The organism is Bacillus cereus group sp. MYBK79-1 (assembly GCF_051915365.1).
GTDB lineage: Bacteria > Bacillota > Bacilli > Bacillales > Bacillaceae_G > Bacillus_A.
Map to the genome: position 1 here is coordinate 228,790 of NZ_JBQAEO010000003.1, position 57,137 is coordinate 285,926.

Below are 57,137 nucleotides of genomic sequence, written 5' to 3' on the forward strand. Positions count from 1 at the left end.
AAGGGGTTGTTGTGGAAACAAGGATTATAGAAACGGAGAAGAAAATTGATTCGAAATCTCTTTTGGCTTTGGGGTTATTAATCATTTCCGGGATTGTATATCAACTTTTTGCATTTGTAGAGGATATACCTGGATTATTAAAAATGATTATTGAAGCTTCATGGAATCTTGTATTATGTGGAATTATTGGATACTATTTTTTAGGGAAAATATCGTTAGAGCAATTTAAACATTTTAATTTTAAGACATTACTTTGGGGTATACCTTTAACAATTATCGTGGGTATGGGTTCCACCTCAATATTCAACTACATTTTTCAACCTGCAACTCAAAATTCTGTCGCTGAAGTAATAAGTATTTCTATGATCTTATTCCGTGTACCATTTATGTTAATGGGCGAAGAGTTGATTTGCACGAATATAATTATTGCATTACAAAAATTAGGATTGAAATTTGGTACAGCATCAATAATATGTAGTGTTTTGTTTGCTTTGTGGCATATTCCTGCCTATGGTTTCGTGCCATTGCAGTTATTAATAACTATAATCCCAGCTAGATTAGCACTAAATTATATATGGAAAAATTCAAAGAGTGTTTGGGTAAGTTGGATTTGCCACTTTGTTTTCGATATTTTAGGATTTTTGCCAATGCTTTTTAAATAAAAAAATAACTTTACTTATAAGTAATAAACAATAACATAAAACAAAAAAAGAGCCTTAGGGTTCTTTTTTTACTTATTCTTATTCAGAACATGTAGGGATAGCATCACAATCACTATCAAGCTAATAAAATGAAGGTATGCATTTTCACTATTGAGCTCCTATTTTTGGAATCATAAGTTTGCCACAGACAAAAAGAACCATAAACTTGTCAAAACGGCAAAGTTATAGTTCATATCACACTCTTCCTTTTGGCATATTGGCATTGGACATGATTTATGTCCTCTTATTAGTGTGTTTATGTATCTAGCTGAGGCACTTCAAGGCATACAATCATCGGTGAAAGATGAGGAGTGGTAGTCGGTGACAAAACACTTTTTGACGCACTTGCTCCATGTGTAGACTCTTGGTTAGCTAGCGCTTCAAACGAAGTAGACATGAAAACTGCCTTTGAAAAAGGTGCAGAAGCAGCGGTTAAAGGAGCAGAGTATACGAAAGAAATCGTAGCTCGCATGGGCCGCGCTGGTACAGTTGGTGAAAGAAGTTTAGGATATCCAGATGCAGGTGCGCATGCGCTTGGAGTTATCTTCACGGAGATTGCGGGTAGTTTGAAATAGAAGTTATAATATCCCCTCTGCCTTATGGTGGAGGGGATATTTATTTATACCCATCATGCTTCCAGTGAAAAAATTTATTTATTAGCCAATCTAGAAGCAGTCTCTTCAACTTCTTTATATGCATTTTGTAATACTTCATTTGGATCTAGTACTGCTGTTCCTTGTGCACGAACGATTTGATAATCTTCAATACCAAGGAAATTAAACATGGCTTTTAAATATTTATGAGAGTATTCCACGTCTGTATACCAATCATCATTTGTATAGATTCCTCCACTTGCTTGTATAACAAGCATTCTTCTTCCATCTTTAAGTAATCCGACTGATCCAGTTTCAGTATATTTAAATGTTTCACGTGCAATCATAATATTGTCCATGTAATCTTTTAACTTTGATGGAATATTAAAGTTGTGCAAAGGTAATACGATAACATACGTATTTGCACTTTTAAATTGTTGTAAAATCTCGGACATACGCTCTGTTACTTTTTGTTCTTCATCAGTTAACTTCTGTCCATTTCCTTGCTTTTCCCATGCGCTTAAAACAGTTTTATCTATCATTGGTACTACATCATCGTATAAATTAATCTGTTCAATCGTTTCATTATTAGGAATTAATTCTTTATAAGATACTAAAAAGTGGTTAAGAACCTTAATGCTGACTGATGATGTATCATCCACTTTCGGATGTGCGTTTATGATAAGTGTTTTGTTCATTTGTATTTCCCCTTTTTAAAAGTTTTTACGCTTTAATTGACGACCGATTTAATCGACGATTAACTTGGTCTTTAATATAAACTCTGACATTATTTTTGTCAAATGAAATACATACTATTCTAAACGAGCTTTTTTTTATTTGACTAAAATTCTAAATGGTCCTAAGATACAATTTGATAACCCTTAAAATAAAAAGCAGGTGATTTGTATATGCAATATAGTGTTGGGGTTGAATATGCCTTGCATTGCCTAGTTTATTTAATTAATACTCCTTCTAAGGAAAGTGTCGGAATAAAAGATTTGGCAGAGTTTCAAGGACTTTCTGAAACATTCCTTTCAAAAGTTTTCGGTAAATTATCTAAAGCTGACATTGTAAGTTCTGTCCCAGGTGTAAAGGGAGGATATAGGTTAGCTAAGTCTCCGGAAGATATTTCTTTTTGGGATGTAATAGAAGCTGTCGAAGGTCCAAAACCTATTTTTCAATGTAAAAATATTGTACAGAATGGTCTACTATATCGAGATGAGGCCGAGGCTTGCAATTCTTGTGAACCTAGCAATTCTTCTTGTACAATTAACTTAGTAATGCTTGAAGCAGAAGAACACATGCGTGAGTTTCTTCGTAAAAAGACTCTTGCATGGTTAGATAAAGAACTTGATATTGTTTTACCTGAAAAGATAAGGGTAGATACTCGTGAATACTTCAACCAAAAAAACTCTAACTAAATCGCCATGACGAATTAGTTAGAGTTTTTTTGTTTTTTAACAATATCAATCAACTTTTATTTGTTTCGTTTAAAGGGTCCTGGTGCAAAAAATATAACACTTGTGCAATGAATCTGTAAATCTTGGACATACTGATACTATTACTCTACAAAAGGGTGTGTGATCAGTCTGTTCAAAATCAAAAACAGTTCATTCATCAATTATTTGGATTAACAGTGTAAAGAACGATTCCGGTAGAAATCCTCATTGTTTTTTGGAATGTTTCCTTTATTTGCACCAGAACCAAAAAAGACATGGAAAACAATTGTTTTCCATGTCTTTTAAATTATTTTAATGCCTTATCTAAAATTTTAAATTCTTGCTTTTCCTGCAACAATTTTAATACCAACTGTTTTATCTCTAACAAAGTATCTTTTAATTCATTAGGCATCAAACTATAAATATCTTCTAGCTCAGTTCCTAAATAAATAACATGAAGTACTTCTTCAGAAACTTTTTTTGATCTTAGTAAATCTGTTGTATAGGGAGTAAATATTATTTTCTCCGCTTCTTCAATCGTTATCAACTGTTCTTCTAAAGCATTTAGAACACCCAATATATTTATTAATATCATTTTCTCAAACTGTTGAATATCTTTCGATTCTACACGTAAATTATACATGTATTATTTTACACTCCATCCACTTTTAACTTTTACATCAAACACTTTACCTGATTTACTTTGGAAATAGTGAATTGAAATCTTTTTACCATTTTTGTCATAACCATCTTTATATACTTTTTTCCAAGTTCCTGATTCAATTTGTCTCAATTCACTTAATAATTTTGTATTGTTTACATTTACATTTTTTGTTCCATTTTGTACAGCTTTAAATCCTGATGGATATTTAGGAGCATACTTAATAGCTTTATAGACTATTCTAGAAACCCTAATTCCAGCTACAACAATCCAAACCACAACAGGTGCTGCATAATATACTCTCAAATGAGGTTCTTCTACAGAATCATCCACATAATCTGGCATATTATCTCCAGCAAACTCATCAATCGTTACATCTTCAAAACCAACGTCATACAAAAACTCGTCCTCTGTTAACAATCGTTCAGAGTTTAGATCATCACTTTCAGTATTCGCAAAAGCTGAATACCCAGGACTAACTGCTGTTAATAGCATAGAGAACGATAATACTACAGCCAACTTCTTAAAAAATCTGTTCAAAGAAAAACACCCTTTCACCTTTATTATGTACTCATTCACTATCACATAGATTAAAATCTAAATAAATAGAAAAAGTGTTTTTTTTAAGCTAATTTTAAAATTTATCAACCTAATTGTAAACTTTGTTGATAAATGTAAAGTATTGCATTTATTGTACATTTTATTCGGTTCTGGTGCAAAAAATATAACACTTGTGCAATGAATATGTAAATCTTGGACATACTGATACTATTACTCTACAAAAGGGTGTGTGATCAGTCTGTTCAAAATCCAAACAATTCATTCATCAATTATTTGGATTAACAGCATAAAGAACGATTCCGGTAGAAATCGAAGAAGCTTTCACTTTTTATGTATAATTTTCGTTTTTTTTATAAATAATGGTTGTACTAATTCTAGGTGGTGTTTCGGATGATTTCGAACCAACAATCTCTTAATCTTAGCCCATTCATGGCGATTTACGATATCGTCGTACCAAAAGACAATATGCTTCGCCAATTTAATGAAATGGTTGATTTCTCTTTTGTTTTTGAAGAACTAAAGGATAAATATTGTCTCGATAACGGTCGTAATGCAGTGCCACCCGTTCGTATGTTCAAATATTTATTACTAAAATCTATTTTTGATTTATCTGATGTAGATGTTGTCGAGCGCTCAAAATATGATATGTCTTTTAAATATTTCTTAGATATGGCACCAGAAGATATCGTGATTGATCCAAGTTCATTAACGAAGTTTCGAAAGCTTCGTTTGAAAGATATAGGATTGCTTGACATACTCATCCAAAAAACAGTGGAAATTGCGCTCAGTAAGAACTTGATTCAAAGTAAATCTATTATTATGGATGCTACGCATACAAAAGCACGTTTTAATCAAAAATCACCAAAAGAATTTTTAATGGATAAATCCAAACTACTCCGCAAAGCTGTTTATAAATAATGAGATAAGGATTTTTAAAAGAAGTTCGTAGATTTTAAGCTGATTTCCTGTGATTCTCCTCGTCTTCAATTGTACTTTATTTATGTATAAGTATGTATAAACTAGTAAGGGAAATAGGGGGATAGAGGTTTATTTTGAAAGAAAATATTTTCTCAATAAATTTCAGGTAATTTAAGGGTGATTAGAATACACAAAAAAGGAACCCGATTGGATTCCTTTAGTCATATATGATTCAAGTGAAACCTTTAATACTTAAGCTATTTTCCTAATCTCCTAATGGAAATAGCTCAAGCGAATCCATTCATAGATTCTCTTTTATTCAATCCTCGTTGTATACGTCTACGCATTGTTTTATTTGAAAGATAATCTAAAGTGAAAATTACTTTCTCAACTCTTCCTAATTCTCGTAGTGCCTTTACTACCTTGTTTTTCTTTGATAAATAGTTCATAAACTTATAGTTTTGTATTTTTTCAGTTCATAAAACTAAATTTGAATTATTTGGTATTTCTGTTAGTGTTAGGTTATACCTTTTGGGAGATTTTGGGTATAGAAATCAAGAGAGGTGGAGAAAAAATGAAAAAAGTAATTGGGGCATGTATTCTATCTGGTGTTTTACTAAGTTCGGGATTAACTGTTAGTGCTGAGGAAAAATCTACAATTCAAAAGTTTGAAAGTGTAGAGAATGTTAACGGAGAAAAAGTGGAAGTGAACGGAGTGAGCGGATCCGCATCAGAGTTGACAACAACTAACGGAATCACAGCTCTTGCAGCTGGGGACAGAAATTGGCAAGTGACAAATAATAAACCCTTATTTAGTAATTGGTATACTGTAGCTTCTGCTAATGCTACATATGCTCATGATAAGATGGGAGCTAGAGCGAGACTATTTAATAAATCTGGTTCTCTATGGGCTAGTGATAATAAATCATTATCAAAAGTGAAGAGTATTACTGCGACTGCAACTTCATCTAATACACAAGTTAATTTTAATGGTGCCTATTCAATTGGTAACTTTACATTTGAGCGTTCCGGATATACAAACACATATCCAGAACTAAGAAATAATTGGTAATATGAAAAGAGCTCTAGTTATTATTGTAACGGCGATTATTTTAGTAGTCGCTGTTTCTCTTATTTTTTCTTATTTAAAGCCTAATGAAGTTGCTAAAGAAACAGAAGAAAATAGTACAGTTAGTAGAGAGTTAAAATCAATTTCTCCAGATGGTGCTGCTTATACAGAAATTTCGTCGTATGGTGAAAACCTAAGTCCACTAGAAAATACAACTAAAATAAAGCCTAAGGATAATCAAGCAAACATACTTAATTTTAATATTTTTAATGGGGTTGATTATGATAGGGAATTTAAGATAATTGTATTACAAAATTTTGTGCAATCTAAATTCTCGATTGATGATAATTCTAGCATTCTTCAAAGTCATAACGTGAAAATCAGTAAAAAAAGCGAAAGAAAGATCAAGGTTTCTGTTGAAATCGATAGGGACACAACTGATTTAACGGTTTTATTTGTGAAAGACCCAGACGGAATCGTGAAAGAAATGGATATAGAAAAGATGGCTTATTATGAGCCGGTTTATGCTAAGAGGTTATTAATTAATAATGAAAATAATAATTTGGAAATTGGAAATTTAAAGTATCCAGATTTTACATATCAAAGTGATGTTGATGATACACCCATTTTTCTGAGTGAATCAAAAACAGAAAGAAAAATATTACCATCAGCTAAGCAAGCTTCTAAAGCTTATTTGCACATAGGAAATCCGAATCCTGAATTCACACATACAAAGTATGCTATTATAGCGCTAAAAGATTGGGAGCAGGTAAAGATAATGGATGATTCAGTTTTATTTGTTGAATCTGACTCCAAGAAAACGAATGGATATAATATTGAATTACCAGGGGTCGAAAATAATGAGGAGAACATACAATTTATAGCTTTCCCTTACCCTTTTGAGGACTGGTATAATTATACCCAGAATCCAGTTGAATATACGTTTAGAACCGCCTTGTTAAAAGGTAGATAACTAAATTGATGTATATTTCAAATGTTTAATTGTATTCTATATATATTATTTCGTACCTAAATCCATGTTTAATCTCTTTACTCCCATATAAAATGTTGTTTATGCATTTTGTGTTACTATGTATGTACATAAACTATGAATGGGGGGCTAATTTTGCTAACTACGATTGGTATTGTTGGAATAATATTTGTTTTGTTTATGCTTTCGAGTGTGAAAACCATTAGAGATGCAAATGAAAAAAAGAAAAATAATAAGGAGAAGAAGCAGAAATGAGTATCGTGAACTTTTCTACTCATTAACTGCATCATTCTTTTAACTTTTCCCAGCAGATGCGTGTTCGATTCAAGATGCTTTTTGCCCAGTAGGAGAAGAGAGTAAGACAGAAGCACCAACAAAATTTGAAATTATATCAGACTTCCAAGAGCCAATTATTGAACAATACAAAGAGTTTTTGGAAGAAAATGAAATTACCGTTGCTGGTATTGAATTTATTCGCAGTTCGGATGGAACAATTTATACGTATGATATTAATACAAACACAAACTATAATTCTGACGCAGAGTCTGTAGCGAATCAATTTGGTATGCTTGAGCTTGCTACATTCCTTGGAAGAGAATTAGAAAAACAAGTAGAGTCAGTTAAATAGTATAGAAGGTTCTAGTGAAAACCTTTGTTAAAGTAATAGTGGTCGTATGACCAAGTTTAGGATATCCAGATGCAGGTGTGCATGCGCTTGAAGTGATATTTGCGGAGATTGTGAGTAGTTTGAAATAGGCATAAGAAGATCCCCTCTAGCTTAAACTAGGGGGGATCTTCTTACTCCTATATATATTCCAATAATCGCTTCTATTGTATTGAGAATAATGGCATCTACATTAAAAAAACGACTTATAAAAGGACTTATCCAACGCAACATATAAATGTATCGTAAAAGTGAATAAGTCTATATTTTGTTTTTAGATAGATATAATTTGAGGTATGACGAATGCGAAAAATAAAAAACACGAATCCAATTGTGATTTAAAATAGTAGATTTTTTGAACCTCATTTATTGAGGTTCTTTTATTTTTAGTTTTTAAACTGATTCTCCATAAAAAAAGGCACTCAAAGGTTCTTTCCTCCGATTGAATATTATTTTATTATGTTAAACAATATGGGACATTGAGCAATATGATTCAATCCTATTATTACTCAACTTTATAGAAAGGTATGCTCAAGCGTTGTCATAAAGGTTAGGGGATTTATTAAATATAATTAGTTGTAATATAAAGTGTTTTTTACCTAATAAACCTTTTGAATTCTAAATATTAATTCAAAAGTAATTCATTTCATAAATTTTAATTTTTTGTTAACACTGTTATTATTTTATATATTATTATTCCAATAAGTGTTGTGTTAATTAGTTATTTTCTGATAATATCTCTGTGTGTTCTACTCTAATAATTATAAAAAGGTGGTGTTTTCTTTATGTCAAACATGTTTCATCAAATTGGTGATGCGATTGAAAGGAGTATGTATTTTAAATCTTGTTTTTATATCTTAACAGGAGCTCTGCTTATTTATATTGGTTACATTGTAGGTAAGTGGGTGGGTTATGCTGTATTTTAAAGTGAAAAATGGGATTTAATCAAGAAAAAAGAATTTTTTCAAAAGGTGTATTAATATAAAATTAATATCACTTAAACGTAATATAATTAAATTAAGAATAATAAACTTAAGAATAATAGATATTATTATGAATTCAGTATTAAAAAAAGAAATGCCTAATTTAGCAGTATTAAGTAATGAGGAATTAAAAAACATTCATGTTCATGGTGTCTACAGCAGTTTTTTTACTGGTCACTTTACTGTGTATTACGTTATATTTTAAAACACATGATAAACGTTTTATGTATCTTGGATATGTATCATTATTTTTAACTTTTTTTGTTATTGGTACTTTTTCATAATTAAATGTTCAGTGGTTTATCATAAACTAAATTCAGAAGAGCATATATAAGAGAGAAAAGGCATTCATAAGAATGCCTTTTCTCTATCAATAGCCCGGGAAGAAGAGAATGTACAGATTTTGATATAGAAGAAAAGCAACTTGGTTATAAATAATGTTTTCAACATAATACATCATACATATATATCCGCAAGCAAAACAGCATAATATTAATACGGAAAAATATACTAATATGAGTTTTTGCATATTTCAAAAATTAATGTACCCTTCAAAAAGTTTTAATTGTATAATATGTTTTGTCATATTCTTTTAGATTTTTCGACAAAAAACAACATAAATAGAGAACGAATTGGGAGAAGGAATTATGTACACAAAACTATTAAAATCGATTACATCATTAACACTTATTGGTGGTGCTTTACTGTATACAAACGGCAGTGATGTGAGAGCTGCTGAGGCGGGTATTTTTTCTGATGTGCCTACATCGCATTGGTCGTATCCGGCGATTAAAGATTTAGCGAGTAAAAATATTATTTCCGGTTATGGAAATGGAATATTTGGTTTCGGTGATGTTGCGACGAGGGAGCAAGTTGCAGCTTTAATTTATCGTGTGTTAGTACCGAATAAGCAAGGTGGTACGTTCAGTAATGAAGGTGCTCGATACGTATTAAAAGATGGATCTACTTTAAATAATCCGTATCGAGATATTCGCTCAGGTTCAACATTGTTTTCAGAAGAGGTTTTAACGTTAACGAAATTAGGGGTTTTTAAAGGTGATGCAAACGGTGGATTTAGACCGAAAGACTCTGTTAGCCGTGCAGAAATGGCACAAATTATTAAAAATGCTTTTCAAGTTTCAGCTAAGCAAAAGCATACATTTAATGATGTTCCGAATGGTTTTTGGGCAGAAGGGGCGATTAGTGCGGTGCAGTCAAACGGGATTGCATCTGGTACAGGCGACGGGAAATTTGAACCTGCTAAAACGGTAACGCGTGAACAGTATGCACAGTTTTTATATAATGCTTTGCAATATAAAAAGCCTGCGGTTGCGGTGCAAGATACAGGAGATGCAGCATTATTAGCGGCATTCAAAGATGAAGTGCAGAAGCGTATTAATACGTATGAAACGAATATTACACTTCCGTATAAAACGACAAATAGTAATACAAAAGAAGTGATGAATACCCTTTTTAACGCCTATAAAGAAGTTGCAAGTAAAAATGAGTATACGAATTATAATAGATCGAATGTTTCATATGGACTTTCTGGGTCACCTGGAAATTATACGTTTACGTTAAAGATTACATATCGTGAAACGAAAGAACAAACGGAATATGTAATGAAGCAAGCAAAGGCAATCGTTTCATCCATTACTCAAGTTGGAATGGATGATCACGAAAAAGTGAAGGCGATTCATGATTATGTCGTAAAGCATATTTCTTACGATACGTCTTATAAAGCTTACACCGCATATGAAGCACTCGTAAATCGTTCTGCGGTTTGCCAAGGTTACGCACTATTAACCTATCAATTATTAAAAGAAGCTGGAGTTGAGAATCACTTTGTAGTAGGAACTGGAGACGGTCAGCCTCATGCTTGGAACTTGGTGAAAATCGAAAACAAATGGTATCACCTTGATACAACATTCGATGATCCGGTGCCAGATGAACAAGGCCGCGTAACGTATTCTTATTTCAACTTATCAGATGAGCAAATCGCAAGAAATCATGAGTGGAACCGAGGGGACTATCCGCAAGCTACAACAAATTATTATAGTACATTAACAAATAAAATTGCGGCAGGTGGTACGAAAATCCCTGCATATCAGCAAATCTTAAAAGATACAAAGTTAAATTATTTAGGAAATGAATACATTGCAAATAACTATAATGAATTCAAAAATAAAATGCAGCAACGTTATAACGAAAAGTTACCAAAGATTGAAATTCTTTATAAACAATCAATGGACGGTGCATTGCAAGATGTGAAAAAAGCAATTGGAGAAATCGGTTATCCGCAAGGGGCGAACCGTGTTTCTTATAAAGCGGAGCCGTATAATGCGAAAGAAGGATATTCTTTAGTGACGATTACGTTTATGTAAAAAAGCAACCTAGATCCCATGTTGGATCTAGGTTATTTTTTTATAACTTAATTTGACATATACAGTCTAACTGTATAAAATCAAACTATACAGTTTAACTATATAGTCTAGCTATATATTCATCGTTACATTGGAGGTCTTTATGAATAGAGATAAAAATTTACCATTAACGGAAACAACGTATTACGTTCTTTTAGCGTTATTAGAGCCAGCTCATGGATATTTAATTATGCAAAAGGTGGAGGAACTGAGTAATCATCAAGTGAAAATCGCAGCGGGTACATTGTATGGTGCGGTTGAAAATTTATTAAAACAAGGGTTAATTGAATCGGTAAAAAGTGAAGATAAACGAAGAAAAGTGTATGTCATTACGGAACGCGGGAAAGAAGTATTGCACTTAGACTTTATGAGAATGCAGCACATTATTGAGGTTACAAAGAGTTTATTACACGTATAGTTAGGGGGAAACGACGATGTGGATATTGAAATTCTTTTTAGACTTTGAGAAAGAGGAAAAATGGTTAGAAGAGATGGCTTGGAAAGGCTATCAACTAGAAAGCAATACATTTGGTTATACATTTAGATATACAGAGCCGGAAGATGCGACGATTAGAATAGACCATAGAGTATTTAGTAGAAAAAGTGATTTTATGAATTACTGCACATTATTTGAAGATAGTGGATGGGAGCATATAGCTGGTAATCGGTGGTCAGGTACGTACTATTTTAAAAAGATAAATGAAGAAAGTGAAGATGACATTTTTTCAGATCAAATGTCACGAGCAGGGAAGTATAAACGTCTATCTAAAACATTTTTAGAATTAGCGATCTGTTATTTGCCGCTATTAATACTAGTTATGTTTAATAAAACAATTAACCTAGGAGCGCTTGTAAATCCGAGAGACCTATACTATACACCAGGGTTATGGGATATGCATGGTGCAGCATTTGTAGAATCATTCTTATTTGAAACACCATTTGCATTAATGAGAGGACTTTTTTGGACGTTTATCCCCGTTGCGACATGTATGTTTTTCATTTGCTCGTATAAAGCAAATCGGTTGTATGAAGAGAGAAGATGATAGAAGAGATTTCCTTAAAGCTGACGCTTTGAGGGGATTTTTTGAGTTTGTAAATGGTATCTTTTTAAAACGGGTAAAGGAAAAGGACGCTTTATAGAGCATGCCTACAATTTAGAATTTACTACATACATTGTCGTGAATATGTATAATTACATAAAACTTCAGTGAAAAAGAGAGTATACTTTTTTATTGTGTAATAAAGATAAGGCCCACCTACGGAAATAGGTGGGCCTTTTTAATGTACAAAGAGAAGACATCTTCTAAGGTGCCTTCTTAAAGAAATCCTTCATCATTTTAACATCTTTAATATTCACTACCACACCTTCAACCTTATCTTTCTTCTCATCTTTAACAATTGTAATTTGCTCCTTATTATCAACCCAAACAAGAAACTCTTCTTTTGCGTCATCTTTATATGTAACGGTAATAGTAGAATGCGCAGATTCTCGCTTTTTTTGATCAAGTGTAATTGTTTTAGGAGTGCCTTTTTGAACTGCTGAAACGATAGATTTTATCATTTCTTCGTTGTCTGTTTGAGATTTTGAAATGTTGTTATGTATTGTGCTAAGTATTTCAATATCTGTAATGTTTGCGGAGTTTAATTGAAAGGCATTTTGTTTATGTTCTTGTTTAGCTTGTGGAGCTTTGTCTGTAGCTGAGGTGCTTGCACAGCCTATTAAAGTGAAAGATAGAGCGGTTAGAGCGCATATAGATATGAGTTTTTTCATAGTATCCCTCCTTATGTCTGATTATAACAATTTTCTGTTAATTTAGGTAGTTATTGTAAGTAGATTTATTCTACTAGTTTTGGGATGGAGTAAATTCAAGAGGAGGTTAACCTTAAATAATAACCATCGGGGTCTACCAGACGAAAATCCTTCATTCCCCAGGATTGAATTTTAAGGTTAGATTCCACTGGGTAATTTTTTTCTAGTACATGTTGGTATATTTGTTCGATATTATCAAAAACAATGATAACCTCAACACCTTTTCCTTTTGGATTAAGTCCACCTGTTTTTAAATAATGATTTTCATTAAGGATATAATCAGGGGTCAATAATAAAGAAAAATCCTCTAGTTTAATCATTGCACCTGTTGCATTCTTTTTTGAGAATACAAGGGTAAGGATTTCCTCATAAAAACGAATAGACCTTTGCAAATCTTCAACAAATAGCTCTAGACGAAAGTACATATGTACTCTCCTTTTCATTTTTTTTCATATTTTATGTTTAACATTTCGAAAATAGGTGTACTACATATAATATAACAAATAATTCATTTTAGAGGAGGAAGTTAAAGATGGAAACGAAGTATAGTAAACCTTTTGTATATGAATTTATTACGGAGAAAGAGGTCATGAATGCGGCGAATGATCTAGTGAAGAAAGGGATAGAGCAAAAAGATATTTACGTATTAACACATGAGAAAGAAAGGACAGATAGAATCGCAGACAATGCAGACGTGAACACAATTGGAATAAAAGAGGAGGGACTTGGGACAAGTATTATTAACGTCTTTCAAAAAACGGGAGATCAATTAAGAAATAAGATGCAAGAGTTAGGGCTTAATGAGGAAGAAGCGAACTTCTATGAAGAAAAGCTGGATGAAGGAAAAATCTTGTTATTCGTTAAGGATTTAGAAAGAGTCGGTGAATGGTTACAAGAAAGAAGATGCACGTATACTCTTTAAATCTATAAATCTATTACGAAAAGGAGATTGGAAATATGAGTGAGAGCGGGTTGAAAGAACAAATTACAGGTAAAGTTGAAAAGAAAAAAGGACAAGTAAAAGAGGGGATTGGTGAAGTTACAGAGGATAGAGAGTTGAAAAATGAAGGGAAGTGGGAGAAGACGAAGGGAACGATAAAAGAAAAAGTCGGAAAAGTGAAACAAAAGATAAGTGATGGATTGGATAATAAAGAATAATACATGTTTATCAAGCTTTGGTTACATACCAAAGCTTGATAAATCCATTATAAAAATAATATAGGAGGTCTAGTTGTGGGACTTATTATTATTTGTATTGTAGGTGGACTTATTGGTGCGTTAGCTGGAATGATTACAGGAAAAGACTTTCCTTTAGGTATAGTTGGTAATGTGATTGCTGGATTAATCGGATCTTGGGTAGGTAGTGCATTATTTGGTCATTGGGGTCCTGAATGGGGAGGTATTTTCGTTCTTCCAGCTTTATTAGGTGCAATCGTCTTTATTTTAATCGTTACATTCTTTTCTAGAATGCTACGGAAGGCGTAAGTATGATAATGAATAGTAATCTTAAGTTTATTATATATAGCTATAAAGTGAATGAACTGATAAATATACATAAAAAGGCATCCAATTAAACTAATTTGGATGCTTTTTTAATGTATTTTACATAGGAATCGGTGGGGATGACCCCACCGATTGAGATTACATGTTAAGCCACCGTTACTTTTTTACAATTATTTATTCTTACAACCTGCCTCGGTTCTATATGAGATAAGTCCTCACTATTACCTATATCCACTACAATTGTATTCGTTAGTATATTAATAATGGAACCAACTAATTTTGTAGCGTGATCGTGTCGATAAGAAAATTGAACGAAATCTCCCTTTTTAAATTTGTGCTCTTCCATAGATAGAACCCCCTAAAAATAATGTTTATACATTATACATACACAAATTTATAAAGATTTAAACATTTGGTAGTATTTTTTAAGTGTTAAGCTGGGAAAGGTGTAGAAAATTTATCCCGCTTTAACGGGCAGTAAGACCCCCACCTCAAAATTCAGCGGAAGCAAAGAAGTTAGGTGGGGGATCAACTGTCCGTAAAAGTCCGATTGGTGAAGGCTAATAATCAGTGGGGGATGAACATAACCCCCACTGATTAAAGTTTCACTTTATTTATAATAAAAATAAAAAAAATATGTTTAAAATTAATTTTTATGGGTAATTAAGATAGTAGTAGTTTGAGATAAGGGGGCGGAAATGATGAATTTGGCAGTAAATATTTTGCAAAATGATTTAGGTTATACAGTACAACTTAATGGTGAGATTGATGCGTATACGGCATCAAATTTAAAAAATAAGATTATGCCTATTGCAAGCGAGAAAGAGGTTTATATTGTAGTAGATTTTACTGAAGTAGAGTATATGGATAGTACAGGTTTAGGCGTGTTTATAGCGCTATTAAAAGCGATTAAGAAAAATGATGGAAAGCTAGAATTTATTGGTGTATCTAAAAGGTTAAAAAGATTATTTGATATTACAGGACTAACAGAAATATTAAATTTGAATTCCGATTTTGAAAAAGTAGAAAGAAGGTGACTAGGGATGATGGAGAAATTTGAAAAGATAGAAATGAAAATTCCTGCAAGGGCAGAATATGTGGCTATTATTCGTTTAACAATGGCTGGTGTTGCGAATCGAATGGGCTTTGCTTATGACGATATAGAAGATATGAAAATTGCGATTAGTGAAGCATGTACAAACATTGTGCAACATGCATATAAAGAAGACGTTGGAGAAATTACAATCGTCTTTGGTTTATATGAAGATCGATTAGAAATTATGGTTGCGGATAATGGAGTTAGCTTTGATTTTAGTACTTTAAAAAGGAAAGTTGGTCCGTATGATATTAATAAACCAGTAGAACATTTGCCGGAAAATGGTTTAGGTTTATATTTAATCAATACGTTAATGGATGATATACAAATTATGCATGATGAGGGCATGACAGTTTTAATGACAAAATATATACAAAGAGAGCAGGTGGAGAATGATGGAAATCCAATCTCAACCTACAAATCTTGCTAGAGAAGACGTTATTAAACTAATTGCAGACTTCCAACAAAACCAATGTGATGAAGCACAGGAAAGGTTAGTTAATCATTACAAAAATCTCGTATCTTCCATTGCGTATCGCTATTCAAAAGGTGGACCGATGCATGAGGATATTATACAAGTAGGAATGTTAGGGCTCTTAGGTGCAATAAGAAGGTATGATTATTCAATAGGGAACGCTTTTGAGCCGTTTGCAATACCTACGATAGTAGGGGAAATAAAGAAGTATTTACGTGATAAAACTTGGGGTATTCATGTTCCAAGGCGAATTAAAGATTTAGGCGGGAAGATTAAACTTGCGATAGAGGAGCTAACAGATCATTTGCAACGTTCACCGAAGATTATAGAGATTGCGGATCATTTAGGACTATCCGAAGAGGAAGTACTAGAAATTATGGATGCGAAAAATAATTATCGAGTATCTTCCTTAGATGATGTCGTTGAAAATTCATCTGATGGAAGTTCGGTAGCGAGAATTGAATCTGTAGGTGAAGTAGAGCAAGGATATGAAGAGACAGAAAGGCGTCTCGTTTTAAAGGATATTTTTAACGTATTAAATGATACGGAAAAGAGTGTTATTCATTATATATTTGGAGAAAATCTAAATCAAAAAGATACAGGGGAACGATTAGGTATTTCACAAATGCACGTTTCTCGTATTAAAAGACAAGCGATAAGTAAATTGAAGCAAGCAGCATTTTTAGATACATAAAAATTTAAAAAAATTATGTTTAAAACATGAGAAAAGGGGTAGTTATTAAGTATAGGAGGAGATATTAAATGTCACACGATGTGAAAGAACTAATCGAAGGATTGAATGAAGATTTAGCAGGAGAATACGCGGCAATTATTATGTATAACCATAATGCAGCTACGGTTTCTGGTATATATAGACAAGTGTTAAAACCTTTCTTTGAATCTGAAATTAGTGATGAACAAGGACATGCCCTATATTTAGCGGAGAAAATTAAGACGCTAGGTGGTACACCTACTACAATCCCTTTACGAGTGAAACAAGTAGAAGATGTTAGAGACATGTTAGAATACGCTAGGAATTCAGAATATGAAACAATTAAGCGTTATGAAACGAGAAAAGAACAGGCTGCGAAATTAAATATGACAGAGTTAGTAGTAAAGTTAGAAGATATGATCGCGGATGAAACAAATCATATGGAAGAATTAGATCGTCTTTTAAGTGATAAAGCAATGGTGTTAAATTAATAGTGGAAATTTATAGAGTGAAAGAACAAACTCTCATTTCTAGGGAGTTTGTTCTTTTGCTGTATAAATATGTTTGAGTAGGAAATTTTCATTTTGTAACTGAGTATGCAATACTAGAAAAATAGAAAATGATAATCGATTTACATTTTAAATAAGAAAAGGGGAAATAACTTGTGTCCATTTTAATTGTCGATGATAATCCGGTGAACATCTTTGTAATTGAAAAAATTTTAAAACAAGCCGGATATCAGGATCTTGTATCACTTAATTCTGCACAAGAGCTTTTCGAATACATACAGTTTGGAAAAGATTCTTCCAGGCATAATGAAATTGATTTAATACTATTAGATATTATGATGCCTGAAATTGATGGACTTGAAGTTTGTAGGCGATTACAAAAAGAAGAGAAGTTTAAAGATATTCCTATTATTTTTGTAACAGCTTTAGAAGATGCGAATAAATTAGCTGAAGCGCTTGATATAGGCGCAATGGACTATATTACGAAACCGATAAATAAAGTTGAATTGTTAGCGCGTATGCGTGTAGCATTACGCTTGAAATCGGAATTAAATTGGCATAAAGAACAAGAAGAAAATCTTCGTAATGAATTAGATTTAGCTACACAAGTACAAAGAAACTTATTAAGTAGCCCATTAAGAGAAGATCATATAAAAATTGAAGCAAGTTACTTACCTTCATTCAAACTAGCTGGAGATATGTATTATTGGTATAAAATCGATGAAAACCGCTACGGTATTATATTATTAGATGTGATGGGACATGGTATATCTGCTTCATTAGTTTGTATGTTTATTTCGTCTGTATTGCGTGAAACGATTAAATGTTTAATTGATCCAGAACTTGTCATTAAAGACTTAAATAAATATATGACTCTTTTACATAATGAAAATGACAATATTCCATATTATTTTACAGCGATATACTTAGTAGTTGATACAGAAAAGAGAACGATTGAATATGTAAATGCAGGACATCCTGCTGGATACGTTTTAGTTGATGAAAAGAATGTAGTTGCACTAGATCGAGGAAGTTGTGCAGTAGGATTTTTTGATGAAATAAAAGTTGAAAAGACCGTTATATCTTTTGAGAAAAACGCTCAAATCGTATTGTTTACAGATGGTGTTCTTGAAGCAATTGCAAATGACGAATTTGAGTCTGAAGAGAAATTACGTGCTTTTACAGAAAGAAAATGGGGAGATTTAGAAGAAGAGATAGAAGGGTTTTATAAGGAAGAACAGAAGAAAGCACAATCAGATGATATGTGCCTCATTATGATACAAACGAATGCGAAATAAAAAGCGTATGAAATCCAAACAGAGGATTTCATACGCTTTTTACCCCGCATTAACGGGCAGTAAGACTTCCACAACAAAATTTCGTCTGAAGCAAAGAAGATAGGTGGGAGATCAACTGCCCGTAAATGCCCGATTGGTTCAACTAATAATCAGAGGGGAATACCGCCCTCTGATTAAAGTTTCACTTTATTGTATTTTTTGATAGATTTGTTCGTTCGGATTAAATTGGATATAATGCGGCATTATATTTGAAAAACGTAGAGTTTCTTTATTTCCTAAACATAGGAATCCGTTGTGACCTAAACTTTCATAAAATAGTTGCTGTACTTGGTTTTGAAGTTTACTCGTAAAGTAAATTAAAACGTTACGGCACAGTATAATATGAAATTCATTAAAAGATTGATCAGTTACTAAATTATGTTGCGCAAAAATAATGTTTTGTAACAGTGAAGGATTAAAATAAGCAAAACGATTATCTGTTGAATAATAGTTAGAAAATGCTTGTGTACCGCCAGCTTGTAAATAGTTTTTCGTATAAGTTTGCATTTTATTTAACGGGAGGATACCCTGTTTTGCTTTCTCTAACACATTTGTATTCATATCTGTTGCGTAAATAACAGCTTTTTCACTTAATCCTTCTTCATGAAGTAAGATGGACATGGATAATACTTCTTCACCAGTTGCGCATCCAGCATGCCAAATTCTAATTTCAGGATACTTTTTTAATTCAGGAATGACATGCTCTCTTAGCGCTTTAAAAAAGCTAGGGTTACGGAACATTTCAGTTACATTAATGGAGAAATCATTTAATACCTGTTCTAAAAAACCTTCCTCATGAATTACCTTTTCAATTAATTTTGAAATGGTAGGGGTATTAGAGAGCTGCATTCGATTACAAATTCTTCTATAAATAGATGTGCGAGCATATTGACGAAAATCAAATCCTGATAGTTTAAATATCGCTTCCAATAGTAATTCAATTTCTAAGTTCGTACGCTTATCCGTATCTACAGATGGATCAAAATTATAATACTTATTTTCCACTGAAACTAAACCTCACTTATTTTATTAACCATACACTCATTACCGAATAGAGTTGATGTAAATTTAATGGTTTACTTATATAATCTGAAGCGCCAGCAGATAAACATTTTTCTTTATCATTTGGCATTGCTTTGGCAGTTAATGCGATAATAGGTATTTCATGTAACCCTAAGTTCATTCGGATATGTTCCATCGTTTCATAACCGTCCATATTTGGCATCATAATATCCATTAAAATAAGGTCGATATTTGTATTGTTTTTTAGTATTTCTAAACACTCTATGCCGTTTTGTGCAGTAATGATGTTGGCATGTTGTTTTTTTAATGCATTTTGTAATGCAAATATATTTCGATGATCATCATCGACAATTAAAATGGTTTTCTCTTGGAAGACGTTATTTGTTTCTGGGATAACGATAGTTTCCTCAACAACTTCAGCAGGGATAACTTCATCTACCGTTGCTGCGACTTCTAAGTTGGATACTTGCATATCAGTTAATCCATTTGGAAGGTTAGGGATATATACGGTGAAAGTACTGCCTTCTCCTACATTGCTCTCTAACGTAATCCAACCACCTAACAATCTAGCAAACTCTTTACAAATAGATAATCCTAAGCCTGTACCACCATATTTCCGAATCGTTGCGCCGTCTGCCTGTTGGAAGGCTTCGAAAATAAGCTGATGCTGTTCTTTAGCGATACCAATACCAGTATCTTTTACCGAAATTGTCATCCAATCATTACTTATAAACTGCATATCATGACTCAAATTAGTTGCTTCTATTGAATCGAAATGTAAAGAGACGGATCCTTTTTCCGTGAATTTAAATGCATTGGATAATAAGTTTTTAATAATTTGTTCAATCCGCTTTGCATCTGTATAAAACAGATCAGGAATCGTATCACTGTCTTCAATCGTAAATTCAACATTTCTTTGTGCAGCTGTATGTAAAAAGTTTTGCTGCATATTTGCTGCCATGTCACTTATGTTCGTTGCTTCGAAAATCACATCTAGTTTTCCGGCTTCTACTTTCGATAAATCTAGTATGTCATTAATTAAAGTAAGTAAATCTTTCCCTGATGAATGAATAACGGTTGCTAATTCAATTTCATCATCGGATAAATGATTATCATGATTTTCTTTTAACATTTCAGATAATAGTAAAATACTATTTAACGGTGTGCGTAATTCATGTGACATATTTGCTAGAAATTCTGATTTGTATTTTGAGCTACGTAATAACTCACTTGCTTTTTCTTCTAATTCTGATTTAGCGATTTGTAAGTCAGTTGTCTTCTGCTCCGCATCTTCCGTTCTAGACTCTAATTGTTCATTCGTTGTTCTTAATTCTTCGGCTTGCATTTGTAGTTCCTCAGCTTGCGTTTGCAATTCTTCTGATTGAACTTGCAGCTCTTCTGTCATTGCTTGTGATTCATGTAAAAGAGTTTGAATTCGCATACGCCCCATAATACTATGGATTGTTAAACCTAGATTATCAACGGTTTGTTGAATTAAATCTTGATGTAAATCTGAAATCTCAGTTACACTTACTAACTCCATTACTGCAATCACTTCATCTTCAAATAAGATAGGGATGACTAATAGGTTTTGAGGGCGTATTTCTAATAATCCAGTAGTAACGTAACGAAACTCTCCAGGTATGTCCCTGAGAATAAAGCTTTTCTTTTCTAAAGCAGACTGTCCAATGAAACCTTCACCCATTTTAATGGATTGTTTTCCAACATCAGAACTTTGATCTGCGAAAGAAGCTTTCTTTACATAGTAGACAGTTTCTTCAATTTCTTCACGTACATAAAATGCACCGCAAGAAGTTTGCGTTTTTTGTATAATGCCACTCAAAATTTTGCTACCTAACATCTCAATAGAAGATACACCTTGATACATTAAAATCAACTCTGCAAGCTCGGTTTGTAGCCACTCTCTTTTCGATATTTCGTCTAGTAGATGGTTCGTTGTATGCGCAAGATCTTTTATTTCATCATGGGTGTTTACATGAATTCTTTCCGTAATTTTTTCTTTTGAAGAAATAGATTTAATAACTTGAATTACATTTTTAATCGTTTTTGTAATGGAATTCGAAATATAGAGTGAAATGATAATAGAAATACAAGAAAGTAAGAACAATAAACTGTATAACCAAATCTCTAATTTATTATTTTCATTATCTAATTGTGCAGCTCTTTTTTTCGTTAGTTGCTCCTCTACACCACGGAAGTTCGTTAGCTGCGATTGTAGCGACTGAATTTGAGTCGTGTCGATTGCTTGTACGTTATTACTATTGTGATTTGTAATTAACGGGTGAATCTCTTTATTGATCCAACTAGTAATATTTTCATTAATTTGTTTTAATTTTTCTTGCTGAGAGGGATTATCCTCTAATAGAGCCAAAAGGTCTTGATAATGTTTCTCGTAATCTTTTTCCGCAGTGTTAAGGGATTGCACGTAATTTGCGTCATTAGAAGTGATAAATCCTTGCGCTTTATTTTCAATTGTTAGCAATTCTTTCTCCACTTGATTCGTTAAATTAAGAACTTTAAAATCGTGATCAATAATAAAATTACGAGATTTTTGTAAATTGGAAATCTCATTGTTTAGCATAATGAAAGAAATAAGTAAGAACAAAATGATAACTAAATAACCAGCCATAATTTTGTAGCGAATACTAAATTTTGCTTTCGAGTTCATTAAAAATACCTACCTTCAAGGTTAGTAAAAGTTTTCGATTGTAAAGAATGAAAACGTAATATATATTATATCAGTTTTCATAAGGTCAAACTAGAAATCCCCCTATTGATTTAGGGGGTCTCGTTTTGAATAGAGGAAATCATTTTGAAATATAAAACTATATATGAAAAGTAACAACCGAGGAATAGGGGGATCATAAAACTTTTAAGAAGGAAAGAGTGTTCTTAAAGCCTTTTTTGCATCTATTCCTTCAAAGATAAATAATACAAGATCTCTCTTTTTGACAGTCAGGAAAAAGGATACTAATGTGCTTAAGTTTTTAATAGAAGTAAGTGTTCCGTGTTTACTTATAAATACATTCGTTTGAAATGTTGTCATTAAAGCATAAAAATGATGAATCTGCGTTATTGTAGGTGTTTCATTATAAAGAATAGTAGTAGATTGGATTGCATTCATCGAAATATTCCTTTCCATATAGTAAGCATAACAATATAAACATACCCGTTTTAAAAAATGTTAAACATATAAATAAGAAAAAATATAATTATAGTATTTTTACGTTTAGAAAGGGTTACGAAGGGTATACATATACTACAAAGAGATTGACTGAAGATGAATTATAAGATTTCTAGCCTATAAAAATATACTTTTACTTTAAATAAAAAGGAGTCTGGTATACATGAATGAAATGATGATTGATATTACATTTGATTTAATTTACTTTAATTTACTTGTTAAGTAGTTCGCTTGTAATGCTTTTACTATTCGCTTTTTTCGTAAATGGTTATGTTAATAAGAAGATTAGTGTATACAGAAATGAAGAAAGATAAAGATACATTATATAAAACTTTAGGAGGTTAATAGTTATGAATGTAGATAGAAAAATAGTAGGTGTTTTTAGAACAATTGATGATGCAGCACTCGTTATTAATGAATTAAAAGATAACGGATATTCGGCTGATAACATTTCAGCTATTGCAAAGGATCAAAAGGAAATTGAACATCTGGAAGAAAAATCGGGTGAAAAAGTGAATCATGAAACTGCACATAAAGCAGATATCTTTTCAGCAACAGGGCTTGTAGCAGGAGGAGTAGCAGGTGGACTCGGCGGTTTATTAACAGGTCTTGGTGTACTTGCCGTATCTGGACTGGGTCCAATTGTAGCAGCGGGACCTATCGCAGCAGCTATTGGAGGAGCCGGTATTGGCGGGGGGGCAGGAAGTTTAATAGGAGCATTTATCGGATTAGGAATTCCTGAAGAACACGCTAAGAAATATGAAGAATACATTTACGATGGAAATATATTAATTTTAGTAGATGCAAAATTAGATGATAAGTTAGAAATTTATAAAATATTTGATAAGCATAATGCGTATAACTCTGATTTCTTTAAATAATATGTACGTCACATATTAAACATATTGAATATCGTTTTTTGATCTTACAACTTTGGCGCGACCGAGGAGTCGTATGACTATAAGAGAGGAAGGGCTTATAGGAAAAGATCAAGTTTAAAAGGGAAGAGGTGTCTTTTCGTGATTGTAAAAATATTAAAGGATAGAGGTAATGATTTCCTTTGTACGGTTCAACATAAAAATGGAGAGAAGTACGTGAAGAAATGGTTTAGTAAACAGGAAAACAAGGAAGACTTAGGGCGACCAAATTTTAAAGAAGTAGAAAAAGACTGGAAAGAGAATAGAGAATCGTTTATGTATCCTCATGTTAAAGCGCTTTATTAAACATAATAGTCGTGTCATTCTTACAAAATTGTCACACTCCTGTAAGGTAATGCAATAGATTCGTTACTTTTTCTATGTCATAATAAAGACATAAGAAAGCGCATTAAAAAACTACAACTTATTAGGAGAGTGTCAGTCATGATTGTAACAACAACGTCTGGAATTCAAGGTAAAGAAATTATTGAGTATATCGATATTGTAAATGGTGAAGCTATTATGGGTGCAAATATTGTCCGCGATTTATTCGCTTCCGTTCGTGATGTTGTCGGTGGTCGTGCTGGTTCTTACGAAAGTAAGCTAAAAGAAGCTCGTGATATCGCAATGGATGAAATGAAAGAACTTGCAAGACAAAAAGGTGCGAACGCTATCGTTGGTATTGACGTAGACTACGAAGTTGTTCGTGATGGAATGTTAATGGTTGCTGTAAGTGGTACAGCTGTACGTATATAAGTAAATAAAAAACAGGCTCACCCCTCGAAGTTTATGCTTTGAGGGGATTTTTTTGTTTCATGACTAAAGTTAAAGTGAAGAAGAGTTGATGGAGTTTTATAAGTGGGCAAAACGTTATTGTAAAAAATGCTAGGATTGCTCCTAGCATTTCGTGAGGGGTATTGTATGGGAATTGAAAATAAGCTGACACACTTGCTTATCTCAAATGTAGTATATATTGTTTTCAAAGAGAAAAGTAAGGAATATTGCAATCTTTATATATGTTTAACGAAGATGTTAACTTTATGATAAATACTAAAATTGTTATTCAAGGTAAGGAGGGGACAAGCAATAAAAAAAGGTGTATAGGATGTGAAAGGTAAGGTGATAACGTTGATGCAAAAATAAAGGGCAGTACATATTTTATATGAACGTTATGCACTGTCCTCACCTATTCCTTTTGGGTTATGAAAAGTTATTTCCTGTTTTGCTATAAAATTCATAGGCGAAATAACCAAATAAATAGCCTATTCCAGCTCCTAAACTAACTAAAAGCATTGAGAAATCGGGGAAAAACATGCCGAAAATCAAACCGATCATACAGCCGACAAGCATTCCTATAGGTATGAGACTATCTAATAAATTTTGAGCTTTTTGGGATTTTTTCTTACCTAATTTTCCGTTCTTATATTTATGTTCCAATCTTTTAATTACAAATACTACAATTCCACCAACTATTACAACAGGCGCGATTGCCGAAATGAACCACATATTAGAAGCTCCTTTCGCTTTTTAATAAATTATACCATATATTAACATTTTTTTATTTAAGTGGAGATAAGATCTTTCTCGTATATTATTAGTCAAAAAATAAATAAAGAAATATTTTCATTTTTTTCTTTATTTTACCAGGTAAAATGTATTAAGATGCTATTATAGCAAACGTTTACAATTTATTTAAGGATGTGACTTCTAATATGAAAAAAAGTTTAAAAACAATCATTGCTACAAGTACACTACTAGGATTGACAATAGTTCCTTTTTCGAATACGTATGCTCAAGAAATTGAAAAAATGAAATTACACAAAATATTCAATTTAAAGAACAAGGGCCAATTATTTTCTCTAATGAATTAGAAGATGAATTTATTCTTCCAGAGGGAATAAATATAAGCGGTCAAAGTAATGTTAAAGGTCCTATACAGTATAGTGCATCTGGTGGATATAAAAAATATACTCTAACTAGCAAGAGTACTGTAAAAACGAAAACTTTCTTATCTTGGCATCCGGATTTTCCATCGTATAGTTATAATATAAGTTATTATAATTTCACTAATTCTGGAAAATCTTTCAGTGTAAGTGTAGGTGGGGGTTTTGGTAGTGTTTCAGTTTCTTATAACCCAAAAGGATCAGGATACTCCGTACAATCTAATCCAAACAGATGGAGTAGACCTGCTTTGTATGGAAATATTGTGAAAAATAATTACAAAGTAAGTCATTATAATGGTGCTGGAATACTTACAGGTACATCTACTTTAAGCACATATACTACAGCAAGTACATTTATAAACGTTAATTACAAATAAAAAATAGTTAAGGAGAATAGTATATGTTTAAAAAAACTATTTTCTTGTTCTCTATTTGTTTAATGTTCATAGTAGGTTGTAGACCAGAGCCTCCTCCACCTTCTTTATTTTGGAATGATATTTCTTATAGAATTACAGATGAACCTATTGAAGAAAAAAATGTAGGCCCAAAAATCGGAGAAATCACGAAGGAAATTGAAACAAATCAAAAACCAAATACAAAAGGTGAATCAAATGTACTAAAGGAGACAACTGAAATATTCGAAACATTAAATGAAGGAAGAAAAGAAAAGTATCCAGCTTTAATTATAAAAGAACCTAGTAGTAATGAATATAAAGTAGCACGACCAATGTTAAAGTTGAAGTAGAAAAATGAATTCGTAGTAAGAGGATACTATGATCAAAAAAATATTGTTAACAATTGTAACAATCTGGGTAACTCTTACAGTAATTGGAGTAATAAGTTTTTATATGGGTTAAAAAAAGAAGGGTAATTGCCCTTCTTTTTTTGTGTCATTAAAGCGGGATAAATAGTGCTCATCAGAGAACGATAATTAAATTAAAACAAGAAGTTCTAACAAACACTGTTATTTAAACGTAGTTCTTTGTTATACGCCTCCTTTGCATTTAATAACTCGTCAAAAACACTTTGCCTTTCATTTTCGCAGCAGACTGCACAACAGCAACCGCCGTTTTCACATCCGTTAAGTCATATGTAGAATGGACTTTCATAAAACGTAATTGCTCATTTTCTACTAAGCGAATTAAGTGACGAAACGTTTCTTGCCATTTATATGGTGATACTTCTTTATTCCAATGTCGTAAATGAAAGATGTTCGCGCGCACTTTTGCTTTCGTGACAATTTCTGCCCAGTTTACTTGTATTCCTGATAGAAGGCCGATCGTTAAAAAGTGCCCGTTTGGACGTAAGGAAAAAGCTAATTCATTTCCATCTGGTCCCCCGATAGAATCAATCGCAGCATCTGCACCGATCCCATTTGTTAATTCCATAACGGTTTCATAAAGCTTGTCAGTGGAAGTATCAATTACATACTCAGCACCAAGACGCAGTAATTCTGCTGTATGCTTATTATTTCTTGTAACTGCAATGAATCGGAAGTTTAAAATTTGTGATAACTGCGCAAATAGATGTCCAATAGCGGACCCACAAGCATTCACTAATAAAACGTCATTCCGTTGTAAGTTTAGCGTTTCTGTACAAGTGACCCACGCCGTAAGAGGATTAATATACATTTGTGCCGCTGTAAAATCATCAATAGAATCAGGAATAGGGACTACAAAATCAGCCGATGTCTTCACATATTCTTGCCAAGTACCTTCTCCGCGTAACGGTAAAACACGTTTACCGATAAGGTCTCTCGTAACGCCCGCGCCAACATCTTCTACAATACCAACACCTTCATAACCAGGTATATTAGGTAACGGAATTCTATGTGCGTACGCTCCCGTTATTGGAATTAAGTCAGATGGATTAATTGGCCTAACTAACATACGAACGAAAACTTCAGTATCTTTTAGTGGTTCTATATTTTTATATTCAACTTGTAATACATCTTTTGGGTTACCAAACTCATGAAATTGAATGTGTTTTCCGTGCAAGATAAATGTTCCCCCTTAGTGTAGTTAAATGTATTATAGCATTTGTATTTCAATTGCTTATTTAATTTGAAAGAATGAATTTCGATTAGGAGAAATGTTTGGTATACTCGTATTCAAGATAATTAACCCTTTACTAGTCGGATTTATGAGGGAATATCGTTTATTTAACGCCTTTTGAGACGGATTCTTTTTTTGTTGTTATTCGACAAAATATGACAAAGAGAAGATAGCGCATCTGATATGATGAAATTGTAAATCTTACATATTATCATTAACAGAAATGTTTAATAGGTAAAATTTTTGAGTTTGGGATTAATCGCTTTAATTTTAGTTTCATGATGGATAAGGAAGTTAAATTAAAAGCTGAATAGTTAAAAGCACTCAAATGAGTGCTTTTATTTTGCCTTCCCAAATACAATTTAACAATTACGCATAAATGGAGGAATCAGCATGAACAAAAAGGTAATCGGAGGGATTTTAGGTGTTATTGTAATCATCATAGCTCTTGTGAGTATGAACGTATTACAAAAAAACGCTAAAGAAGCCGAAGAAAAAAAGAAGCGTGAAGCTAGTTATGTTCAAGCAGCAGCGGAATTTTATAATAATATCGGACTAATGGGATTTGTTGCTGATCTTGTTTTACCACAATATTCACAGGCCTGGTCTAAAGCTATTGATGATCGCCGAGATTTTAATATAGCTGTAAATGCTAAGAAAAAATCAAATGATACAATAATTTCCCAAGCATCTGTAATATATAATGATATGGAAGGGCAATTAAAAACTGTTTCTGAAGCTGCAAAAGAAAATCCAGATAAGTATAAAGAACTTTATGATGAATACAAAAAGATGTATGGAACCATTACATCTTTAAAGGAACAAACTGAATCACCTAGTGGGACCTTAATGACTTTTAACCAAAATGCAAATATGTTATTTCAGGAATACAAGAAGTATAAAGGAAATATCGATGTGGTTGTATCTGAGGATATAAAAAGTGAAGTTGAAAAGTTAAAAGAAAAAAACAAGAAATAATTAAAATCGTAATTGAAGTTTTCAAAAGCAAGAAGCTACTTTAAAAGTAGCTTCTTCTATTTTTTATTAAGCCGAAGCCTTCTTCATTCTCTCAAGTAAACTAGATAACACATGCGTACGATACGACTCTAGTTTTTTACCTTCGTAAGTACGAATACCTAATTTTTTAAGTTCTTTTACATACCAACCTTTGCTTCCGAAATACATGTAATCGCTCCCCTTCAACTTTGTTTTTATTTGTTCTGATTGCATATGGAGGTACAGGTAATATAATGAAGGAAATGAATTTCGCTCGAAAATGGTTAACTTTGTTGCAAAAGACATATATACTAAGGATAGTATATAACGAGGTGGGCAAGACGTGATTATAGAGAAGCACGAAATTCAAATTGACCAAATTACGAGTGGTAAAGTGAATATCTTTACTTTCTATAGAAATAGAAAGCAAGTTGATGATCATTTTTTACGATTGCAAGAACCATCGCTTACAGCAAACTACTTCTTCCATTTTCATTTTGATGCAGAGAGCTTGCATCTACTGCAGAAAGAGTTTCCAAGCGTATATCCGTACGACGGTAGTGAAACGATTCACGACTGGACGGAAAAGATGAAAGCAGAATTGCAACATCAGATCCAAACAGGAAAATGGAATAAGCGCATACGTATCGGTAATCGTATTCTAGATGTGACGTTTACGTGGTGTGACGAAGATATAGTAGAGTGAAAAAGAAGCGGATGACGCTTCTTTTTTTAGCGCTGGAATAAAACGAGCTTACCTGCAGAAGATGTGCAGCGATGTGTTTTTTCATACAATCCTTTTTCTTGTAAAATAGATTCACCTTTTGCTTTCGCTTCTTTTTCAGTTGCCGCCTCGAATGATTCATCTAATGCTTTAGAACCATCTTTTTCAAAGACTGTTAGAACGTATACTCCCATGAAAATTCCCTCCAATGATAAAAATCAGAATCTTATAACTATTTTGGCATAAATCACTAGAATATGCAAAGAAATATATGACATTGCGTGGTAAAATAAAGTGAAACTTTAATCGTCGGGGGAGTCTTTTCATCCTCGACGATTATTAGCTTTCACCAATCGGGTATTTATGGGCAGTTAACTTTCAGATTAGCTTCTTTGTCTACTGCCCGTTAATACGGGGTAAAGGGGAAGTTTTATGGACACTAGATTTACTATTCGTAGTAAAGTACGGAAAAGAAAGGATCGTTATTTGTGAAACAAGTGAAGTTTATACATGCGGCTGATTTGCATTTGGATAGTCCGTTTAAAGGCATGGAGATGAATGTTGCGCAGTCTGTTTGGGAGAGAATGAAGCAGAGTACGTTTGAATCGTTCGAACGTATTATTGATAAAGCGATTCAAGAGCGCGTTGATTTCGTATTGCTAGCCGGGGATTTGTATGATGCGGAGACGAGAAGTTTGAGAGCGCAAGTATTTGTGCGCGAGCAAATGAAGAGACTTTCGCAGTACGATATCCCTGTTTTTATTATTCACGGTAACCACGATCATTTAGGGGGAAGCTGGGCAGCAATTGAGTTTCCGGAAAATGTTCATGTGTTTACGGAGCCTTATGTAGAAGAGAAATCATTTTATAAAAATGGTGAGCTATTCGCTTCTATTTACGGGTTTAGTTATTTGCAGCAAGCGGTAACGGATAATATGACAGCGCAGTATACGAAAATGAGTGATGCGCCTTTTCATATTGGCATGCTTCACGGAAGTGTGGAGGGAGATGCAGAGCATAATCGCTATGCACCGTTTCAAATTCGTGAGCTGAAAGAAAAGCAGTTTGATTATTGGGCTCTTGGTCATATACATAAACGTGAAATTTTATCAGAAGAGCCGTGTATTATTTATCCAGGGAATATACAAGGACGTCATCGTAAGGAAACAGGCGAGAAGGGTGCGTACCTGATTGAACTTACGAAACAAGGATCGCAATGTTCATTTTTCCATACGGCAGATGTTGTGTGGGATGAGATAGAAGTGAATATTGATGGACTTGAAACTGTCGATGAACTTATGACTGTGATATCAAGTGCGATGAGTGAATGCCGAAGAGAAGAGGAAGGGACATTATTAACTGTCATATTTACAGGACAGGGGCCACTTTCTCCTTATTTACGTGATGAAAAACGTGTGGAAGAGATTTTTCATATTTTAGCAGCTGGCGAAGAGCGAAAAGATTTCGTATATGCGATGAAGTGGAAAAATGAGACGGTTTCGTTTGCGGAAATCGAGCGTTTGAAAGAAGAAAATCATTTCGTCGGTAGTGTGCTAAAAGAGTTAGAAGCTTTCACTAATATGGACGGCGTATTGCGCAGTATTTGGACATCTCCTGTAGCACGTAATAGTATTGAATCTTTTACAGAAGAAGAGAAGAAAGAGATTCAAAAGGAAGCGGAAAACATTATTTTAGAGCAATTATTCCAGCAAGAGAGGGATAAGAAATGAGAATTGAAAAACTCCATATTTATGGGTACGGAAAATTAGGAAATGTGGAAATGGATCTGTCAATGCTGACTGTGTTATACGGTGAAAATGAAGCGGGGAAATCGACAATTCGCTCATTTATGAAAAGTATTTTATTCGGTTTTCCAACGAGAGGACAACGCCGTTATGAGCCGAAAGAAGGCGGCAAGTATGGCGGTGCGATGACTGTGCAAACAGAGAAGTACGGCCGTTTGAAAATTGAACGATTGCCAAAGACGGCAGCTGGCGAGGTGACCGTTTATTTTGAAGACGGGAAAATGGGCGGCGAGGAAATTTTACACGATATATTAAGCGGGATGAATGAAAGTTTATTTGAATCTGTCTTTTCATTTGATATGCACGGTCTTCAAAATATTCATCAGCTCGGCGAAGCGGATATCGGAAATTATTTATTTTCGGCAAGCGCAGTCGGAAGTGATGCGTTATTACAGCTAGATAAAAAGCTAGAAAAAGAAATGGATCAGCGCTTTAAGCCGAGTGGTCGTAAACCAGAAATTAACGTGTCACTGCAAGAAATGAAGAAGCTTGAAGAGAAGATGAAAGAGTGGCAAGGGAAAATTGGCACGTATGAAAAACAAGTGGAGCAGTTGAAAGAAAGTGAAGAGAAACTGGCTTCTGTTCGTGCGGAAAAAGAGAATGCAGAAAAACGAAAGCAAGATTATGAAATATTAGCAGCGCTTGAGCCTCTCGTTATTGAAAAGCGTGCGCATGAGAAAGTGTTACAAAACGAGAGCGGGCAGTTTCCTGTAAACGGGATGGCACGCTATGAAGCGATTAAGGCGAAGATGGAGCCGCTTCAATTACAAGTTGATTCACTCCATAAGAAAATAGAGAATGTGCAATCGGAAATGGAATCGATTCAAATAGATGAAGCGTTTTTGCAAAAAGAAAGTTATGTAGAAGAACTTCGTATGCAGCACATGTCTTATGAAAATGCACGACAAGAAATGCGCGATATAACAGGAACGATTACGAATATAAAAGAAGAACTGATAGAGTTAGAGCAACAAATCGGTGCTACTTTTGAAAAAGAAACGGTCCTGTCGTTTGATATGAGTTTGGCAACGAAAGAGTTAATTACGCAAGCAGTGCAAAAGGCACGCGAATTAGAAACGCAAAAAGTACAGCTTGATGATCGTTTTAAAGTAGCGCAAGAGCAATTAGAAGAACAAGAAGAAAATATAAGACAGATTAAGAAACAAATGTTAGCGGATGAAGAGCGAAGTGCGTTAACTGAGAAAGAGAAGTCGTTCCAAGATGCGGCGTTTATCGGGATGGGCGCAGAGAGAATGAAGCGTAAGTACGAGGAAAAGGCAGGAGCGGCTATGCAAAAGAAAAAGCAGTGGCAGAGAGTTTGTCTTCTGCTACTTCTTATTAACACAGTCGTTTTATTTACAAGCTTATTTTTAGATAACCGCCTGCTTTTATTTATTAGTGTCATTATTTTTGTAGCGATTGTTCTTGCCCTTGTTTTATATAAAGATCCATCAAGTGGATTACAAGAAGAACTTCTTACTCTTCAGCAAAGTGCTGGCGGGAGACAAAGTGAAGAAGTGATGTCTGTGCGCTATGAGTTAGAAAAAGATGAAGAGATTCGTAAGCTATTTGAGCGCGAGTCGTATAAGTTGCAGCAAATGGAGCGAGCGTATGATAAAGTCGTTTCATCGTATGAGGAATGGGAGAGGGAAACGTTCCGCATTAGCGAACAAGTAAATGTGTATAAAATGCGCTATACGTTCCCTGAATTTTATACGTATGCGCACATATTACCAGCGTTTGAGCGTATGGAAAAGATGCAGCAATTATATCGTGATTTAGAAAAACAAGGCGCTCGGAAATCTTCATTATATGAAATGATTTCGCAATTTGAACATAAACTAGAAACTGTTATCGGTAGTGCGGAGTATAGTAAGCTGCACGAGGCGCAAAGCCATATGCAAAATGAGAAAGAAAAGCGCCAAACTTGTAAGCAGCTAAAAGAGAAGCTAGCTGAATGGCAAGAAGAATATGGGTTCATGCAAGAGCAATTGAAACAACTGTTAGTAGAACGAGATAGTTTATGGCATATCGCACATTCTACTGATGAAGAGATGTTTTTAGAAGCAGGTAAACTTGCGGAAAAACGTGAAGATGCTGAGAAGCAAGTAGGGCGTTTATTACCGCAAATTGATCTGCTAGAACAGCGTTTAACGAGTTTATCATTAGCTGAACATTATGAGGCTGACGGTTATGATGAAAAATTAAAGCAAGAAATGACAATCGCGCAAAACTGTCTTACAAAGGAAGAAGAACTGACAGAGCGCATTGCGAAGCATCGTATGGAAATTGCGAATTTAGAAGAAGGAAGTACGTACGGTGATTTACTACACGAATGGGAAATGAAAAAAGCGCAAGTGCGTGAACAAGTGAAGAAATGGGCTGCGTATGCGGCCGCAAAGACAGTGTTAACGAAAACGAAGCAATATTATCACGAAGTACATCTTCCTCGTATTTTACAAAAATCAGAAGAGTACTTTGTGTATTTAACAGGTGGACGATATAGTAAAATCTTTTCACCGTCAGAGGCAGAGCCGTTCATTGTCGAGCGTAACGATGGTATGCGTTTTTACAGTCATGAACTAAGCCAAGCGACAGCAGAGCAGTTATATTTATCGCTGAGATTTGCATTAGCGAAAACATTTGAGCATGATTATCCGTTCATTATTGATGATAGTTTCGTGCATTTTGATGCGGTAAGGACAAATCGTACGATTGAACTCATAAAGGAAATTGCGCAAGATAGGCAAGTCATCTTCTTTACATGCCATGCGCATTTACTCACGTATTTTACAGAAAAACAGATTATAAAATTAGTGCGTAAGCGTAAAGAAAATGAGTTGTAGTGTGCTATACTAAAAGTAACTGATATGGTGGAGGAATTCGAATGAAAAAGAAAATTGCAGAATATGAAGTTGGTGAACAAGTCGATGTTTTCTTGTTAATTAAAACAGCGACAAAAGGTTTAGCAAGCAATGGAAAGCCGTTTTTAACAGTAATCTTACAAGATCCAAGTGGAGATATTGAAGCGAAGCTATGGGATGTATCGCCAGAGGTTGAGAAACAATATGTAGCAGAAACAATCGTTAAAGTAGCTGGTGATATTTTAAACTACAAAGGACGTATTCAATTACGTGTGAAACAAATCCGAGTTGCGAATGAAAATGAAGTAACAGATATCTCAGACTTCGTAGAAAAAGCGCCAGTGAAAAAAGAAGATATGGTTGAAAAAATTACGCAATACATATTTGAAATGAGAAACCCAAACATTCAACGTCTAACGAGACATTTATTAAATAAGCATCAAAACGAATTTTTAGAATATCCAGCAGCGACAAAGAATCATCACGAGTTCGTATCTGGATTAGCTTATCACGTTGTATCGATGCTTGATTTAGCGAAAGCTATTTCAAATCTATACCCATCATTAGATAAAGACTTACTATATGCAGGCGTTATTTTACATGACCTTGGTAAAGTAATCGAATTATCTGGTCCGATTTCCACAACATACACGTTAGAAGGAAATTTACTAGGCCACATTTCTATTATGGTGAACGAAATTGGTAAAGCAGCAGATGAGCTGAACATCGATGCAGAAGAAGTATTAATTCTTCAACACATCGTCCTTTCTCACCACGGAAAAGCAGAATGGGGTAGCCCAAAACCACCATTAGTAAAAGAAGCAGAAATTCTGCACTACATCGATAACTTAGATGCAAAAATGAACATGATGGACCGTGCATTAGGACGCACAAAACCAGGCGAATACACAGAGCGTGTCTTTGCACTTGATAATCGTTCGTTCTATAAACCGTCGTTCCATAATTAATAATGTGAATCAAATGGCCTCATTAAGTGTAAGAAGCTTAGTGAGGCTATTGTATAATGATAATAAAGTTATTGAATTTTGATTATTAAAAGCTAAGAGCCTTACTACATTCTACGTAGTAAGGCTCTTTAAAGTTGTTTCAAATTACATCCATCTGTTCGTACAAATGTAACTATTCGCAATTATTTGGTATTATACAGGTGAATAGAAAGATAAATTAAAATTTAGTTTCGTAGTTGTAAAAGGAGGTTATTTATATTATTCTCTTATAATTTTCCCAAAAGGAGAGTTTATGAAAAAGATTATTGTTTTTGTATTAACGATATTTATATTATTCTCAGGATTCGCAACACAAAGTTATGCGTTGTCAGATTCGCAATCTGCGGCAATACAAGCGTTGCTAGATGATGCCTGTCGTATATCAGGTGTGCCGGGAATGTCAATCTCAATACTTGCTGATGATGAAGTGTTCTACTTTTCTTCAGGGTATGCAGATCGTGAAAAGGGGTTGTCTGCAAGTGAAAATACACTCTATGAGTTAGCCTCGGTCAGTAAAGCCTTTACCGGTATGGGTATTATGCTATTGGAAGAGCAAGGGCTGCTCTCAATGACTGACCCTGTCCAAAAATATTTACCTTGGTTTACATTAAAGTATCAAGGGAAACCTGTTGATATGCAAAATCTTACACTAAATAACTTTCTTCACCATACCAGTGGTCTAACAAATATTAGGCATCTTCAAAATATTCCACAAGGCAATACAACGGATATGTTGCAAAAGACTGTGGAAATGCTCGTGGATGCTGAATTGGCGTTCCCTCCTGGTGAACAGTATAACTATGGAACCGTTAATTATGACGTATTGGGTTTGGTTATTGAGATTGTGTCGCGACAAAGCTATGAAGACTTTATGAAGGAGCAGGTATTTCAGCCGTTAGGTCTTCACCAGACGTATGTTTATAAAGAAGATGCTCAAGCCACTGGACAGTTGGCACAGGGCTACCGTTCTTCCTTTTTTATGACAACTCCATTTAAAGCTCCGGATTATGCTGGGAATAAACCCGCAGGCTACATCATTTCTAATACAAAAGATATGGCGCGTTGGATGGGCATACAGATGGGTATCGTGCAGGACATACCCGAAATATTTCACACGGTTATCGAAAAATCACATAGGGGTGATATGTCTGTTTCGGCTGTCAACGGTATGTATTATGCGGCAGGCTGGTCCGTAAACGCCAAACAAACGATTATAGAACACACTGGGGGCAATCCAAATTTCAGAACCGAAGTAGTCATACTGCTAAATGAACGAACAGCCATCTCCTTGCTGAGCAACGGCACAAATACCAATACAAACATGGTACTAAAAGTTAAAGATATATTAGAAGGCAATCTAACTCAGTCATATGAAATAAGCGGCACACAGCTTTTGGATATCATTTTGTCGTCTATCACAATTATTCTTTGCCTATTGGCCGTTTTGCTATTTCTCTTAGGATTACGCAGAAGGAGAACGAATGAGCGACAGCCAATGACAAAAAAGAGAATAACCGTAACAGTTATTTTCCTGACCGCTACGATTGCCCTGGGTATACTGTGCGATGCTTTCGATTGGTCAACAATACTTATGTGGCAAACATATAGTGTTCTTACAGCTTTGATTTCGTCAGCATTATTAACAGCAAGCATTACATGGTTTGTGTACACTCACCGATAAAATATCTCGCTCCTAAGATAAGCATAATGTTAAGTCATTAAATTTCAATTTATCCCGCTTTAATGGGCAGTAAGACCCCTAACTCAAAATTCAGCGAAAGCAAAGAATTTAGGTGGGGGTCCGGCTGCCCATTAAAGTCCGATTGGTGAGGGCTGATAATCAGTGGGGGTGAAGAAAACCCCCACTGATTAAAGTTTCACTTTATTTAATATTAAAAGTTTGTTCACCTAATTTATCGCCACTAACGCCTTGTGTAGCAATTAATGTTACAGGTGTTTCTGAATCATCTAATTCATAAGCTACTGCATTTTTAACTGTACCATCTTTTTTAATTGTTTCTAATTGAGAATCGAGAAATTGGTCATCTGGAAGTCCACCAACTTCAAGAGTATTGACTGAATTAGGATTATTGTCTTGTATTGCTTTAAATACTGCCACCCATCCAGTAGTAGGGTTAATTTCTTTATCACTTAAATTAGTTGTTTCATACCAAATTGCAAATACAGGTTTTTTACCATATTCATTTCCTTTTTCACCAACTTGAATAACTTTAGTTTCTGTAATTTTAATTTTCAAGTCATTTAATTTTGCTTCATTATTTTTGAAATAAACTTTATTATTCGTCTCTTTTTTTTCATTTGTATTTTCTGTAGTTGCTTCTTTATTTGCAGAATTAGAACCATTTTTCGTTCCTTCGTCTTGATTGCTACAACCAGCAATTATAGATAGTGTTAGTGCAGAAGTTAATATTAAAGTTTTTTTCATCATGTTACATTTCTCCTTATGTTTTAATTTGATTATTATTGGTATAACTCGCTTTCTGAATGTAGATTCAATGTTTTTTATAATGTCTCCAAACCAAGAACTGCTTGTGTTTTTAGTCCAAAATGTTATGCAATAAAAAATATCTCGAATTTGAGATAAATTACTTGCTTTTTAATCACTTGAGTTGTAAAGTGATAGTAACGAAAGTAATTGAGTCATATGAAAAACATATACTCAGTTGCTTTCGATTAAAAAAACGAAGTAACTTATTCAGTAAAAACTAAGATGAATTTACAAAAATATAATGAGAATAAATTAAAAAGCTAAGAAGCATATTATTTTTTAGGTATCACTTGACTAGTAAAATGAAACGGAGGAATTATCAATGTATGAAATTAAAGGGCATCATCACATTTCAATGGTTACAAAAAACGGAAGTGAGAATAACCATTTTTATAAAAATGTGCTTGGGTTACGTCGTGTGAAAATGACAGTAAACCAAGATGATCCGTCCATGTATCACTTATTTTACGGAGATAAAACAGGAAGTCCAGGTACGGAGCTATCATTTTTTGAAATGCCTTTAGTAGGAAAAACGTACCGTGGTACGAATGCAATTACGCGAATTGGATTAATCGTTCTTTCAGAGGAAAGCTTACATTACTGGAAAGAACGATTTGAGAAATTTGATGTAAAACATAGTGAAATAACAACATATGCCAATCGTCCTGCTTTGCAATTTGAGGATGCGGAAGGTCTTCGCCTCGTGCTACTCGTTTCAAACGGAGAAAAAGTGGAGCACTGGGAAACGTGGGAGAAATCCGAAGTTCTGGCTGAACATCAAATTCAAGGAATGGGTTCTGTGGAAATGACAGTGCGTAGACTTGATAAACTGGCGAGTACATTAACAGACATATTTGGTTATATAGAGGTTAGCCGAAGCGAAGAAGAAGCGATTTTCCAGTCTATTAAAGGGGAAGCTTTTGGAGAAATCGTTGTGAAATATTTAGATGGTCCTACTGAAAAGCCGGGCCGAGGCAGCATTCACCATTTAGCAATTCGCGTGAAAAATAGTGCAGAGCTTGCTTATTGGGAAGAACAGGTAATAAAAAAAGGTTTCCATTCTTCAGGCATTATCGACCGTTTCTACTTTAAAAGCTTATACTTCCGTGAATCAAACGGAATTCTATTTGAAATTGCGACAGATGGACCAGGATTTACAGTTGATGGAGATGTAGAACATTTAGGAGAAAAACTTGATTTACCACCGTTCTTAGAGGAGCAGCGAGCAGAAATTGAAGCGAAATTAGCACCTATTGAAGAGAAATAATAGAAGAGAAAATATAAATTTAAAAACCATTGGAGGAATATAAAATGAACCAATTAAAAGGAATTCACCACGTTACAGCAATTACAAGTAGTGCAGAAAAGAACTATGAGTTTTTCACTCACGTTTTAGGAATGCGTTTAGTTAAAAAAACAGTAAACCAAGATGATATTCAAACGTACCATTTATTCTTTGCAGATGATAAAGGTAGTGCAGGGACAGATATGACATTCTTTGACTTCCCAGGTATTCCAAAAGGAGTACACGGTACAAATGAAATTTCAAAAACTTCATTCCGTGTTCCAACTGACGCAGCGTTAGCGTATTGGGTGAAACGTTTTGACCGTCTGGAAGTGGAGCATACAGGAATTAAAGAGCAATTTGGTAAGAAAACTCTTTCGTTCGTTGACTTTGATGATCAACACTATCAATTAATCTCAGATGAATTAGATAACGGGATAGAATCAGGTACACCGTGGCAAAACGGTCCAGTGCCATTAGAATATGCAATTACTGGCTTAGGACCTGTATTTATTCGTATCGCAAACTTTAGTTTCTTTAAAGAAGTGTTAGAAAAAGTTCTATTATTTAAAGAGATTGCGCAAGAAGGAGAATTCTATTTATTTGAAGTAAACGAAGGCGGAAACGGTGCATCTGTCATTGTAGAACATAATACGGTTCTTCCAGAAGCAAGACAAGGTTTTGGTACAGTGCACCATGCTGCATTCCGCGTAGAAGATCGCGCTGTATTAGAAGAATGGATTGAGAGAATCGGTAGCGTAGGGCTTCCTTCATCTGGCTATGTAAATCGTCACTTCTTCGAGTCATTATACGCAAGAGTTGCACCACAAATTTTATTTGAATTCGCGACAGACGGCCCAGGATTTATGGGAGATGAGCCATACGAAACACTTGGCGAAAAATTATCTCTACCTCCGTTCCTAGAGCCAAAACGTGAAGAAATCGAAAAATTAGTTCGTCCAATCGATACAGTAAGAAGCACGAAGGAATTTATTAAAGAGTAACAATAGAGATAATAGGTAGGAGAGCAAGTAGTTTTAGCGGATAGCTGGAACTGCTTGTTTTTTTATTTGGGCTATAAAATTTTCTGAAAAATGTTTCTCAAGTTTTTAAAATAGAAATATTTGGTATAATTCATTTAAATTATAAATTTTCTGACAATTATTTTTCAATACATAGAAAAGAGGTGATAATATACAATTTTGATAATTGTATAAATATCCTAATTTTATAAGTTTGGATAAAAGGGGATGCGAGTGTATGGGAGCAGATGTAGTAACAAGGGAGCAACTGAAACATTCTTTAGATGATTGGTATCGTGTAATGTTGCAGCAAGATTTTGTGCAATCAAAATCTTTGAAAGAAGAGATTGAATCGAAAATTAATGATTTCAAAGAGGAAAAGAATATATCCTTTTTCTATTCTTTATTAGAATTTCGTTATCAAGTATTAGTAGATAGTCTAAGTGTTACAAATAGTAGCTTTGATAGAATTGATTCTTTATATATTGTTGATGATAATGTTTTAACATATTATTATCATTTCTTTAAAGCGATTAAAGAAACATTAGTGACGAATTATAAAGCTGCAAGTGAAGAATTTGAGAAAGCAGAATTAATACTAGGGAATATTACAAATCCAGTAGAACATGCGGAGTTTTATTATCGACTAGGCTATTATTACTACCAATCATATCAACCAATTTTAGGAATTGATAATGTGAATAAGGCAAGAGAAGAGTTTGAGAGGCATAGTGGGTATGAACTAAGTGTAGCGCTTTGTAAAAATATATACGGGCTATGTAGTGTAGACTTAAAACAATTTTCGCTAGCAGAAGAAAGTTTCGATTCTGCATTAAATATTTTCCAACATCAACAAGTAGAACGATACATTCTAATGGTGAAAAGTAATTTAGGATGGTTATATGGAAGTCAAAATCTTTCAGAATTATCAATTCGTCATATTTCTGAAGTTGTTGAAAAATCACCTAAGCACTATAAAGGGGTATTTACTTTAGCTGAAGAGAATTACAAACTAAACAGAGTAGAATTAGCGAATGAGTTTATCGAATTAGGATTAAAAGTTTGTAATGAATTGAAAAATCAAGAGTTTCAATATCGTTTTATGATTTTAAAAGAATTGAATAAAAAATCCAATACAGCAGAATTAGAAAGAGTGGTTCTAGAAGGAATCTCGTATTTTGAAAAGGAATCATTATGGGACTGTATAGAAGAATATACTGAAAAGTTAGCAATACGATTTTATGAGGAATCAAATGATTCTAAAGCTAGTGAATATTTTTATATGAGTAATAAAGCGAGTAAAAAATACTTAGAAAAAGGAGCTTTGAAATAATGAAAAAATTAGGTGTGATAGTAACAGGATTAATAACAACGACTGTTTTAGCATTTGGTTTAAGTAGTTTAGGTGATCAGAGCCAGGCTTTAAATCGAGGGGATGGAGGAGCACCAGCAAGACCAGATTATGTAAGTGTCGGGGACGGTGGAGGAGCGCCAGCCAACTTCAATAAAGGAGATGGCGGAGCACCAGCAGATAATAGAGGCGACGGCGGTGGAGTAAGACAACTCTAATAACAAAGAAAGGGACTTCATGTTGAAGTCTCTTTCTTTGTTATTAGGACATGCAGAGAAAAGAATTGACTTACTTTAAATATGTAACTATAATAGTTACAAAATAACCATCAGTAATAGAAGTGAGTAATATTTTTTTAATATAATTGTAACTAATTTAGTTACAATTAAAATTAATTATAAAACAACCAAAAAATGTAAAAACTTTAAATAGCAACAAGAGAAAGGAGACGGGAATGTTGAAACGGTTTAAATTTTATTTCATTAGCGCTATTGTGCTCATTTTGCTTATCGTATGTAACTTCGTTGATAAGCCGATTGCGAAGGTTGGAGAAGTGAAAGATACTGTTGTGATGAAGCTACATACGAAAGAGAGTATGGCGCAGATTGATGGGCAGACGATTTATTTTAAGCAAATTGGTGAGGGGAAGCCGCCTTTACTTATGCTTCACGGGTTTGGTGGTTCTTCAGATGGGTTTAGTGATATTTATCCGGAACTTATGAAGAATCATACGATTATTGCAGTTGATATTTTAGGGTTTGGCCGTTCTTCTAAGCCAGTTGATTTTGAGTATTCGTTTCCTACACAAGTGAATTTATATTATAAGTTAATGAAGAAACTCGGATACGATCAGTTTGCGGTGCTCGGTCATTCAATGGGCGGAGAGATGTCACTAAATTTAGCGTATTTATATCCGGATGCAGTAACGCATCTCGTTTTAGCAGACTCTACAGGGATAGAGTCTTTCCAGCAAAAAGAAAGTTATGAAGTGCCGCCACTATCAACAGACTTACAAACTGTAACAGAGATTACGGATTATAATAAAAACGCGGTGAAAAATAGTCGCGACGATAAAGAGCATTATGATCAGCTTACGAAGATGAGAGAGCGCCGCATCGCGATGGAAGCAGACAAGATTAAGGTGCCGACTTTAATTATATGGGGACGACACGATAAGAGCGTTTCTTGGAAAAATGGTGAACTGTATCATGAGCTATTTGCGAATAGTACGTTCCATATCATTGAAAAAGGATACCACGCACCGTTTCGCCAGGAGCCAATCGAATTTATGGAATATGTACAAGCGTTCTTCGCGAAGAATCCGCAATAAAGTGAAACTTTAATCAGTGGGGGTTCTTCATCCCCACTGATTATTAGTTGAACCAATCGGGCTTTTACGGGCAGTTGATCTCCCGCCTAACTTCTTCGCTCCAGCCGAGTTTTGAGGTGGGAGTCTTACTGTCCCGTTAATGCGGGGTAAATTTTAAGCATAAATCCACTTCTTTCCTCATACAGTGAAACTAATAAGGCTTGTCTAAGGAAAGGAATGAAGTTAAGTGGAAACTTTACCATGGTGGGTGTATCTTGTAATCGTAGGGATCGTATTAAGTGGCTACATGGTTTTATATACTTCAAAAAAAGAACAAGATATGGATAATGAGTTTATTGAAAAAGAAGGCGAAGTATATATGAAGCGTTTAGAAGAAGAGCGAGAGAAGCGTAATCAAAGTAGTGATAAAGATTCGGTATTGCTGTAATAGAAATTTTTGAAGAAGAGAAATGGATTTTATTTCTCTTCTTTTTTTATTAGCTGTCATTTTAAAATTGGAGACTTACTAAATGAAAAGGTAATTGATTTTACATAAATAAAACTATATATTCTAATTACCAAACGTCAATAAAGAGGGTGGGAACTAACATGAATACAAAAAAATTTCAAACCTATGTAGCGTTGTCAACAAAAGACTGGAGTGCTGAAACATTAGTAAGAACCTTAGAAGAGATTGTAACTTCGGCAAAAGAATATGAAAATGATTATGTTGAGATTCATCAAGTTTTAGAAACGGTAGTAACAGAAGTTGAAGTTGAGTATGTAATCATTTTAAATCATACAAGAAACTTAGATGATTTGGGGAAATATCTTAAATGATTTGTATCAAACAAATAATGTGTATAAAAAAGAGAAGCTTTCTGTCGCATTATGAAAAAGAAGGCGAAGTGTATATGAAACGTTTAGAAGAAGAGCGAGAGAAACAGAATCAGGATAGTGATAAAGACTCGGTTTTATTATAATTAGAGTAGAGTGGATAACGTATCGTTATCCACTTTTTTATTTCCTGAAATATATCAACGATTTTTCAAATATATCGAACACAACTTGGAATATATCAACGATTCGACACAAGATATCGACTTACCGACACAAAGCGACGATATTAAGTGGTACAATTATTGTTCGGGAAATTATTATAGAAGAAAAATATATGAAATCGACACGCTATATAGTGCCATGACAACCTGTAACGCACAAGTTGCACAACTTACGCAACGACAACTCGCTTTACTCTTCATCAGTTATTTGCCCATACTAGACGTAGAGAGGTGATAAACACAGTATGATTTTTAGCGAACGTTTAAAAGAAGAACGAGAAAAACGAAATTGGTCGCAACATGATTTGGCTGAAAAAATTCATGTAAGTAGGCAATCTGTTTCGAAATGGGAGACGGGAAAGAACTATCCGAGCATTGAAATTATTATTCATTTAAGCGATCTGTTCGGTATTACGATTGATGAACTGCTAAGGAGTGATGAAGAGTTGACGCAGAAAGTTATTGAAGATAGTAAGCAATTAGCGCATCCAAAGTGGAAGGTGTTTTTCGATAGTTTATTTATGATGGGTGTATTTTTATTTATTACAAAAATCGTTGTATGGACATTAAACAAGTTTGCAGGCGCAAGCATTACAATTTTAGCGGATGCGCCATATGTAATGAACTTTTTACCCCTCATATTAATGGTTATAAGTGGAACGGCTTCTGATAAGTTGAAAAAAATGTATAGATAGTGAAAGAAATCCCCGACACTAGCTGTTCTTTTCATACAAATTGTGTACTATAAAGAATAGATAGGAAGGGGACATATAGAATGGAATTTCATGAACAAAAGATTTTGCCGGCAGTGAGGCAAATTAAAGATTTGGAAAAGCTATTACATAGTTCGTATGAGTATATCGTTATTTTAGATATTCATGTCGGTCAATTGAGGAGTGTTGTATCACTTGCGAAGCAATATTGTAAGAAGGTATTTTTACATGTGGATTTAATTCATGGCTTGCAGAGTGATGGGCATGCGACGGAGTATTTATGCCAAGAGTTTAGACCGTACGGGTTACTTTCGACGAAGGCTGGCGTCATTATGAAGGCGAAGCAAAAGGGCGTTGTGGCAATTCAGCGTATCTTTTTAATCGATTCTAGCGCAATGGAGAAGAGTTGCAATCTGTTAGAAAAGACGAAACCGGATTATATTGAGGTGCTTCCAGGGGCAATGACGGACATTATCGCTGAAGTGAAAGAGCGCACTGGTGTACCGATTTTGGCGGGTGGTTTCATTCGTACTGTGGAAGATGTTGAAAGAGCTTTAAATGCTGGTGCGACAGCAATTACGACATCCAAAAAAGAACTATGGAAACATTACCAAAAAAAGTGACGAAAATGTGAAAAAATTCTGTTGACACCGCTTTCATGAAAGGTTAACATTATAGACAAGTTAATAAACGTGACGGAGAAAAGAAGAGATCCACATTTTATTGTTTCTATATATTTTATATAGAAGCATGTAAGCTGTGGATCTTTTTCTTTTGAAAAAAACGAATGGCCATTCATTTTACCTCTATCACATTTGAAAGCGTTTAAATTGATTGTGGAGGGATACTATGTCAGCATTTTTAGGAGAGTTAGTAGGGACTGCATTGTTAATCTTACTTGGTGGCGGTGTTTGCGCTGGTGTAAGTTTAAAGAAGTCGTTTGCGAAAGATTCTGGTTGGATTGTCATTACAATGGGCTGGGGCTTAGCGGTAGCAGTTGCAGCGTACGCGGTTGGATCAATTAGTGGGGCACATTTGAATCCGGCTTTAACGATAGGGCTTGCTTTTAAGGGAGCGTTCCCATGGAGTGACGTACCAGGTTATATCGCAGCACAAATGATTGGGGCAATTATCGGGGCAGTTCTTGTATATTTACATTACTTACCACACTGGAAAGAAACAGAAGATCCAGGAACAAAATTAGGTGTATTTGCAACAGGTCCAGCAATTCCGAACACATTTACAAACCTTTTAAGTGAAATGATTGGAACATTCGTTTTAGTATTTGGTATATTAGCAATTGGAGCAAATAAATTTGCAGATGGTTTAAATCCATTTATCGTAGGTTTCTTAATTGTAAGTATTGGTTTATCATTAGGTGGAACAACAGGATACGCGATTAACCCGGCTCGTGATTTAGGTCCGCGTATCGCACACTTCTTCCTTCCGATTGCAGGAAAAGGCGGTTCAAACTGGAAGTATGCATGGATTCCAGTAGTTGGTCCAATTTTAGGTGGATCACTTGCAGGATTATTCCATCAAGTTGTATTTGAAGGAAAACAAAATGCAGCACTTATTTATGTGATTATTGCAACTGTGATCGTACTAGCAATCTCTTATATGACAAGTAAAAAAAGTGAAAACAATACAAATAGTAGAAAAGTAGCATAGGGGGAAACCGATATGAAAAAATATATTCTTTCATTAGACCAAGGAACAACTAGCTCACGCGCAATTCTGTTCAATAAAAAAGGTGAAATTGTTCATTCAGCTCAAAAAGAGTTTACACAACATTTTCCGAAGCCAGGTTGGGTAGAGCATAATGCACAAGAAATTTGGGGATCTATTTTAGCAGTTATCGCAACTTGCTTAAGCGAAGCAGATGTAAAACCAGAACAAATCGCTGGTATCGGTATTACGAACCAACGTGAAACAGCGGTTGTTTGGGATAAAACGACTGGAAAACCAATTTACAACGCAATCGTATGGCAATCTCGTCAAACAGTTGAAATTTGTGATGAGTTAAAAGAAAAAGGTTATAGCGAAACGGTTCGCGAAAAAACAGGTCTTTTAATTGACGCATACTTCTCTGGTACGAAAGTAAAATGGATTTTAGATAACGTTGAAGGTGCAAGAGAAAAAGCAGAAAATGGCGAGTTATTATTCGGAACAATTGATACGTGGCTTGTGTGGAAATTGTCTGGTGGTAAAGCGCACGTAACAGATTACTCAAATGCATCACGTACATTAATGTTTAACATTCACGACTTACAGTGGGATGATGAGCTTCTAGACATGTTAACAGTACCAAAGAGCATGCTTCCAGAAGTACGTCCATCATCTGAAATATATGGAGAAACAATTGACTATCACTTCTTCGGCCAAAATGTACCGATTGCAGGTGTAGCTGGTGACCAACAAGCAGCATTATTTGGACAAGCTTGTTTCGGTGAAGGTATGGCGAAAAATACTTACGGAACTGGTTGCTTCATGTTAATGAACACAGGTGAAAAAGCAGTAGCTTCTGAGCATGGCCTATTAACAACAATTGCATGGGGTTTAGATGGTAAAGTAAACTATGCATTAGAAGGAAGTATTTTCGTAGCAGGTTCTGCAATTCAGTGGTTACGTGACGGAATGCGCATGTTTAAAGATGCAAGTGAGAGTGAAGTATACGCATCACGCGTTGCATCAACTGAAGGTGTATACGTTGTACCAGCATTCGTAGGTTTAGGCACACCGTACTGGGATAGTGAAGTACGCGGCGCTATGTTTGGTGTAACGCGCGGTACGACGAAAGAGCATTTCATTCGTGCAACACTAGAATCTTTAGCTTACCAAACGAAAGATGTATTATGTGCAATGGAAGCAGATTCAGGTATTGAACTGAATACATTACGCGTTGATGGTGGAGCTGTTAAAAATAACTTCTTAATGAAGTTCCAAAGTGATATTTTAGACGTTCCTGTAGAGCGTCCAGTGATCAATGAAACGACAGCTTTAGGTGCAGCGTATTTAGCTGGTCTTGCGGTTGGATATTGGAAAAACCAAGATGAAATTAAAGAACAGTGGCATATGGACAAACGCTTTGAACCAACGATGGAAGCGGAAACAAGCGAAGAGCTATATGCTGGATGGAAAAAAGCAATTGAAGCAACAAAAGCTTTCAAATAATCATAAACAGTGTTATAATGGTGACAAGTTAATAATTCGGTAGGAGATTTGGAGAGACCACAACACGCTATAGAGGCGAAATCTATAGCGGAGTTCGTGGTCTCTTTTTTCGTTATCAAAGGGAGGAATTACCATGAAATTTTCAAGTAAACAACGTAAAGACGTATTAAACGGAGTAAATAAACAAGAGTTAGATGTGATCGTAATTGGTGGAGGTATTACTGGTTCTGGTATTGCATTAGATGGGGCAACACGCGGATTATCAACAATTGTGTTTGAAATGCAGGACTTTGCAGCAGGTACATCAAGTCGTTCAACGAAACTTGTACACGGTGGTCTACGTTATTTAAAACAACTTGAAGTGAAAATGGTAGCAGAGGTGGGGAAAGAGCGTGCAATCGTATATGAGAACGGTCCCCATGTAACAACACCAGAGTGGATGTTACTTCCGTTCCATACAGGCGGTACGTTCGGATCATTTAGTACATCAATTGGTCTTCGTGTATATGACTTCTTAGCAGGCGTAAAACGAAGCGAGCGCAGAAAAATGTTTAACCGTGAAGAAACATTAAACAAAGAGCCTCTTGTAAAAAAAGAAGGATTAAAAGGCGGCGGTTACTACGTAGAATATCGTACAGACGATGCGCGTCTTACAATTGAAGTAATGAAAGAAGCAATTGAACACGGCGCAAAAGCTGTTAACTACGCAAAAGTAGACGGTTTCTTATATAAAGATGGAAAAGTATGCGGTGTACGTGTAATCGATTTACTAGATGGAGAAGTATATGAAGTGTACGGTAAGAAAATTGTAAATGCAGCTGGTCCTTGGGTAGATACACTTCGTGAAAAAGATAACTCGAAAAAAGGGAAAGTACTTCAGTTATCAAAAGGTGTGCACTTAGTAATTGATCAAAAACGTTTCCCATTAGGGCAAGCTATTTACTTCGATACACCAGATAAACGTATGGTGTTCGCGATTCCTCGCGGCGGAAAAACATACGTAGGTACAACAGATACGTTCTATGATAAAGACGCAGCTGTACCACACATGACAACAGAAGATCGCACATACATCATTAACGCGATTAACTACATGTTCCCAAGTGTGAAAATTACAGAAAAAGATGTGGAATCAAGTTGGGCTGGTGTACGTCCATTAATTTATGAAGAAGGTAAGAATGCATCTGAAATTTCTCGTAAAGATGAAATTTGGACTTCTGAATCTGGTTTAATTACAATCGCTGGCGGAAAATTAACAGGATACCGCAAAATGGCTGAAATGGTAGTAGACTACGTAACGAACTTACTACAAAAAGAAGGTCATAATGCATATCCGAAGAGTGACACGAAACATATGCCAATCTCTGGTGGACATGTAAGTGGTTCACACGGATTCCCGGCATTCGTTGCGAAAAAAGCAGACGAGGGTACGAAATCTGGTTTAACGAAAGCACAAGCAGAAGAATTCGCGAAATTCTACGGCTCTAACGTTGACGTACTATTCGACTTAGCGAAAAAACATAAAGATGAAGCGAAAGAATATAACATGCCGCTTGACGTTCTAATCCCGCTTGTATACGCAATGGATTACGAAATGACAGCAAAACCAGTTGACTTCTTCGTACGCCGCAGAGGGGCTGTATTCTTCAACATCCACTGGGTATACGAGTGGAAAGAAGCAGTAATCAACTATATGGCTGCGAAACTAGGCTGGAGCAAAGAAGAACAAATGAAATACACAGCTGAATTAGAAAAAGCATTAACAGACGCTGTAATTCCTGTAGATCAACAAGAGCAAGCAGCTGCGTTAGCATAAAATAGAGAACCACCTGAAGGGGAGCCTTTAGGTGGTTTTTTTGTGATTTTAAATACTATGCTTGTATTTTATAACCAAAAAACCTAATATTTAGTTTGTTGAGAGAAGTTTCATACGAAAAATAAGATACCAATATGAGGTGTAGCATGAAAAAATTAATTACTTATGACCCTGAAATCCAGATGGCATATCTGTATGTAATTCCATTCACTTCAGAAATTGAGATTGAATCGACTGAAGAGTTAGAAGAAAATCCAAAACTAAATTTAGATATAGATCAATTTGATCGTATAGTGGGGATTGAGTTTTTTGGAGAAAATGCTGATAAATTAAAAGAATTAACAAATATGAGTAAAATATATAAAAAGAAAGCTTCAAACGATAATGCATACATATACTCATTTAGAGTTTCTCAGGATAATTATTTGCAAAAAGTGTTATTTCATAATATCGTATTTTATTTTGCAGATAAGAAGTATGAAGAATTTATTGGTTTTGATATTATCAAGCCATCTTTGTATGGCCATGAAATATTAGATTCTTTAAGTGAGCGTTAGAAAGAAAGAGGACTCAATTAAATGGGTTCTCTTTTTAATTTAGCTGAGGGAACTCAATCGGTCATAAAAAGTCATCTAGAAGGCTTAGGATGATGACTTTGATAAAAACATTTATGACACAATCTAGAACTACTAGAAAACTAAGACAAAACCCTTATTGCAAACTTAAAGAGCGCCTTGGGAGAAAGACGCTCTTTAGGTGAATATATTGTAACGACTATTCGGTTTATTAAATGTAATTTGTTGAGGAAGTGATTTGTAAAAAATGTTATTTTAAAAATTAAAGGAGCAATTGATGGAATCAAAAATTCCTAGGGTACTATTCAGTGGAAGTGAAAATGAATTTGAACTTTAGAGGGAAGTGGAGTTAGCTAATGAAGTTAAGCGGTAGTTCATTGATAAAGGTGTAACCAAACGGTATGAGCATTGTCAGCCGTATTTTTTTTTATGTATTTATAAAACTTTTCCATACAGTACGTCGTCTAATATATGGGAAGGAGGAAATAACAGTAAATAAAAATCTATAAAAAACTATAAAAATTTACAATTATATGTTACGTTTTTTTACAAAATTCAACATATAATATTTTCAGGTAATGAAAATAAAAAATTATATTTCAATTGGGAAAGCTGCAAACATATTAGGAAAAACGCAACAAACTTTACGGAATTGGGATAAAGAAGGTGTTTTTATTGCGGATAGAACACATTGAAAAAACACGAAGAATCCGAATTAGTGGAAGATCTTATAGCAATCACAGCCTCTTTTTCTGCAAAAATTCATGGGAAAAGAGGAGGTAGAAAATTAGAAAATGCAATAAAATTCGTATTAGAAAAGGGTGGAAAGGATGAAAACAACACGGGCTTGTAAAATCGGTTCTATTACAAAAGAACAGACGGAAGATTTAATTACTTTGATTCGTACGTTCGAAAGTGCAAAAAGATATAGTTTGAATCGTTTGATTGATGGCGAAAACGAGAAAGAATTGATAAAAAAATTACAGCCTAAATATTTGTTAAATAAACGTTTTTGTGAAGATGCGGTTTTACAAGCGCAAACGATCCTTTCCTCTCAAAAAGAACTTCTTCCAGTTTACCTAGAAAACAATCAAAAAAAGTTAGAAAAGACGTTACAAAAAATAGATGATTATGAAAGCGGCAAAAAAAGACCTAAACAAGTTTCGTTAGAAACTTGTTTAATTGGTTTAAGAAAACGAAAACAAAAATTAGAACAAAGAATGGAAACGTATGCAAAACATATTAAAAATGAAACATTACCTCCTATTATTTTTGGTGGGCGGAAAAATTTCTATGAAAGAATGAAAAACAAGATATCCAATCAAGAATGGAAAGATTTGCGTACACGACAATTATATTCTCGTGGAGATAAAAGCAAAAAAGGGAATTTGAACATGCGCATTACAGTTGATGACTGTGGGCAAGGATGGTTAGAAATTGCAAATCCATTAGGACTAACAAATGGAAAAACAAAAAGCCCACGAATCAAAGTTCCGATTATCATTCCATATCGTTTTTATCATCAAATTACAAATGTCGTTATGGGAGAGCAAATCGGTGTAAATCCAAAAGGAAAACCGATGATAGAGCATCAAAAATATAGTGTAGAAATCATTCGTAAACAAAGTGAATTTTATGTAAATATTACGTTTGATGAAACGGAAATAGGTCGCGTACTAGATTTCAAGGAAACACCACAATCAGATGTAATGGCAGGAATCGATGTAAATCCGGACCGTATTGCAGTTAGTTTATGTACAAAACAAGGTAATTTTAAAGGTTCAAAAATTTTTTATCTACACAATCTTAATACGTTTTCAACAAACAAACGCGGAACGATAATTGGACAAATCGTACAACAAATTAAAACATGGTTGTTGGAAAACAATGTAGGTGGAATTGTTTTAGAAGAGTTAAAGTTTCAACAATCTCATGATACTGATAAATACAGTAATCGTAATTTCCATCAATTTACGTATAAAAAGATGTTGAACAATTTAATTCGTATGGCTCTTCGCAAAGGGTTTTCTGTCAAAACAGTGAATCCTGCTTATACAAGTGTGATTGGAAAATTAAAATATAGTAAAAAATACGGTATTAGCGTTCATGAAACAGCCGCATTCACGATTGCAAGACGTGGATTAGAATTGCAAGAACAATTACCAAAAGAGATTATTTTATTATTAAAAAACCAAATTACAACAAAACTGCGTATTCTTGTTGCTTCTATGGAAGAAAGTAAAAAGAATACGGATACGAAAAAAGTATATAAAAAATGGTTACAAACAATTAAAACGTGGAAAGAACATCACAATTGGAAATTGTGGAGCATTCTTCACAAAACTGTTTATATGAGCAATCAACAATTCGTATTTAAAATTTAAATGAGAAGGGGGATACTGGTTTATTTCTTATAACCTCTTGCATACTACTGACTTGGATGAATGGTAGTATGCAAGAACAGACCGTTCCTAACAGGAACCTGCCGTCATTCTTTCACAATAGGTGGATGAAAAGGTCACAGCCCTTACGGACAGGAAAAAGGTGAGATTCCTTTTCGGTAGTTGGCATTTGACTTGGTTCGCCAACAATTTATAGATTTTTATAAGAATTTCAAACCAGGAAATGATGTGGATGAATTAACGGTAGAAGCGTTTGAAATAGAAGATAAGGAACTCCTTATCGATGAAATCATGAACAAGTATGGACAAGAAGTCTTACAGCTTGTGTATTCATATGTGAATAATAAAGAGGTTGCGGAGGATTTAACGCAAGATATATTTGTGAAATGCTATAAATCTCTTCATACATATAAAGGGAATTCGAACTTGAAAACATGGTTATGGAGAATTGCAATCAATCATTGTAAGGATTATTTAAAAAGTTGGTATAACAAAAAAGTTATCGTTACAGAGGATAACTTTACGTATATGGAGAGTCAAAAAGAAAGTGTGGAACAAACTGTCATTCAAAATGCGGAGGATCGTGAACTGGCTTCTGCAGTAATGAATTTACCGATAAAATATCGAGAAGTTATTTATCTATTTTATTATGAAGAGTTATCAATTAAAGAGATTGCGATTGTAATAGATGTGAAGGAAAACACGATAAAAACGAGATTGAAAAAAGCGAAGGAGCTTTTGAAGAAAGGATTGGAGGAATAATCAAATGGAAGATCGATTAAAAGGCCTACGAAAATCAATGGAGAATACAACGTTTAAACATTTGAGTTTTTCTGATCAACATCGAAAGCAGGTGCGCGAAAAAATCAATGCGTCAAACGAAAAGGAAGAGGACATCTCTTTAGCGATTTTACAACTCCTCAGTAATGAAAAAACAGGGTACGAATTGTCACAGCTACTACGAGGGAGAGGGATTCGGAAATTCGAAGGAAATGAAGGGTTTTTATATACCGTATTACATCGTCTAGAACAGAATCGTTTTATCCAATCTAGCTGGGATCATGCAGGAGCGAAATATTATCAATTAAATGATAAAGGAAGAAAGATGCTGCGAAAGGCAGAAAAAAATGCTACGAAGGTACAATTTATATTAAAAGGCTTAGTACAGGAGTGAGGCGAAATTGAATAAAAAAGGGGAGCGTTTTGTAAGCGAAGTTACGAATCATATTAAATCAAAAGAAGCAAAGAGCTTTGTAGCAACCGAACTAGATTTTCATTTAAAACAGGCGAAGAACACGTGGATAGAAAAAGGCTTGAGTGAGGAAGTTGCTGAAAATAAAGCTGTGGAACAAATGGGAAGTCCGATTAAACTAGGGCAAGAACTTAACAAACTGCATAAGCCAAAGGTGGATTGGTTCTTACTTATTTTATTAGTGGCTGCTATGGGGTTAGGATTTTTACCGATAATCGCTCTTGGCCATACGAACGATTTACTAATGAACAAAGTAGTTTTTGTGATTCTCGGCATTGCAACAGCTATTGGAATGATGCTACTTGATTATCGAAAGTTAGAGAGGTTTGGATGGCTGTTTTATACAATCGGAGTACTTATTCTGTTAACGTTAAAATGGTTTCCAAGTGGTTACGTGAATGGGGAAGCAATAATAAAAATTGGCCCCATCAAAATTGACTGTTTAATGACGATACCATTCTTTTTTCTAGCCTGGGCTTCTTTTTTCAATAATAGTAGGTTAAAGTTTATGCATCTTCTCATGTTGTACGTATTTTCTTTATATCTATTTCTAACTACATCAATTATTTTACCAATTTTCATCTACATTACGATGGTATTCGTTATGCTTTGGTGGAGTAAGCTAGGAAAGAAAACGGCATGGCTCATTACAATGTTACCAATTTTTCTCTTTATTATTAGGGATCTATTTTCCTGGTCTGCTGTAAAAGAATACCGGATAGCTAGATTTTTAGGATTTATAAACCCAGCGCATGATCAATGGGATTTACGTTTACAAGAGGCGATGTCTTCAGCAGGTTGGTTTGGTACATATGGAAATATAAAGTCTATCCCTGCTGCCCATACTGATTTTGTATTCGCGAGTTTGACTTACTATTATGGATATGTGCTTGCGCTAGTTCTTGTCTTGATTCTTTCTCTTTTTGCAGTAAGAATAATGAACATAGCTTATAAAATAAATGATGGTTATGGTAAATTGCTTCTCGTTGGTGGAGTGACTCTTTTTGCAATCCATTTCATTTGTAACGTTGGCATGATCCTCGGGATATTACCACGTGTTTCTATATCATTACCTTTTATTAGTTATGGATTAGTACCAACTCTGTTTCATGCATTTATAATGGGGATTGTGCTAAGTGTATATCGGCGTAAAGATATTTCAGTGAGAACGACATCTTAAAAAAGTAAACCACCTATTTCCATATTTTTTAGGGCCTAGGTGGTTTACTTTTTTGCATTAGCATACTTAGCAAGTTTTTCCGTTTTCAACTTCTCCGCATGAATCAGGAATTTGCTTATCTTTTATTAATTGTAATAGAAGTTCAAAAAACTGCTCACGCTGCTCTAATGTGAGATTTTGCAAAATATCGTTTGCGACTTTGTCTTGGAATGCGAGCGCCTGCTCCATATTAGATTGCGCGCGTTCAGTAAGTTGAATTAATGTAGCTCGGCGATCAGTTGGATCTGGTATACGAATTAGGAGCTTGTCTTGTTCGAGTGCATCGACAAAATCGGTAACTGTACGTGCTTTGACGCCTAATTTAGCAGCTAATGCGTTCATTCGAATGGGGCCATTTTCAGAAACGGTAGATAGAACGCGTAGCCTTGGCCCTGTTAGATGATAAGGTGTGTCAAGAGCTGACAATTGGGATTGAAATTCTCTTTGAACATAGTTGGTCGATTGCATTAATATATGGATGATATCTATTGCAGCTGGATTATTTGATTTCATGAATGGGATGACCTCCTCATTATTTTGTAGTTCATTTTTGCACGTTTCATAAATATATTGTATATTATTAGTGAGTATCCTCTCTATATTATAAACAATTAGTGAGTAAACTCATTATATTATATACTCATAATGTGTAATAGCGGGATAATTACTATTATAACTGATGCAGGGGTCTATAGAAAACGATAATAGAGCGAGGTGGATTTATGTAAGGAATTTCAAATCGTTTCAGCATTTAATAGCAATACCCTTAAAAAACCATATGTAACGGAGGATTGTACATGACTATTGTAGCATTAGTACTTCAATGTTTATTAATTTTTGCATTTTTCTTTTCAAGTGTGAGTAAAATTGCGGGAGCGAAAATGCAAGTAGAGGCTTTCGCTCATTTAGGTTTACCTCAATGGTTTAGAATTGCGACAGGTTGGATCGCTTTAGCAGGAGTGGTAGGACTGATTTTTGGTTTTTGGAATGGGGTAATACTCGTTTTAGCGGCACTGTGGATTGCTTGTATTATGTTAGGAGCTGTATTGTTCCATATTCGTGTTAAAGATTCAGTTGGTAAAATGATGCCGGCAGCAGTACTTATGATTGTAGCGTTAATTCTTGCGTTCGTTCATTCTTCAGCAGTAACAGAACTTCTGTAGAGTAAATTGTAGATTAGTAGGTTCGAATGAATGGAGACTGAATTACGATGAAATGATATCCTCATTATAATAAAATAGTGAGGATATTCATTATGTTGATACTCATTTAATTTTGTATAGATTACCGGAAAAAGAAAAGGAGGTCTACACGATGGTAGATAAATCATCACAAAATGCGGATAAATTGCTAGGAGTTTTAGTCGTTACGCTAATATTCTCGGTTATGAACGGTACGATGTTTAATGTAGCTCTTCCTGAGATAGGGAAAGAATTTAACCTTGTTCCGTCAGAGGTTAGTTGGATTATGACTAGTTATATGGTTGTTTACGCTGTTGGTTCCATCGTGATGGGAAAACTGGCGGATAAATATCGGCTAAAGGATTTGTTAACGTATGGACTACTTATTTTCGCTCTAGGTTCCTTGCTTGGTTTACTTGCTACTGAGTATTGGGTTATTATTTTTGGGCGTGTCATTCAAGCAGCAGGAGCTTCTGTTCTTCCAGCGACGGCGATGATCATTCCAGTCAGGTACTTTGCACCAGAAAAAAGGGGGCGTGCACTTGGAACTTCAGCAGTAGGTTTGGCACTTGGTAATGCGCTAGGACCCGTTGCGGCAGGATTAATCACGAGTCTTGGAAGCTGGAGGCTCATGTTTGTTCTTTCTTTACTACCGCTTCTGACACTACCTTTCTTTAGAAAATATTTAGACAATGCAAAAGGGAAGGCGGGTCGTATTGATATTCTTGGCGGAGGACTATTAGCTGTATCGGTCACGTTCTTCTTGCTTGCCATTACGCAGATGCAAGTGCTGTTATTCCTTGGGGGATTTGTTATGTTAGCATTCTTCATTCTGCGGATTAAAAAAGCTAAAGAACCTTTTCTTAAACCGACTCTGTTTAAAAATAAGAATTTTTCGATTGGGTTACTCCTTGCTTTTATGACGACAGCGATGAGTTTTAGTATGACATTTATGACGCCGCAATTTCTATCGGCAGTAAATGGATTGACTCCTTCGAATATTGGTTTTGTTTTAGTTCCAGCTGCGATTGCCTCGGCAATTATGGGAAGAAAAGGAGGAAGGTTAGCTGATACTCGAGGCAACTTTGCACTCGTTTTTATTGCCTCAGTATTCATATTCCTAGCTTTCTCATTATTATCTACTTTCATCGGGGTCTCAGTGTTTATCATTGCCTTGATTTTAATTTTCGGAAATGTAGGACAGACCTTTATGCAGATTTCAATGTCTAATACAATTTCGCAAACATTGTCAAAGGAAGAGACAGGTGTTGGAATGGGATTACTG

The 57,137-nt window shown here is 34.5% G+C and carries 61 protein-coding genes and 5 pseudogenes (1 of these 66 running past the window's edge); 50 read left to right on the plus strand and 16 right to left on the minus strand.

The features are described 5' to 3' along the window. Positions 1-11: 11 nt before the first annotated feature. A complete protein-coding gene (locus ACTFOB_RS07985) occupies positions 12-662 on the plus strand; it encodes a CPBP family intramembrane glutamic endopeptidase (RefSeq protein WP_270723762.1) in 651 nt (216 codons plus the stop codon). Between the two features lie 347 nt (positions 663-1,009). Beyond that, positions 1,010-1,276, plus strand: a pseudogene (locus tag ACTFOB_RS07990) (DAK2 domain-containing protein); the annotation flags it as partial. A gap of 74 nt (positions 1,277-1,350) precedes the next feature. Here ACTFOB_RS07990 and ACTFOB_RS07995 read toward each other — a convergent pair. Beyond that, positions 1,351-1,992 carry an FMN-dependent NADH-azoreductase gene (locus tag ACTFOB_RS07995; protein ID WP_440026542.1) on the minus strand — a complete coding sequence of 214 codons (642 nt, stop codon included), beginning with the start codon at positions 1,990-1,992 and terminating at the stop codon, positions 1,351-1,353. Positions 1,993-2,202: 210 nt separating this feature from the next. Here ACTFOB_RS07995 and ACTFOB_RS08000 point away from each other — a divergent pair, with 210 nt between their 5' ends. Then, positions 2,203-2,715, plus strand: a complete 513-nt coding sequence (locus tag ACTFOB_RS08000; protein WP_440026543.1) for an RrF2 family transcriptional regulator — start codon at positions 2,203-2,205, stop codon at positions 2,713-2,715. A 325-nt stretch (positions 2,716-3,040) separates the two neighbouring features. Here the strand turns inward: ACTFOB_RS08000 and ACTFOB_RS08005 are convergent, their stop codons facing one another. Both ACTFOB_RS08005 and ACTFOB_RS08010 read right to left on the minus strand, forming a co-directional pair. After that, positions 3,041-3,376 (minus strand): DUF3969 family protein, encoded by a 336-nt coding sequence (locus ACTFOB_RS08005; protein ID WP_440026545.1) that lies wholly within the window; start codon positions 3,374-3,376, stop codon positions 3,041-3,043. Between the two features lie 3 nt (positions 3,377-3,379). Further along, positions 3,380-3,934, minus strand: coding sequence for a hypothetical protein (locus ACTFOB_RS08010; RefSeq protein ID WP_440026546.1), 555 nt, complete (start codon positions 3,932-3,934; stop codon positions 3,380-3,382). 411 nt (positions 3,935-4,345) lie between these two features. Between ACTFOB_RS08010 and ACTFOB_RS08015 the strand changes: the two are divergent. Beyond that, positions 4,346-4,870, plus strand: a pseudogene (locus ACTFOB_RS08015) (transposase); the annotation flags it as partial. 293 nt (positions 4,871-5,163) lie between these two features. Here ACTFOB_RS08015 and ACTFOB_RS08020 read toward each other — a convergent pair. Continuing rightward, positions 5,164-5,310, minus strand: a pseudogene (locus ACTFOB_RS08020) (Tn3 family transposase); the annotation flags it as partial. Between the two features lie 137 nt (positions 5,311-5,447). Between ACTFOB_RS08020 and ACTFOB_RS08025 the strand changes: the two are divergent. From ACTFOB_RS08025 to ACTFOB_RS08055, 7 genes and pseudogenes are all read left to right on the plus strand, one after another. Continuing rightward, on the plus strand, positions 5,448-5,945 hold the full coding sequence (locus tag ACTFOB_RS08025; RefSeq protein WP_440026547.1) for a hypothetical protein: 498 nt from the start codon (positions 5,448-5,450) through the stop codon (positions 5,943-5,945). A 1-nt stretch (position 5,946) separates the two neighbouring features. Further along, complete coding sequence (locus tag ACTFOB_RS08030) at positions 5,947-6,915, plus strand: hypothetical protein (protein WP_440026549.1); 969 nt, start codon at positions 5,947-5,949, stop codon at positions 6,913-6,915. A gap of 316 nt (positions 6,916-7,231) precedes the next feature. After that, positions 7,232-7,561, plus strand: a pseudogene (locus ACTFOB_RS08035) (alpha-L-glutamate ligase); the annotation flags it as partial. Between the two features lie 821 nt (positions 7,562-8,382). Continuing rightward, the gene (locus tag ACTFOB_RS08040) at positions 8,383-8,523 is read left to right on the plus strand and encodes a hypothetical protein (protein ID WP_440026551.1); all 141 of its coding nucleotides are present in this window, start codon (positions 8,383-8,385) and stop codon (positions 8,521-8,523) included. A gap of 704 nt (positions 8,524-9,227) precedes the next feature. Continuing rightward, positions 9,228-10,964 carry an S-layer homology domain-containing protein gene (locus tag ACTFOB_RS08045; protein ID WP_440026553.1) on the plus strand — a complete coding sequence of 579 codons (1,737 nt, stop codon included), beginning with the start codon at positions 9,228-9,230 and terminating at the stop codon, positions 10,962-10,964. Positions 10,965-11,106: 142 nt separating this feature from the next. After that, positions 11,107-11,421 carry a PadR family transcriptional regulator gene (locus ACTFOB_RS08050; RefSeq protein ID WP_001078066.1) on the plus strand — a complete coding sequence of 105 codons (315 nt, stop codon included), beginning with the start codon at positions 11,107-11,109 and terminating at the stop codon, positions 11,419-11,421. 16 nt (positions 11,422-11,437) lie between these two features. After that, entirely contained in the window at positions 11,438-12,046 is a 609-nt protein-coding gene (locus ACTFOB_RS08055) for a DUF2812 domain-containing protein (RefSeq protein ID WP_440026555.1), read from the plus strand. 260 nt (positions 12,047-12,306) lie between these two features. On the opposite strand, the gene ACTFOB_RS08060 is transcribed toward ACTFOB_RS08055, so the two are convergent. Together ACTFOB_RS08060 and ACTFOB_RS08065 are read right to left on the minus strand one after the other, a co-directional pair. Next, on the minus strand, positions 12,307-12,774 hold the full coding sequence (locus ACTFOB_RS08060; protein WP_440026557.1) for a hypothetical protein: 468 nt from the start codon (positions 12,772-12,774) through the stop codon (positions 12,307-12,309). A gap of 95 nt (positions 12,775-12,869) precedes the next feature. Continuing rightward, complete coding sequence (locus tag ACTFOB_RS08065; RefSeq protein WP_440026559.1) at positions 12,870-13,238, minus strand: VOC family protein; 369 nt, start codon at positions 13,236-13,238, stop codon at positions 12,870-12,872. Between the two features lie 107 nt (positions 13,239-13,345). On the opposite strand from ACTFOB_RS08065, the gene ACTFOB_RS08070 reads away from it, so the two are divergent. The 3 genes from ACTFOB_RS08070 (at position 13,346) to ACTFOB_RS08080 (ending at position 14,298) form a co-directional block, all read left to right on the plus strand. After that, entirely contained in the window at positions 13,346-13,735 is a 390-nt protein-coding gene (locus tag ACTFOB_RS08070; protein ID WP_132133935.1) for a general stress protein, read from the plus strand. 35 nt (positions 13,736-13,770) lie between these two features. After that, positions 13,771-13,971 (plus strand): CsbD family protein, encoded by a 201-nt coding sequence (locus ACTFOB_RS08075; RefSeq protein ID WP_000004263.1) that lies wholly within the window; start codon positions 13,771-13,773, stop codon positions 13,969-13,971. Between the two features lie 75 nt (positions 13,972-14,046). Next, positions 14,047-14,298 (plus strand): GlsB/YeaQ/YmgE family stress response membrane protein, encoded by a 252-nt coding sequence (locus ACTFOB_RS08080; RefSeq protein ID WP_440026562.1) that lies wholly within the window; start codon positions 14,047-14,049, stop codon positions 14,296-14,298. A 163-nt stretch (positions 14,299-14,461) separates the two neighbouring features. On the opposite strand, the gene ACTFOB_RS08085 is transcribed toward ACTFOB_RS08080, so the two are convergent. After that, positions 14,462-14,662, minus strand: a complete 201-nt coding sequence (locus ACTFOB_RS08085; RefSeq protein ID WP_440026564.1) for a methyltransferase — start codon at positions 14,660-14,662, stop codon at positions 14,462-14,464. Between the two features lie 352 nt (positions 14,663-15,014). On the opposite strand from ACTFOB_RS08085, the gene ACTFOB_RS08090 reads away from it, so the two are divergent. The 5 genes from ACTFOB_RS08090 to ACTFOB_RS08110 all read left to right on the plus strand — a co-directional run bounded on the left by ACTFOB_RS08090 (position 15,015) and on the right by ACTFOB_RS08110 (position 18,406). After that, positions 15,015-15,353: an STAS domain-containing protein gene (locus ACTFOB_RS08090; RefSeq protein ID WP_440026565.1), complete on the plus strand. Its 339-nt coding sequence runs from the start codon at positions 15,015-15,017 to the stop codon at positions 15,351-15,353. Between the two features lie 6 nt (positions 15,354-15,359). Continuing rightward, positions 15,360-15,842, plus strand: a complete 483-nt coding sequence (gene rsbW / locus ACTFOB_RS08095; protein ID WP_151631434.1) for an anti-sigma B factor RsbW — start codon at positions 15,360-15,362, stop codon at positions 15,840-15,842. Then, positions 15,805-16,581, plus strand: coding sequence for an RNA polymerase sigma factor SigB (gene sigB, locus ACTFOB_RS08100; RefSeq protein ID WP_440026568.1), 777 nt, complete (start codon positions 15,805-15,807; stop codon positions 16,579-16,581). The genes rsbW and sigB overlap by 38 nt, the downstream gene beginning before the upstream one ends. Before the next feature lie 68 nt (positions 16,582-16,649). Continuing rightward, positions 16,650-17,090, plus strand: a complete 441-nt coding sequence (locus tag ACTFOB_RS08105) for a ferritin-like domain-containing protein (protein WP_440026570.1) — start codon at positions 16,650-16,652, stop codon at positions 17,088-17,090. Between the two features lie 173 nt (positions 17,091-17,263). Continuing rightward, the gene (locus tag ACTFOB_RS08110; protein WP_440026572.1) at positions 17,264-18,406 is read left to right on the plus strand and encodes a SpoIIE family protein phosphatase; all 1,143 of its coding nucleotides are present in this window, start codon (positions 17,264-17,266) and stop codon (positions 18,404-18,406) included. 186 nt (positions 18,407-18,592) lie between these two features. Here the strand turns inward: ACTFOB_RS08110 and ACTFOB_RS08115 are convergent, their stop codons facing one another. From ACTFOB_RS08115 to ACTFOB_RS08125, 3 genes are all read right to left on the minus strand, one after another. Further along, positions 18,593-19,450 carry a CheR family methyltransferase gene (locus ACTFOB_RS08115; RefSeq protein WP_440026574.1) on the minus strand — a complete coding sequence of 286 codons (858 nt, stop codon included), beginning with the start codon at positions 19,448-19,450 and terminating at the stop codon, positions 18,593-18,595. Between the two features lie 16 nt (positions 19,451-19,466). Continuing rightward, positions 19,467-22,157: a response regulator gene (locus ACTFOB_RS08120; protein ID WP_440026576.1), complete on the minus strand. Its 2,691-nt coding sequence runs from the start codon at positions 22,155-22,157 to the stop codon at positions 19,467-19,469. A gap of 204 nt (positions 22,158-22,361) precedes the next feature. After that, positions 22,362-22,613 carry a hypothetical protein gene (locus ACTFOB_RS08125; RefSeq protein WP_212959019.1) on the minus strand — a complete coding sequence of 84 codons (252 nt, stop codon included), beginning with the start codon at positions 22,611-22,613 and terminating at the stop codon, positions 22,362-22,364. Between the two features lie 410 nt (positions 22,614-23,023). Here ACTFOB_RS08125 and ACTFOB_RS08130 point away from each other — a divergent pair, with 410 nt between their 5' ends. From ACTFOB_RS08130 to ACTFOB_RS08140, 3 genes are all read left to right on the plus strand, one after another. Then, complete coding sequence (locus tag ACTFOB_RS08130; RefSeq protein ID WP_440026578.1) at positions 23,024-23,554, plus strand: general stress protein; 531 nt, start codon at positions 23,024-23,026, stop codon at positions 23,552-23,554. 138 nt (positions 23,555-23,692) lie between these two features. Then, positions 23,693-23,896 carry a DUF4028 family protein gene (locus ACTFOB_RS08135; protein WP_440026579.1) on the plus strand — a complete coding sequence of 68 codons (204 nt, stop codon included), beginning with the start codon at positions 23,693-23,695 and terminating at the stop codon, positions 23,894-23,896. A 138-nt stretch (positions 23,897-24,034) separates the two neighbouring features. Then, the gene (locus tag ACTFOB_RS08140; RefSeq protein WP_071747895.1) at positions 24,035-24,346 is read left to right on the plus strand and encodes a YbjQ family protein; all 312 of its coding nucleotides are present in this window, start codon (positions 24,035-24,037) and stop codon (positions 24,344-24,346) included. Between the two features lie 444 nt (positions 24,347-24,790). Here ACTFOB_RS08140 and ACTFOB_RS08145 read toward each other — a convergent pair whose 3' ends face one another. After that, the gene (locus tag ACTFOB_RS08145) at positions 24,791-25,096 is read right to left on the minus strand and encodes a hypothetical protein (protein WP_440026581.1); all 306 of its coding nucleotides are present in this window, start codon (positions 25,094-25,096) and stop codon (positions 24,791-24,793) included. 837 nt (positions 25,097-25,933) lie between these two features. Between ACTFOB_RS08145 and ACTFOB_RS08150 the strand changes: the two genes are divergently transcribed. Further along, the gene (locus tag ACTFOB_RS08150) at positions 25,934-26,278 is read left to right on the plus strand and encodes a hypothetical protein (protein ID WP_440026582.1); all 345 of its coding nucleotides are present in this window, start codon (positions 25,934-25,936) and stop codon (positions 26,276-26,278) included. 259 nt (positions 26,279-26,537) lie between these two features. On the opposite strand, the gene ACTFOB_RS08155 is transcribed toward ACTFOB_RS08150, so the two are convergent. Then, positions 26,538-27,530, minus strand: coding sequence for a zinc-dependent alcohol dehydrogenase family protein (locus ACTFOB_RS08155; protein WP_440026584.1), 993 nt, complete (start codon positions 27,528-27,530; stop codon positions 26,538-26,540). 450 nt (positions 27,531-27,980) lie between these two features. Between ACTFOB_RS08155 and ACTFOB_RS08160 the strand changes: the two genes are divergently transcribed. Next, positions 27,981-28,565, plus strand: a complete 585-nt coding sequence (locus tag ACTFOB_RS08160) for a hypothetical protein (protein WP_440026585.1) — start codon at positions 27,981-27,983, stop codon at positions 28,563-28,565. 66 nt (positions 28,566-28,631) lie between these two features. Here ACTFOB_RS08160 and ACTFOB_RS08165 read toward each other — a convergent pair whose 3' ends face one another. Then, the gene (locus ACTFOB_RS08165) at positions 28,632-28,772 is read right to left on the minus strand and encodes a YflJ family protein (protein ID WP_000273536.1); all 141 of its coding nucleotides are present in this window, start codon (positions 28,770-28,772) and stop codon (positions 28,632-28,634) included. Positions 28,773-28,926: 154 nt separating this feature from the next. Between ACTFOB_RS08165 and ACTFOB_RS08170 the strand changes: the two genes are divergently transcribed. Next, positions 28,927-29,289, plus strand: coding sequence for a hypothetical protein (locus ACTFOB_RS08170; RefSeq protein WP_440026587.1), 363 nt, complete (start codon positions 28,927-28,929; stop codon positions 29,287-29,289). A 26-nt stretch (positions 29,290-29,315) separates the two neighbouring features. Here the strand turns inward: ACTFOB_RS08170 and ACTFOB_RS08175 are convergent, their stop codons facing one another. Further along, complete coding sequence (locus ACTFOB_RS08175; RefSeq protein ID WP_000539551.1) at positions 29,316-29,501, minus strand: YhzD family protein; 186 nt, start codon at positions 29,499-29,501, stop codon at positions 29,316-29,318. 294 nt (positions 29,502-29,795) lie between these two features. Between ACTFOB_RS08175 and ACTFOB_RS08180 the strand changes: the two genes are divergently transcribed. The 4 genes from ACTFOB_RS08180 (at position 29,796) to ACTFOB_RS08195 (ending at position 36,664) form a co-directional block, all read left to right on the plus strand. Then, positions 29,796-31,037 (plus strand): metallophosphoesterase family protein, encoded by a 1,242-nt coding sequence (locus ACTFOB_RS08180; protein WP_440026589.1) that lies wholly within the window; start codon positions 29,796-29,798, stop codon positions 31,035-31,037. Continuing rightward, entirely contained in the window at positions 31,034-33,958 is a 2,925-nt protein-coding gene (locus ACTFOB_RS08185) for an AAA family ATPase (RefSeq protein WP_440026591.1), read from the plus strand. The genes ACTFOB_RS08180 and ACTFOB_RS08185 overlap by 4 nt, the downstream gene beginning before the upstream one ends. 41 nt (positions 33,959-33,999) lie before the next feature. Then, complete coding sequence (gene yhaM / locus ACTFOB_RS08190; RefSeq protein WP_440026593.1) at positions 34,000-34,944, plus strand: 3'-5' exoribonuclease YhaM; 945 nt, start codon at positions 34,000-34,002, stop codon at positions 34,942-34,944. 292 nt (positions 34,945-35,236) lie between these two features. After that, on the plus strand, positions 35,237-36,664 hold the full coding sequence (locus tag ACTFOB_RS08195; RefSeq protein WP_440026595.1) for a serine hydrolase domain-containing protein: 1,428 nt from the start codon (positions 35,237-35,239) through the stop codon (positions 36,662-36,664). Positions 36,665-36,865: 201 nt separating this feature from the next. Here the strand turns inward: ACTFOB_RS08195 and ACTFOB_RS08200 are convergent, their stop codons facing one another. After that, positions 36,866-37,432 carry a DUF5067 domain-containing protein gene (locus ACTFOB_RS08200; protein ID WP_440026597.1) on the minus strand — a complete coding sequence of 189 codons (567 nt, stop codon included), beginning with the start codon at positions 37,430-37,432 and terminating at the stop codon, positions 36,866-36,868. 382 nt (positions 37,433-37,814) lie between these two features. Here ACTFOB_RS08200 and ACTFOB_RS08205 point away from each other — a divergent pair, with 382 nt between their 5' ends. From ACTFOB_RS08205 to ACTFOB_RS08295, 19 genes and pseudogenes are all read left to right on the plus strand, one after another. Then, a complete protein-coding gene (locus ACTFOB_RS08205) occupies positions 37,815-38,759 on the plus strand; it encodes a ring-cleaving dioxygenase (protein WP_440026599.1) in 945 nt (314 codons plus the stop codon). A gap of 44 nt (positions 38,760-38,803) precedes the next feature. Beyond that, positions 38,804-39,781 (plus strand): ring-cleaving dioxygenase, encoded by a 978-nt coding sequence (locus tag ACTFOB_RS08210; protein WP_440026600.1) that lies wholly within the window; start codon positions 38,804-38,806, stop codon positions 39,779-39,781. A 256-nt stretch (positions 39,782-40,037) separates the two neighbouring features. After that, the gene (locus ACTFOB_RS08215) at positions 40,038-41,132 is read left to right on the plus strand and encodes a hypothetical protein (RefSeq protein WP_440026601.1); all 1,095 of its coding nucleotides are present in this window, start codon (positions 40,038-40,040) and stop codon (positions 41,130-41,132) included. Then, positions 41,132-41,368 (plus strand): Phr family secreted Rap phosphatase inhibitor, encoded by a 237-nt coding sequence (locus tag ACTFOB_RS08220; protein WP_440026603.1) that lies wholly within the window; start codon positions 41,132-41,134, stop codon positions 41,366-41,368. The genes ACTFOB_RS08215 and ACTFOB_RS08220 overlap by 1 nt, the downstream gene beginning before the upstream one ends. A 236-nt stretch (positions 41,369-41,604) precedes the next feature. Beyond that, positions 41,605-42,480 carry an alpha/beta fold hydrolase gene (locus tag ACTFOB_RS08225; protein WP_440026605.1) on the plus strand — a complete coding sequence of 292 codons (876 nt, stop codon included), beginning with the start codon at positions 41,605-41,607 and terminating at the stop codon, positions 42,478-42,480. A gap of 226 nt (positions 42,481-42,706) precedes the next feature. Further along, the gene (locus ACTFOB_RS08230) at positions 42,707-42,907 is read left to right on the plus strand and encodes a sporulation YhaL family protein (protein ID WP_000449226.1); all 201 of its coding nucleotides are present in this window, start codon (positions 42,707-42,709) and stop codon (positions 42,905-42,907) included. Positions 42,908-43,068: 161 nt separating this feature from the next. Continuing rightward, positions 43,069-43,299, plus strand: a complete 231-nt coding sequence (locus ACTFOB_RS08235; RefSeq protein WP_440026607.1) for a hypothetical protein — start codon at positions 43,069-43,071, stop codon at positions 43,297-43,299. Between the two features lie 53 nt (positions 43,300-43,352). Further along, positions 43,353-43,442, plus strand: a pseudogene (locus ACTFOB_RS08240) (sporulation YhaL family protein); the annotation flags it as partial. Positions 43,443-43,765: 323 nt separating this feature from the next. Continuing rightward, positions 43,766-44,215, plus strand: a complete 450-nt coding sequence (locus tag ACTFOB_RS08245) for a helix-turn-helix domain-containing protein (RefSeq protein WP_440026609.1) — start codon at positions 43,766-43,768, stop codon at positions 44,213-44,215. Between the two features lie 80 nt (positions 44,216-44,295). Next, positions 44,296-44,856 carry a glycerol uptake operon antiterminator GlpP gene (glpP, locus tag ACTFOB_RS08250; RefSeq protein ID WP_440026611.1) on the plus strand — a complete coding sequence of 187 codons (561 nt, stop codon included), beginning with the start codon at positions 44,296-44,298 and terminating at the stop codon, positions 44,854-44,856. Positions 44,857-45,082: 226 nt separating this feature from the next. Beyond that, complete coding sequence (gene glpF / locus ACTFOB_RS08255) at positions 45,083-45,904, plus strand: glycerol uptake facilitator protein GlpF (protein WP_440026613.1); 822 nt, start codon at positions 45,083-45,085, stop codon at positions 45,902-45,904. Positions 45,905-45,916: 12 nt separating this feature from the next. Next, the gene (glpK, locus tag ACTFOB_RS08260; RefSeq protein WP_440026614.1) at positions 45,917-47,407 is read left to right on the plus strand and encodes a glycerol kinase GlpK; all 1,491 of its coding nucleotides are present in this window, start codon (positions 45,917-45,919) and stop codon (positions 47,405-47,407) included. 133 nt (positions 47,408-47,540) lie between these two features. Further along, positions 47,541-49,223 (plus strand): aerobic glycerol-3-phosphate dehydrogenase, encoded by a 1,683-nt coding sequence (gene glpD / locus ACTFOB_RS08265; RefSeq protein WP_440026616.1) that lies wholly within the window; start codon positions 47,541-47,543, stop codon positions 49,221-49,223. Between the two features lie 146 nt (positions 49,224-49,369). Next, the gene (locus ACTFOB_RS08270; RefSeq protein ID WP_440026617.1) at positions 49,370-49,780 is read left to right on the plus strand and encodes a DUF2283 domain-containing protein; all 411 of its coding nucleotides are present in this window, start codon (positions 49,370-49,372) and stop codon (positions 49,778-49,780) included. 709 nt (positions 49,781-50,489) lie between these two features. Continuing rightward, on the plus strand, positions 50,490-50,651 hold the full coding sequence (locus ACTFOB_RS08275) for a resolvase (protein WP_440026620.1): 162 nt from the start codon (positions 50,490-50,492) through the stop codon (positions 50,649-50,651). Beyond that, positions 50,629-52,182, plus strand: a complete 1,554-nt coding sequence (locus tag ACTFOB_RS08280; RefSeq protein WP_440026622.1) for an IS200/IS605 family accessory protein TnpB-related protein — start codon at positions 50,629-50,631, stop codon at positions 52,180-52,182. The genes ACTFOB_RS08275 and ACTFOB_RS08280 overlap by 23 nt, the downstream gene beginning before the upstream one ends. Positions 52,183-52,428: 246 nt before the next feature. Then, positions 52,429-52,962: a sigma-70 family RNA polymerase sigma factor gene (locus ACTFOB_RS08285; protein WP_440026752.1), complete on the plus strand. Its 534-nt coding sequence runs from the start codon at positions 52,429-52,431 to the stop codon at positions 52,960-52,962. A gap of 4 nt (positions 52,963-52,966) precedes the next feature. Next, the gene (locus ACTFOB_RS08290; RefSeq protein ID WP_016128876.1) at positions 52,967-53,374 is read left to right on the plus strand and encodes a PadR family transcriptional regulator; all 408 of its coding nucleotides are present in this window, start codon (positions 52,967-52,969) and stop codon (positions 53,372-53,374) included. Positions 53,375-53,381: 7 nt separating this feature from the next. Then, positions 53,382-54,632: an FtsW/RodA/SpoVE family cell cycle protein gene (locus ACTFOB_RS08295; protein WP_440026624.1), complete on the plus strand. Its 1,251-nt coding sequence runs from the start codon at positions 53,382-53,384 to the stop codon at positions 54,630-54,632. A 66-nt stretch (positions 54,633-54,698) separates the two neighbouring features. On the opposite strand, the gene ACTFOB_RS08300 is transcribed toward ACTFOB_RS08295, so the two are convergent. After that, positions 54,699-55,184 carry a MarR family winged helix-turn-helix transcriptional regulator gene (locus ACTFOB_RS08300; protein ID WP_440026627.1) on the minus strand — a complete coding sequence of 162 codons (486 nt, stop codon included), beginning with the start codon at positions 55,182-55,184 and terminating at the stop codon, positions 54,699-54,701. Between the two features lie 284 nt (positions 55,185-55,468). On the opposite strand from ACTFOB_RS08300, the gene ACTFOB_RS08305 reads away from it, so the two are divergent. Both ACTFOB_RS08305 and ACTFOB_RS08310 read left to right on the plus strand, forming a co-directional pair. Next, complete coding sequence (locus ACTFOB_RS08305; RefSeq protein ID WP_440026629.1) at positions 55,469-55,834, plus strand: DoxX family protein; 366 nt, start codon at positions 55,469-55,471, stop codon at positions 55,832-55,834. A 151-nt stretch (positions 55,835-55,985) separates the two neighbouring features. Beyond that, positions 55,986-57,137, plus strand: the 5' portion of a protein-coding gene (locus ACTFOB_RS08310; RefSeq protein ID WP_440026754.1) for an MFS transporter. The gene runs 240 nt beyond the window's last position; only the first 1,152 of its 1,392 coding nucleotides appear in the window; its start codon is at positions 55,986-55,988; the stop codon falls past the right edge of the window.

Bases quoted from the DNA above. Each gene is read 5' to 3' on its own strand.
- ACTFOB_RS07995 (WP_440026542.1), bottom strand. From the start codon at position 1,992: ATGAACAAAACACTTATCATAAACGCACATCCGAAAGTGGATGATACA.
- ACTFOB_RS08000 (WP_440026543.1), top strand. From the start codon at position 2,203: ATGCAATATAGTGTTGGGGTTGAATATGCCTTGCATTGCCTAGTTTAT.
- ACTFOB_RS08005 (WP_440026545.1), bottom strand. From the start codon at position 3,376: ATGTATAATTTACGTGTAGAATCGAAAGATATTCAACAGTTTGAGAAA.
- ACTFOB_RS08025 (WP_440026547.1), top strand. From the start codon at position 5,448: ATGAAAAAAGTAATTGGGGCATGTATTCTATCTGGTGTTTTACTAAGT.
- ACTFOB_RS08030 (WP_440026549.1), top strand. From the start codon at position 5,947: ATGAAAAGAGCTCTAGTTATTATTGTAACGGCGATTATTTTAGTAGTC.
- ACTFOB_RS08040 (WP_440026551.1), top strand. From the start codon at position 8,383: ATGTCAAACATGTTTCATCAAATTGGTGATGCGATTGAAAGGAGTATG.
- ACTFOB_RS08045 (WP_440026553.1), top strand. From the start codon at position 9,228: ATGTACACAAAACTATTAAAATCGATTACATCATTAACACTTATTGGT.
- ACTFOB_RS08050 (WP_001078066.1), top strand. From the start codon at position 11,107: ATGAATAGAGATAAAAATTTACCATTAACGGAAACAACGTATTACGTT.
- ACTFOB_RS08055 (WP_440026555.1), top strand. From the start codon at position 11,438: ATGTGGATATTGAAATTCTTTTTAGACTTTGAGAAAGAGGAAAAATGG.
- ACTFOB_RS08060 (WP_440026557.1), bottom strand. From the start codon at position 12,774: ATGAAAAAACTCATATCTATATGCGCTCTAACCGCTCTATCTTTCACT.
- ACTFOB_RS08065 (WP_440026559.1), bottom strand. From the start codon at position 13,238: ATGTACTTTCGTCTAGAGCTATTTGTTGAAGATTTGCAAAGGTCTATT.
- ACTFOB_RS08070 (WP_132133935.1), top strand. From the start codon at position 13,346: ATGGAAACGAAGTATAGTAAACCTTTTGTATATGAATTTATTACGGAG.
- ACTFOB_RS08075 (WP_000004263.1), top strand. From the start codon at position 13,771: ATGAGTGAGAGCGGGTTGAAAGAACAAATTACAGGTAAAGTTGAAAAG.
- ACTFOB_RS08085 (WP_440026564.1), bottom strand. From the start codon at position 14,662: ATGGAAGAGCACAAATTTAAAAAGGGAGATTTCGTTCAATTTTCTTAT.
- ACTFOB_RS08090 (WP_440026565.1), top strand. From the start codon at position 15,015: ATGATGAATTTGGCAGTAAATATTTTGCAAAATGATTTAGGTTATACA.
- rsbW (WP_151631434.1), top strand. From the start codon at position 15,360: ATGATGGAGAAATTTGAAAAGATAGAAATGAAAATTCCTGCAAGGGCA.
- sigB (WP_440026568.1), top strand. From the start codon at position 15,805: ATGATGGAAATCCAATCTCAACCTACAAATCTTGCTAGAGAAGACGTT.
- ACTFOB_RS08105 (WP_440026570.1), top strand. From the start codon at position 16,650: ATGTCACACGATGTGAAAGAACTAATCGAAGGATTGAATGAAGATTTA.
- ACTFOB_RS08120 (WP_440026576.1), bottom strand. From the start codon at position 22,157: ATGAACTCGAAAGCAAAATTTAGTATTCGCTACAAAATTATGGCTGGT.
- ACTFOB_RS08125 (WP_212959019.1), bottom strand. From the start codon at position 22,613: ATGAATGCAATCCAATCTACTACTATTCTTTATAATGAAACACCTACA.
- ACTFOB_RS08130 (WP_440026578.1), top strand. From the start codon at position 23,024: ATGAATGTAGATAGAAAAATAGTAGGTGTTTTTAGAACAATTGATGAT.
- ACTFOB_RS08140 (WP_071747895.1), top strand. From the start codon at position 24,035: ATGATTGTAACAACAACGTCTGGAATTCAAGGTAAAGAAATTATTGAG.
- ACTFOB_RS08145 (WP_440026581.1), bottom strand. From the start codon at position 25,096: ATGTGGTTCATTTCGGCAATCGCGCCTGTTGTAATAGTTGGTGGAATT.
- ACTFOB_RS08150 (WP_440026582.1), top strand. From the start codon at position 25,934: ATGTTTAAAAAAACTATTTTCTTGTTCTCTATTTGTTTAATGTTCATA.
- ACTFOB_RS08160 (WP_440026585.1), top strand. From the start codon at position 27,981: ATGAACAAAAAGGTAATCGGAGGGATTTTAGGTGTTATTGTAATCATC.
- ACTFOB_RS08165 (WP_000273536.1), bottom strand. From the start codon at position 28,772: ATGTATTTCGGAAGCAAAGGTTGGTATGTAAAAGAACTTAAAAAATTA.
- ACTFOB_RS08175 (WP_000539551.1), bottom strand. From the start codon at position 29,501: ATGGGAGTATACGTTCTAACAGTCTTTGAAAAAGATGGTTCTAAAGCA.
- ACTFOB_RS08185 (WP_440026591.1), top strand. From the start codon at position 31,034: ATGAGAATTGAAAAACTCCATATTTATGGGTACGGAAAATTAGGAAAT.
- yhaM (WP_440026593.1), top strand. From the start codon at position 34,000: ATGAAAAAGAAAATTGCAGAATATGAAGTTGGTGAACAAGTCGATGTT.
- ACTFOB_RS08195 (WP_440026595.1), top strand. From the start codon at position 35,237: ATGAAAAAGATTATTGTTTTTGTATTAACGATATTTATATTATTCTCA.
- ACTFOB_RS08200 (WP_440026597.1), bottom strand. From the start codon at position 37,432: ATGATGAAAAAAACTTTAATATTAACTTCTGCACTAACACTATCTATA.
- ACTFOB_RS08205 (WP_440026599.1), top strand. From the start codon at position 37,815: ATGTATGAAATTAAAGGGCATCATCACATTTCAATGGTTACAAAAAAC.
- ACTFOB_RS08210 (WP_440026600.1), top strand. From the start codon at position 38,804: ATGAACCAATTAAAAGGAATTCACCACGTTACAGCAATTACAAGTAGT.
- ACTFOB_RS08215 (WP_440026601.1), top strand. From the start codon at position 40,038: ATGGGAGCAGATGTAGTAACAAGGGAGCAACTGAAACATTCTTTAGAT.
- ACTFOB_RS08220 (WP_440026603.1), top strand. From the start codon at position 41,132: ATGAAAAAATTAGGTGTGATAGTAACAGGATTAATAACAACGACTGTT.
- ACTFOB_RS08225 (WP_440026605.1), top strand. From the start codon at position 41,605: ATGTTGAAACGGTTTAAATTTTATTTCATTAGCGCTATTGTGCTCATT.
- ACTFOB_RS08235 (WP_440026607.1), top strand. From the start codon at position 43,069: ATGAATACAAAAAAATTTCAAACCTATGTAGCGTTGTCAACAAAAGAC.
- ACTFOB_RS08245 (WP_440026609.1), top strand. From the start codon at position 43,766: ATGATTTTTAGCGAACGTTTAAAAGAAGAACGAGAAAAACGAAATTGG.
- glpP (WP_440026611.1), top strand. From the start codon at position 44,296: ATGGAATTTCATGAACAAAAGATTTTGCCGGCAGTGAGGCAAATTAAA.
- glpF (WP_440026613.1), top strand. From the start codon at position 45,083: ATGTCAGCATTTTTAGGAGAGTTAGTAGGGACTGCATTGTTAATCTTA.
- glpK (WP_440026614.1), top strand. From the start codon at position 45,917: ATGAAAAAATATATTCTTTCATTAGACCAAGGAACAACTAGCTCACGC.
- glpD (WP_440026616.1), top strand. From the start codon at position 47,541: ATGAAATTTTCAAGTAAACAACGTAAAGACGTATTAAACGGAGTAAAT.
- ACTFOB_RS08270 (WP_440026617.1), top strand. From the start codon at position 49,370: ATGAAAAAATTAATTACTTATGACCCTGAAATCCAGATGGCATATCTG.
- ACTFOB_RS08280 (WP_440026622.1), top strand. From the start codon at position 50,629: ATGAAAACAACACGGGCTTGTAAAATCGGTTCTATTACAAAAGAACAG.
- ACTFOB_RS08290 (WP_016128876.1), top strand. From the start codon at position 52,967: ATGGAAGATCGATTAAAAGGCCTACGAAAATCAATGGAGAATACAACG.
- ACTFOB_RS08300 (WP_440026627.1), bottom strand. From the start codon at position 55,184: ATGAAATCAAATAATCCAGCTGCAATAGATATCATCCATATATTAATG.
- ACTFOB_RS08305 (WP_440026629.1), top strand. From the start codon at position 55,469: ATGACTATTGTAGCATTAGTACTTCAATGTTTATTAATTTTTGCATTT.